A 46,375-nucleotide genomic window follows, 5' to 3' on the forward strand; every position below is an offset into this window, starting at 1 on the left:
TCGGGTGGTATTACGACCTGCTCGCGTTGTGGGCGCACATCAGCACCGCGAGCGTCTGGGTGCGACTGCCCACGCTGGTGATGGCGTTGGCGTGCTGGTGGGTGATCAGCCGCGAGGTGATCCCTCGACTGGGGCACGCGGTGAAGACCAGCCGGGTGGCGGCATGGACGGCGGCGGGCATGTTCCTGGCGTTCTGGTTGCCCCTCAACAACGGGCTGCGACCCGAACCCATCATCGCCCTCGGCATGTTGCTCACCTGGTGCTCGGTGGAACGCGGCGTGGCCACCAGCAGGCTGCTGCCGGTCGCGATCGCCATCATCATCGGCGCGCTGACGCTGTTCTCCGGGCCGACCGGCATCGCCGCCGTCGGCGCCTTGCTCGTCGCGATCGGGCCGTTGAAGACCATTGTGGCGGCGCATACTTCGCGCTTCGGCCGCCTCGCGCTGCTCGCACCGATCATGGCCGCGGGCACGGTCACCATCTTCCTGATCTTCCGCGACCAGACGTTCACCAGCGAAGTGCAGGCCAGCGCGTTCAAATCCGCCGTCGGCCCGAGCCTGGCCTGGTTCGACGAGCACATCCGCTACGAGCGCCTGTTCATGGCCAGCCCGGACGGCTCGGTGGCGCGGCGATTCGCCGTGCTCGCCCTGCTCTTGGCGCTGGCCATTTCGGTGGCAATGTCGTTGCGCAAGGGGCGAATTCCCGGGACTGCCTCGGGGCCGAGCCGTCGCATCATCGGCATCACGATCATCTCGTTTCTCGCCATGATGTTCACCCCGACCAAATGGACGCACCACTTCGGCGTGTTCGCAGGCCTCGCCGGATCCCTTGGCGCACTGGCCGCCGTCGCCGTTGGCGCCGCCGCAATGAAGTCCAGGCGCAACCGGACCATCTTCGCGGCCACCGTGCTGTTCATGACCGCGTTCTCGTTCGCCAGCGTGAACGGCTGGTGGTACGTCTCGAGCTTCGGTGTGCCATGGTCGAATGAGTTCCCGCAGTACACGTTCGGGTTCACCACGATCCTGCTGGGCCTGTCCGTCGTCGCTCTGCTCGTCGCGGCCTGGTTCCACTTCACCGGCCGCGGCAGCACCCCGCCGAGCAAACCGAGACGCTGGTCCCGAGTAGCCCAGGCGCCCTTGACGATCGCCGTGTGGGCCCTGGTGATCTTCGAAGTGGCTTCGCTGACCGTGGCGGTGGTCGGGCAGTATCCCGCGTGGACGGTCGGCCGGTCCAACCTCGAGGCGCTGGCAGGCAAGACGTGCGGCCTGGCCACCGACGTGCTGGTCGAGCAGGACACCAATGCGGGCATGCTGACTCCGGTGGACGCACCGGTGGGCGTCGCGCTCGGCGCCGGTCTGGCACAGGGCTTCACCCCCAACGGAATTCCCGCCGACGTGTCGGCCGACCCCGTCTCCGAGCCACAGGGCAGCGGTAACTTCGCCGACTCCGATGGCTCGGTGGTGACCGGTAGCGAACCGGGTACGGAGGGCGGCACCACCGCCGCCGCGGGGGTCAACGGCTCGCGGGCTCGGCTGCCCTACAACCTCGATCCCGCCACCACGCCCGTCATGGGCAGCTGGCGGGCAGGCACCCAGCAGCCCGCCCATCTGCGGTCCGCCTGGTACCGGCTGCCGCCGCGCGATCAGGCTGGACCGCTGCTGGTGGTCGCCGCCGCTGGCCGCTTCGATCCTGGCGAAGTCGTCGTCCAGTGGGCGACCGATCAGCAGGCCGCCAGCGGTCAGCCCGGCGGGAGCGTCGGCTTCGGTGACGTCGGCGCCGTGCCCGCGTGGCGCACCCTCCGTGTCTCGCTGAACGCGATCCCTCGGGAGGCGACGCAGGTGCGCCTCGTCGCATCCGACGACGACCTCGCGCCCCAGCACTGGATCGCCGTCACGCCGCCCCGCATCCCCCGACTGCAGACGCTGCAGGATGTCGTCGGCAGCGAAGACCCGGTGCTGCTGGACTGGCTGGTCGGCCTGGCGTTCCCATGCCAGCGGCCCTTCGGACACCAAAACGGCGTCACCGAGGTGCCCAAGTGGCGGATCCTGCCCGACCGCTTCGGGGCGGAAGCCAACTCACCCGTCATGGACTACCTCGGGGGCGGTCCATTGGGCATCACCGAACTACTGGTGCGCGCCGAACCGGTGCCGACGTACCTGAAGGACGACTGGTTCCGCGACTGGGGCGCCTTGCAGAGGCTGACGCCGTGGTACCCGAACGCCCAACCGGCGCGCCTCGATCTCGGCACCGCGACGCGCAGCGGGTTGTGGACGCCCGGTCCCCTTCGTTTGAGCTGACTCTCGCCGTGGGCCGCATGGCGCCGCAGCGCACACGAGGACGTCGCATAGCATCGAGCCTCGTGCCCGCCAGGACCCTTCGACTCATCGCGATCATCGCGGGCGCCATCGGACTCCTGCTCTGCGCCCTCACCCCGCTGCTTCCCGTCAAGCAGGCCACGGCCGCCGTCCTCTGGCCCCAAGGCGTCGGAACCGACGGCCTGATCACCGACGTGACGGCTCCGCTGGTCTCCGGCGCACCGCTGGCGCTCGACGCCACCATCCCCTGCCAGGCGATCTCGACGCTCCCCGCCGCGGGTGGCACCGTCCTGTCGACGATCCCCGACGGCGGCGTCGACGCGGGCCGCAACGGTCTGTTCGTGCGGGCCACCGCCGACAGCGTCATCGTCGCGTTCCGTGACTCGGTGGCGGCCGTCGCACCACGGCAGACCGTCAACTCGGGCGGCTGCAGTTCGCTGCACGTCTGGGCCAACTCAGGGGGCGTCGGGGCAGACTTCGTGGGCATCCCTGGAGCCACCGGCACGCTCGCACCCGAGAAGAAGCCACAGGTGGCGGGGGTCTTCACCGACCTGAAGGTGGCCGCCCAGCCGGGACTGTCCGCCCGCATCGACGTCGACACCCGCTTCATCACCTCACCGACCGCCATGAAGACAGCACTCATGGTGCTTGGCGTGCTGGCGACCGTCGCCTCGATCGTGGCGCTGGCCGTGCTGGACCGCCGGTCGGGCCGACGGGTACCCGGTGGGTGGCGCAGATTCTGGCGTGTCGGGCTGGCGACGTGGCTTGCCGACTTGGCCGTGGTCGGCGGCCTGCTCCTCTGGCACGTCGTCGGCGCCATCTCATCAGACGACGGCTACAACCTCACCATCGCACGGGTGTCCGGTGACGCCGGCTACGTCGCGAACTACTACCGCTACTTCGGCGCTTCGGAGGCCCCGTTCGACTGGTACCAGTCGGTCCTGGCGCACTTCGCCGCCATCAGCACGGCTGGCGTGTGGATGCGCGTGCCCGCCCTGCTCGCGGGCCTTGCCACGTGGATGCTGCTGAGTCGCTGGGTGCTTCCCAGGCTGGGCCGACGACTGGCGGGCAATCGGATCGCGGTCTGGACCGGTGCCGCCGTGTTCCTGGCCAGCTGGCTGCCGTTCAACAACGGCCTTCGGCCCGAACCGCTGATCGCCTTCGGGGTGCTGCTGACGTGGGTGCTCGTCGAGTACTCGATCGGCGCCCGCCGGTCGTGGCCCGCAGCCGTCGCGATCATCGTCGCGCTGTTCAGCGTCACCCTGGCCCCCCAAGGCCTGATCGCGATCGCGCCGCTGCTCGTCGGGGCCCGCGCGATCGCCCGCATCGCCCGCGACCGGCAGCGAAGCGAGGCCGGACTGCTCGCCCCCATCGCGGCCTGCGCGGCGTCGCTGTCGCTGATCTTCGTGATCGTCTTCCGCGACCAGACGCTGGCGACCGTTGCCGAGTCCGCCAGGATCAAGTACACCGTCGGGCCGACGATCTCCTGGTACCAGGAGTTCCTCCGCTACTACTTCCTCACCGTCGAGGACAGCGTCGACGGCTCCCTGACCCGACGCTTCTCGGTGCTGATCCTGCTGCTGTGCCTCTTCGGCCTGCTGGCGGTCATCCTGCGCCGCGGCAGCCTGCCGGGCATGGTCACCGCCCCCGTCTGGCGCCTGATCGGAACGACCGCGGTCGGACTGCTGCTGCTGACGTTCACGCCGACGAAGTGGGCCGTGCAGTTCGGTGCGTTCGCCGGCCTCGGCGGAGCACTCGGCGCCGTCACCGCGTTCACGTTCTCCCGCGTCGGGCTGCACAGCCGACGCAACCTCGCGCTGTACGTCACCGCCCTGCTGTTCGTGCTCGCGTGGGCGACCTCGGGCATCAACGGCTGGTTCTACGTCGGCAACTACGGCGTGCCGTGGTTCGACAAACAGCCGGTGATCGCGGGTCAGCCGGTCACCTCGATGTTCCTCGGGCTGGCGATCGTGACCGGTGTGCTGGCCGGCTGGCTGCACTTCCGGATGGACTACACCGGGCACGTCGAGGTCGAGAACACCCGCCGCAACCGGGTTCTGGCGTCCACCCCGTTGTTGGTGGTGGCGACGTTGATGGTGCTACTCGAAGTCGGATCGATGATGAAGGGCGCCGCGGCCCGCTACCCCCAGTACACCACCGCCAAGGCCGACGTCGATGCGCTGGCGTCCGGCCTGAGCTCGGCGAGCTGCGCCATGGCTGACGACGTTCTCGTCGAGACTGACCCGAATGCCGATCTGCTACAACCGGTTTCGGGTCAGCAGTTCGGGCCCGCCGGGCCGCTCGGTGGAACCGATCCGCAGGGGTTCACCCCCAACGGTGTCAGCGACAGCCTTCTGCCGCCCGAGCCGGTGACCGCCAACCCAGGCACCGTCAACTCCCCTGGATCACCAGACAAGCCGAATGTCGGCATCGGATTCTCGGCGGGCACCGGTGGAGGTTACGGACCCCCTGGTGTCAACGGCTCCCGCGTCTTCCTGCCATTCGGGCTCGATCCCGCGCGTACTCCCGTGATGGGCAGTTACAACGAGAACACCGCAGCGGCACGGGCGACGTCGGCCTGGTACGAACTGCCACCAAGGACGCCCGACCGGCCGCTGGTCACCGTCGCCGCAGCGGGTGCCATCTGGTCCACCGACGAAGAAGGCGACTTCAACTACGGCCAGTCGCTGAAACTGCAATGGGGCGTACGCAATCCGGACGGAAGCTTCCGCGAGTTGGCGTCGGTACAGCCGATCGACCCGCTGGTACCGCAGCGGGCGTGGCGCAACCTGCGCGTCCCACTGGCCTGGGCGCCACCGGAAGCCAACGTCGCCCGCATCGTCGCCGACGATCCCAACCTGTCCACCGACCAGTGGTTCGCGTTCACCCCGCCGCGCGTCCCGACGCTGCGGACCGCGCAGCAATTCCTCGGGTCGACGACGCCGGTGCTGATGGACATCGCCTCCGCCGCGAACTTCCCGTGCCAGCGGCCGGCGTCCCAGCACCTCGGCATCGCCGAACTGCCCGAATACCGAATCCTGCCCAACGCCAAACAGGTGGTCGTCTCGTCCAACCAGTGGCAGTCGGCTGACGACGGCGGGCCCTTCCTCTTCGTCCAGGCTCTGCTGCGCACATCGACGGTTCCGACGTACCTGAGCGGAGACTGGTACCGCGACTGGGGTTCGATCGAACGCTTCGACCGGATCGTGCCCGCGGCGACTGCGCCCGACGTCACCGTCGATGCGGGCACCGAGACGGTCCTCGGCTGGACCCGCCGCGGACCGATCCGAGCCCTGCCACTGGAGAAGGACTCGTGACCACCGCGAAGACCACCCGATGGGTGGCGATGATCGCAGGCCTGATCGGCTTCGTGCTGTCGGTGCTGACACCGCTGCTGCCGGTCGTGCAGACGACCGCCACGTTGAACTGGCCGCAGGCCGGACAACTCGGCAACGTGACCGCGCCGCTGATCACTCTGACGCCGGTCACCATGTCGGCCACCGTGCCGTGCGACGTGGTCAGGCAGATGCCGCCCGCCGGTGGACTGGTGCTTGGTACCGCGCCTGCCGACACCAAGGACGCAGCGCTCAACGCGCTGTTCGTCAACGTCACCAGCACGCGCGTCAACATCACCGACCGCAACGTGGTGGTGGCGAGTGTGCCAAGGGCCCAGGTCAGTTCGCCTCGGTGTGAGCGCATCGACATCACCTCGGCCGAAGCGGGGACCTTCGCGACGTTCGTCGGCCTCACCGGTCCCGACGGCAAGGAACTGCGAACCGGCTTCGCCGACCCCAACCTGCGGCCCAACTTCGTCGGCGTCTTCACCGGCCTGACCGGACCTGCCCCGCAAGGACTCTCGCTGTCGGCGACGATCGACACCCGCTACACCACCAAGCCGACCGCCGTGAAGCTCGGCGCGATGCTGCTCGCCATGGTCGCCACCGTCATCGCGCTCGTCGCATTGTGGCGACTCGACCAACTCGACGGCCGACGCATGCAACGGGTGATCCCGTCACGCTGGCGGACGTTCTCGGCGACCGACGTCGTCGTCGTCGGTGGGTTCCTGCTGTGGCACGTCATCGGGGCCAACTCGTCCGACGACGGCTACATCCTCCAGATGGCCCGCGTGGCCGACCGCGCCGGGTACATGTCCAATTACTTCCGGTGGTTCGGCAGCCCCGAGGACCCGTTCGGCTGGTTCTACAACGTGCTCGCCCTGATGACGCACGTCAGCGACGCCAGCATCTGGATGCGCCTGCCCGACTTGATCTGTGCGCTGGTGTGCTGGCTGCTGCTGTCCCGCGAGGTGCTGCCCAGGCTCGGCCCTGCGGTGGCCTCGAGCCGTTCCGCGACGTGGGCCGCGGGTCTGGTCCTGATGGCGGCGTGGATGCCGTTCAACAACGGCCTACGACCCGAGGGCCAGATCGCCACGGGCGCGCTGATCACGTACGTGCTCATCGAGCGGGCCATCATCTCGGGTCGGCTCACCCCCGCCGCCCTCGCCGTCGTCTCGGCCGCCTTCACCCTTGGCATCCAGCCGACGGGCCTCATCGCGGTCGCGGCGCTGCTGGCGGGCGGCCGTCCGCTGCTGCGCATCCTGGTGCGCCGTCACCGCATCGTGGGGACTTGGCCGCTGGTGCTGCCGCTGCTGGCCGCCGGAACCATCATCCTGACCGTCGTCTTCGCCGACCAGACCTTGGCAACGGTGTTGGAGGCCACCAGGATTCGCACCGCCATCGGTCCGAGCCAGGCGTGGTACACCGAGAACCTGCGCTACTACTACCTGTTCCTGCCGACCGTCGACGGCTCGCTGTCGCGCCGCTTCGGCTTCTTCATCACGGCGCTGAGCTTGTTTGCCTCACTGTTCATCATGTTGCGCCGCGGACGGGTCCCCGGCGTCGCCCGCGGCCCCGTGTGGCGCCTGGTCGGAATCATCTTCGGCACCATGTTCTTCCTGATGTTCACCCCGACCAAGTGGGTGCATCACTTCGGTCTGTTCGCCGCCGTCGGCGCCGCGATGGCCGCGGTCGCCACCGTGCTGGTGTCGCGCGTGGTGCTGCGCTCGGCCCGCAACCGGATGGCGTTCACCGCAGGCGTGCTCTTCGTCATCGCACTGACCTTCTCGAGTACCAACGGCTGGTGGTACGTCTCGAGTTACGGCGTGCCGTTCAACAACGCGCTGCCGAAGATCGGTGGCGTCACCGTCAGCTCGATCTTCTTCGCCCTCTTCGCCGTTGCCGCGCTGTGGGCGTTCTGGCTGCACTTCACGCGCGACCGCGCCGAAAGCAGGTTGGCGCGCCTGGTGACCGCGGCGCCGATTCCGATCACCGCGGGCTTCATGGTCGTGGTGTTCGTCTCCTCGATGCTGGCCGGCGTGGTGCGGCAGTACCCGACGTACTCCAACGCGTCGTCCAACCTGAAGGCGTTGACCGGAGGCTGCGGCCTGGCCGACGACGTGCTCGTCGAGCCGGACGCCAATGCCGGATTCCTGACGCCGATGCCAGGAAACTACGGAGCGCTCGGCCCGCTCGGCGGAGTTGGCCCGGTGGGCTTCACCCCCAACGGCGTGCCGGAACACATTGTCGCCGAAGCGATCCGCAACGATCTGCCGACGCCGGGCACCGACTACGACTGGGACGCGCCGGTCAAACTGTCGAGCCCTGGCGTCAACGGATCGACCGTGCCACTGCCCTACGGCCTCGATCCCAAGCGTGTGCCGCTGGCGGGCACCTACGCGAACGGCCCTGCGCAACAACAGAGCCGGCTGACGTCGGGGTGGTATCAGCTGCCCGCCGCCGACGACACACACCCTCTCATCGTCGTGACCGCCGCAGGCAGCATCACCGGAAACAGCATCTTCAACGGCCACACCGAGGGCCAGACCGTCGAGCTCGAGTACGCAAAACCGGGGCCCGACGGCGCTCCGGTGGCGGCAGGCCGCCTGGTGCCCTACGACCTCGGGCCGATCCCGTCCTGGCGCAATCTGCGCTTCGACCGCAGCCAAATGCCTGCGGACGTGACGGCCGTCCGCATCGTCGCCGAGGACCTCTCCCTGACGCCCGGGGACTGGATCGCCGTCACCCCGCCGCGCGTGCCCGAGCTGAAGTCCGTGCAGCAGTTCATCGGCTCGGAACAACCCGTGCTGATGGACTGGGCCGTCGGCCTCGCCTTTCCGTGCCAGCAGCCGATGCTGCACGCGGACGGGGTGACCGAAGTCCCCAGATTCAGAATCACGCCCGACTACAACGCCAAGCGCAAGGACACCGACACCTGGCAGGACGGCCTCAACGGTGGCCTGCTCGGCATCAGCGACCTGCTGTTGCGGCAGAACGTGATGGCCGCGTACCTGTCGCACGACTGGGGCCGCGACTGGGGCTCGCTGCGCAAGTTCGACACCGTCGTCGATGCCCAGCCGGCGCAGCTAGACCTTGGCTCCGCGACGCGCAGTGGGCTGTACTCGCCGGGCAAGATCCGGATCAAGCCCTAAGCACGGCGCTTCGAAACTCAGTGCGGCGTACCGAGATACGGAAAGACGTTGAGGGTGTCGGTGTGCGGGCTCAGACCCGACGGCGGAATGTCGCCCTTGGACAGGAAGCTCAGGCGGTAATCGATCACGTCGTCGGTGAACACCCGACCGTTGGGGTACTTCGCGGGCTTCGACGGATCGAACGTCAACATGTCGGGCAATGTGCCCTCCTCGTCGATCGCCGCGATGGCCTCCTCATCGGAGTAGCCGCCGGTGTGGCCCATCAGATGGATGAACTGCGCGATCCACCGCTCCCTGTCGTAAATCGGCAGGCTCGCGTTGTACTCCTCCTTGGTCTCGTCGGTGTTGAAGAAGCTGCTGACCGACGGGTGCCCCGCCCGGTCGACGTGCACCAACTCACCGTCGCGACGCAGGCTGCACCGGCCCCAGATCCTGACGTCGGGCGCAGCGCCGAGGAAGGCGGTCGGCAGCTCGAGCACCATGGAGAACACGTTGGCCGTCGTGTTGGAGTCGACGCCCGTCCACGGTGCGTCACCCGAGACGTGCAGATCGGTGAAGTTCCGTCCGCCCGAGGTGTCGAAGAGATTCTTGACGCCGTCGAAGTCGAAGAAGAACGCATCGCTGCGCGCGCCTGCGAAGAACGTGAACTCCCCTGACGTCGCGATGGTCGGCGTCGGCCCGAACGACACGTCCACGTCGGCGAAGATCCTCTCGCCCACCGCTTCCGGTTCCTCGGCCTCGTCGTCGGAGGCCAGGTACACGTCGACCGTCTGGCGGCCGTCCCTGGGAGTCGAGAAAACGTAGCTGAACGCGATGTCGTTGCGCAGATCGCCGTCGTTGTCAATGGCGAGGCGGTAGATGGCATCGGGGTGCAGCGCGTCGGCGTTCGGGTTGGCGTTGAGGATCAGCACCGTGCGCGTGGGATCGGCCGGGGACTGAAAGGCATACAGATCACAGAGGTCCAGCCGTTGGTCGCCCAACGGTGGCCCAAGGCTCAATCCGGTGAAGTGGTTCGACATGTCATCATCAAAGCGTGAAACGGAACGGGCGGCCACCACTTCGGGTCGACTCGTGACCGACCGGATCAGGTTGGGCAACGCCGTCGTCACCCGAATCCTCGAGTGGCAGTTCGACGTCCCCACGTCGCTGTTCCCCACCACCCCGCCGGAAGCCTGGCTGGACGACGCCGACCTCCTGGTCCCGACGTTCTATGACCCGCAGACCGGGCGGTGGCGGGTCGTCATGCAGAGCTGGGTGATCGAAGTCGACGGCCTGACCGTCGTCGTCGACACCGGTGTCGGCAATGACCGGGACCGCCCGCACATGCCAATCCTGTCGGGGCTGAGCACCGACTTCCTCGGCGCGTTGAGCCGAGCGGGGGTGAACCCCGACGACGTCGACGTCGTCGTCAACACTCACCTGCACACCGACCACGTCGGCTGGAACACCACCCTCGTACCAGGGGGTGGAGCAGAGCGACCGGGGGATGAACCCGACGGCGAATGGGTGCCGACGTTCCCCAACGCACGCTATTTCGTGCCAGCGGCCGACTACCGCTTCTTCTCGCCCGACGGCCCAGGCGAGACAGCCGGCGCGCGAATCGTGATGGCCGACAGCGTGTTTCCGATCGCCGACCAGATGGAGCTGTGGTCGGACGGCCAACAGATCAGCGAGTCGCTAAGACTTCGCCCCGCCGCCGGGCACACGCCGGGGTCGTCGGTACTGTGGCTCGACGCCGGCAAGCCCGCCGTCTTCGTCGGCGATCTCACCCACTGTCCCATCCAGATCTCCCGACCCGGCGACCCATGCGGGTTCGACGTTGATCCGGCAGCGGCAGCGGTCAGCCGCAAGCGCGTCTTCACCGAGGCATCGCGGTCACGGGCCACGGTGATTCCCGCGCACTACCCGGGCCACGGCGGCGCGACCCTGGTGGCGCGCGGCGACCGCTTCGAGGTCGACGACTGGCTGGACTTGCCACCGGTCTAGGACCGATCGGTCAGGACCCCCACCGGCGAAACGTCTTGTTGGGGACGCCGAATTGGTCGATGACCTTGCCGCACGTCTGGGCGAGCAGGTCGTCGATGGTCTGCGGCTGGTGATAGAAGGCCATCACCGGGGGGAGGATGGTGCCTCCGGCCAGGGTGACCGTTCGCATGTTCTCGATGTGGATGAGGTTGAGCGGAGTTTCGCGGGCCACCAGCACCAGGCGGCGGCGCTCCTTGAGCGTGACGTCGGCGGCGCGGGCCACCAGGTTGTCCGAATTGCCAGTGGCCACCGCCGCGAGGGTGCGCATCGAACACGGGATGACGACCATCCCCATCGTCTCGAAGGAGCCCGACGAAATGGGGGCGCCCATGTCGTTGGCGTCGTAGCTGACGTCTGCCAGGGCAGCCACCTCGGCGGGATCGCGCCGCAGCTCCAACTCGATGCTGCGGTGCGCGCCCTGCGACATCACCAGGTGCGTCTCGTAGGCGCCCAGGTGGCGGGAGATCTCGAGGAACTTCACCGCCAGCTGCGGAGCACTCGATCCCGAGATTCCGACGACCAACCGGCGTTCGGGCGCGCTCATCGATACAGGTCCGGAGCTCGGCTAGAGCGGGAGCAGACCGTGCTTGCGCAGCACCTTGGGGGCGTTCTGCTTGTCCCGCAGCAGCCGCAGCGACTTACGGAGTAGCAGCCGCGTCTCGTGCGGCTCGATGACGCCGTCGATGTAGCCGCGCTCGGCAGCGATGTACGGGATCGCCAGGTTGAGGTTGTAGCCCTCGATGAAGTCCTTGCGGATCTTCTGCACCTCTGGCGCGGTCGGATCGGGGAAGCGCTTGACCAGTAGCTGGGCCGCACCCTCGGCGCCGATCACCGCGATGCGAGCGGTCGGCCACGCGAAGTTCAGGTCCGCGGACAGCTGCTTGGAACCCATCACCGCGTAACCGCCGCCGTAGGCCTTGCGCACGACGATGGTCACCTTCGGGACGTCGGCTTCCACGATGGCGTTGAAGAACCGCCCACCCCGCTTGATGATGCCGCCCTTCTCCTCCTCGAGACCCGGCATGGCGCCAGGGGTGTCGACGACGAAGACCAGTGGCAGGTTGAACGAGTCGCAGAACCGGATGAAACCGGCAGCCTTGTCAGAGGCCTCATTGCCCACGGCGCCGGACATGTGCATCGGTTGATTGGCGATCACCCCGATCGGGTGGCCGTCGACGCGGGCGAACGCGGTGATCATCGACGGGCTGCGCTGCTCGGCGATCTCGAAGACGTCACCGTCGTCGAAGATCCGAAGCAGAATCTCGTGCATGTCGTAAGCCTGGTTGTCCGAATCCGGCACGATCGTGTCGAGCTCCAGGTCGGATGGGGTGATCTCGGGTTCAAGGCCGGGATTGACGATCGGCGGGCTGTCGAAGTGGTTGGCGGGCAGGAAGCTCAGGTAGTCGCGCACGTACTGGTAGGCCGCGGCCTCGCTCTCGACCACCTTGTGGATGTTGCCGCGCTGCGCCTGTACGTCGGCACCGCCAAGCTCATCGAACGTGACGTCCTCGCCGGTGACGTCCTTGATCACGTCGGGACCGGTGATGAACATGTACCCCTGATCGCGGACCGCGACGATGAGGTCGGTCTGGATCGGCGAATAGACCGCTCCGCCAGCGCACTTGCCGAAGATCAGCGAGATCTCCGGGACCAGGCCGCGGAGCATTTCGTGGCGCCTGCCGAGTTCGGCATACCACGCCAGCGACGTCGCGGCGTCCTGGATGCGGGCGCCGCCGGAGTCGTTGATGCCGATGATCGGGCAGCCGACCATGGCCACCCACTCCATCAACTTGGCGACCTTGCGCCCGAACATCTCCCCGACCGAACCCTGGAAGACGGTCTGGTCGTGGCTGAACACCCCGACCGGGCGGCCGTTGATGGCACCGTGCCCGGTGACGACGCCGTCGCCGTAGAACGCGTTGGGGTCACCCGGTGTCCTCGCCAAGGCACCGATCTCGAAGAAGGTGCCGGGATCCAGCAGTTCGTAGATGCGCGCGCGGGCGCTCGGGATGCCCTTCTTGTCGCGTCGCGCCTTCGCCTTCTCGTCGCCCGGGTCGCGGGCCAGCTCCAGCTTCTCGCGAAGTTCGGCCAGCTTCTCGGCCGTGGTCGGGGGGTGGGCGGGCTCTACGGTCTCTGCGGTCACGACGCCTACTTCTCCTCTTGGGCCTTCACACCGGCCTCGATGCGGTTGATCGCCTCACTCATGTGCGCGCCGACCTTCGCAATGTACGGCTCGTCGATCGCCTGGATGTGCTCGCCCCCGATGGCCACCACCTCGAGATCCGGCACGAACTCACCCCAGCCACCGTCGGGCTGACGGATACCGTAGCGGGGCTCGAACTTGATGGCATCGTCGTGGTAGCGATCGGCCATGTAGAGCGTGACGTGACCGTCGTAGGGCTCGATCACCACCGTCTCCAGTGCACGGTTGTCCAAGTACGACGTCCGCTGATGTTCGATGATGCCGCCGGGGATCTGCACGCCCGCGTTCTGTACGGCGTCGAGCACGAACTGCACCTGGCCGGCGTCGTCGAGCTGTTCGAGTTCCTCGTAGGGAATGGGCGGGATCTCCACGTTGAAGTTCTTGGCCGCGAACTCCGCGTACCTGTCCCACCGCTTGCGGGTCTCCTCCTTGGTCTGAGGAACCTCCTCGCCGGCGCGGACGGTGTCGATGAGGCCGACGAATTGCACGTCCGCGCCCTGCTGCTTGAGCCCGATCGCACACGCATAGGCGAGCGCCCCGCCGAGCGACCAACCCGTCAGGATGAACGGCTTCCGTGCCCCATCCCCCGTCGCTCCGCTCGCCCAGCCATTGAGCTCGAGCAGCTTCGGCACGTACTGCGCGGCCCTTTCCTGGATGGTGCCCTCGACGCGCTCCAAGCCGATCATCGGCGTGCCCGCAGGCAGCCGCTTCAGCAGTGGCTCGTAGACAACCGTCGAACCGCCCGCCGCGTGGAAGACGAAGACCGGGACGTCGGCATCGCTCTCGGCCTTGCGGATGGTCCGCACGAACCCGTCGAGTTCGCCTGCCTCGAGGAACTCGCGCACCGTGGTGGAGAGCTCTTCGATGGTCTGCGCCTTCTTGACGTCGTCCACCGTGATGACGCCCTCGGCGCGCTCCGACAAACGTTGCGCCATCTTCTGCGCTTCGGAGTCGGAGAGTTCCCGCAACGCGTTGAACACGCCGCCGGGGGACTTGCCGGTGACGATCGCCCACGTCGCGAAGGTGACGCGTTCGGCGGCGTCCCGCGGCGGCACGTCGGAGTTCAGCGCCTCCGAGATCGCCTGCTGGTTGAGCACCTGTGCCGCGCCTGCGAGGTTCGGTGTCTTGGCCACGGCATTGGGGCTGGCGCCGGGTCCGGCGGGATTGGTCGGTGGGGGCGGCGGCGGAGGCACGATCCCGGCAGTCTCGATGGGTGCCGTGACGGGTGCCTCGGCTTCGGTCGCCTTCTTGGCGAGCATCTCCTCGAGCTCGGCCACCGTGGTGGCCCCGCCCATCAACTCTGCCTGCGCGGCGGCGATCTCCTCGTCGGTCTGCGTCTTCTGGACCTCGGCCAGTTGATCGACCTCGTCGCGGTGCTCGATCGCGTATTGAATCAGCTTCTCGACGGCGTACAGGTTGGCGTCGCGCACCGCGGTCAGCTGAATCGGCGGAAGGTCGAAGTCGTACTCGACGCGGTTCTTGATGCGCACCGCCATCAACGAGTCGAGGCCCAGCTCGATGAGCGGTACCTCCCACGGCAGGTCCTCGGGCTCGTAGCCCATGGCACTGCCAACGATCGTGCCCAGCCGCTGCGAGATCGGTTCGCCGGAATCCGGTGACCACTTCGCAAAGCCCGCAGCCAGTCCCGCGCCCGCGGTGAGATTGTCGCTGAGGATCGCCGCGTCGTCCTCGGCGGACTCGGGCTCCTCGACGACCTGCTGGACGGCGGCCACCTCGGTGATGGCGGCGCCTGCGCCCACGGCCGTCGGCAGGGCGGTCGCCTGGCCGGCACGGGTGACGATCGCGTCGTAGACGAGGGTGAAGGACTCGTCGATGCGGGCATGCACCTGAACCGTCGCACCGCCGGGGTGCCTGGTCAACGTCGTCACCAGCCGGGCATCGTCGGCCGGGACCGCGCGCTGCTCGAAGGCGGTGAGCTTGGCATCCGGAAGAACCACTGCCGCAGCGGCTTTCACCAATGTGCCGAGGTCGGTCGCAGCCCGTGGGGCGTACTCCCAGACGTGGCGGCCGTCGGGCATCGCGACGTGCGTGCCCGGCAGGATGGTCGAACCGTCGGCCGAGAACCGGACGTCGAGCCAGTGCGGCTTGCGCCGGAACTTGGTCGGCGGAATGTCCGCGTAGTCGGAAGTGTCCGATGCGCGCGAGAACAGGGTGCGGAAGTCGAGGTCATGGCCGTGCACGAACAGCTGCGCCATGGCCGTGGTCATCGAGTCGACCTCGTCCTGCTTGCGCGCCAGCGTCGCGATCAGCTGCGCATCATGAAGACCTGCGGATGCCGTGGTGAGCCCAACCTGCATGAGCGCCACGGGATTCGGTGCCAGCTCCAGGAAGGTGGTGTGACCGTTGTCGACGGCGTTGCGGATGCCGTGCGTGAAGTACACGCTGTGCCGCAACCCCTTCTTCCAGTATTCGAGGTCGTGGATCGGCTCGCCGCCGGGCCTGATGAAGCCACCCTCGTGGACCGTGGAGAAGTACGGCACCCGCAGCGGCAGCGCCTCGATGCCCTGCAGTTCGGCCGCGAGCTCACCGAGCAGCGGGTCCATCTGCTGGGTGTGGCTGGCGCCCTTGGTCTGAAACTTGCGGGCGAACTTCCCCTCGGATTCCGCCCTTGCGATGATCGCGTCGACCTGATCTGGCGGACCGCCGATGACGGTCTGCGTCGGCGCCGCGTAGACGCACACCTCGAGGTCGGGGTAGTCGGAGAACACTCCCTTGATCTCGTCGGCGGAGTACTCGACCAGCGCCATCAGGCGGATGTACTCGCCGAACAGCATCGCCTCGCCCTCACCCATCAGGTGGGCGCGCGAGCAGATGGTGCGGGTGGCATCGACCAACGACAGACCACCCGAGAAGTAGGCGGCCGCGGCCTCGCCGAGTGACTGTCCAACGAGCGCACCGGGTTTCGCACCGTGCGCCTTGAGCAGCTCGCCGAGTGCCACCTGGATCGCGAAGATCACGGTCTGGGTGGTCTCGATGCCGTAGTCCTGCGAGTCGTCGAGGATCAGCTCGACGATCGAGTACCCCAGCTCGTCCTGCACCAGGGCGTCGACCTTGTTGATCCACTCGGCGAAGATCTCGTCGCGCAGGTAGAGGCTCTTGCCCATCTTGCGGTGCTGCGCGCCGAACCCGGCCAGCACCCACACCGGTCCGTTGGTGGTGGGACCGTCCGCGGCGAGCACCAGCGGCGTCTGCTTGCCCTCGGCCAGCGCCCGCAGACCCTTGACCGCCTCGTCGTGGTCATGGGCCAGCACCACGGCGCGGGACCGGCCGTGGTTGCGCCTCGACAGCGAGCGACCGATGGCCTCCAACGACGACGCCCGACCCTCAGGACCGTCGATCCAGTCGGCGAGCTCCGCGGCCGTGGCGCGCTTGCGTGAGGTCAGGAAGCCCGAAACCGCAATCGGCACCAAGGTCTTCGTCGGCTCAGCCGACTCGGCTGCGTCCAGTTCCTCGCGGGCGACCTCGAGCAGGCGCAGAGCCTCGTCGGTCAGACCCGGCAGTTCGGGCTCGGCGTCGTCGGACGACGCCGTTAGGGCGAATTCGTCTTCGTCGTCGATGAATTCGCCGTACTCGTCCATCTTCACGCCGCCGACGTAGACCGCGTCGGCGGCATCGGTGGCCGGCTTCACGACGACGACGTCGGGTTGGACCTCCGGCTCGACGAGGTCGGTCGGCAGTACCTCACGCAGCACCAGGTGGGCGTTGGCGCCGCCGAAGCCGAAGCCCGACACGCCTGCGATCGCATGGCCGCTGTAGCGCGGCCAGTCGGTCACGCTGTCGATGACCTTGATGTGAATCTTCTCGAAGTCGATGTACGGGTTGGGCCCGGTGTAGTTGATCGACGGCGGCAGCTTGTCGTTGCGCAGCGACAGTGCGACCTTGGCCAGGCTGGCCGCACCAGCGGCCGACTCCAGGTGTCCCACATTGGATTTCACCGCACCGAGAAACGCCGGCTGATCGGCGGCGCGGCCCTTGCCGACCACCCGGCCGAGCGCGTCGGCCTCGATGGGGTCACCGAGGATGGTGCCGGTGCCATGCGCCTCGACGTAGTCGACGGTGCGTGGATTGATGCCGGCGTCCTTGTAGGCCTTGCGCAGCACGTCGGCCTGGGCATCCGGATTCGGGGCCAGCAGGCCATTGGATCGGCCGTCGTGGTTGACCGCACTGCCTGCGATGACGGCGATGATGTCGTCCCCGTCGCGGCGGGCGTCGGCCACGCGCTTGAGCACCAGCATGCCGCCGCCCTCGGAGCGGGCGTAGCCGTCGGCGTCCTGCGAGAACGACTTGATCCGGCCGTCGGGTGCGAGCACCCCGCCGACCTCGTCGAAGCCCACCGTCACCATCGGGGTGATGAGCGCGTTCACCCCGCCGGCGAGCACCACGTCGACGTCACCGGCGCGCAGCGCCTTGACACCCTCGTGCACGGCCACCAGCGACGACGAGCAGGCCGTGTCGATCGCCATCGACGGACCGCGGAAGTCGTAGAAGTACGACACCCGGTTGGCGATGATCGAGCTCGCGGTACCCGTGATCGCGTACGGGTGTGCGACCGCCGGGTCGGACACGCTGAGCATGCTGTAGTCGTTGGTCGAGCTGCCGACGTACACGCCGACGCTCCCGCCGCGCAGGCTCGACGCGGGAATCCTGGCGTGCTCCAACGCTTCCCACGTGAGCTCAAGGGCCATCCGCTGCTGCGGATCGATGTTGTCGGCCTCCATCTTCGACAGCGCGAAGAACTCGGCGTCGAAACCCTTGATGTCCGACAGGTAGCCGCCGCGGGTGCGCGCCTTGGCGACCCGCTCGGCGATCCGCGGCTCGCCGAGGAACTCCTCCCACCGGCCCGCTGGCAGGTCGGTGATGGCGTCGCGGCCCTCGAGCAGCGCCTGCCACATCTCGTCGGGGGTGTTCAGATCGCCGGGGAACCGGGTGCCGATGCCGACGATCGCGATGTCGTCGTGCTCACGGGTGCGCGACCAGTCCTCGTCGCCCGTGTCGACCTCGTTGTCCTCGGGTTCGCCCTCGACGATCACCGTGGCCAACGCCTCGATGGTGGGATGACGGAAGGCGACGGTGGCGGTCAGCGTGACACCGGTCAGGTCCTCGATGTCGCTGGCCATGGCGACGGCGTCGCGCGAGGAGAGACCCAGCTCGACCATCGGCGCCGACTCGTCGATCGAGTCGGCGGACTGCCCGGTCGCGTTGGCGATCCAGTTGCGCAGGTACTCCCGCACCTCGGCGACCGTCTTGTCGGTGCGGGCCGGCAGATCGTCGGCTGTGGGCTGCGAATTGTCTTCGGTATCAGTCATGTTCACTTCCGCGGCCGTACGGCCTGTGGCGACGGTTAGTCCGTCTGATCTGGGAACGCGTTCGCGGTCTTTCCGTTGCGCAGGCTTCCGTCGAGGTAACCGGTGCGGCAGGCGCGGCGGCCGATCTTGCCGCTCGACGTGCGAGGGATCGCGCCTGCCGGGGTCAAGAGGACGTCGCGCACGGTGACACCGTGCCGGACCGCGATCGCGGCGCGGATGTCGTCGGCCACCGGAGCGAGGTCCATCTTGTTGGCACCCGCCGCACGCTCGGCGACGATCACCAGCTGCTCGGAGGAGTCCTGGGGATCGAACTTCAACCCGGCGTGGGCGTTGTCGAACACCTCGGTGGGCAGCTGGTTCGCGGGCACCGAGAACGCCGCGACGAACCCGGTGCGCAGCGCCTTGCTGGCCTCCTGCGCCGAGTACTCGAGATCCTGCGGGTAGTGGTTGCGGCCATCGATGATGACCAGATCCTTGACGCGGCCGGTGATGTACAGGTCACCGTCGTAGAACGCGCCGTAGTCGCCGGTGCGGACCCACGTCGAGTCGTCGGTGGCGCCTTCGGCGTGCGACGGGTTGGTCCTGGACTTCAGGATGTTCTGGAACGTCTCCCTGGTCTCCTCGGGCTTGCCCCAGTAGCCGGTGCCCATGTTCTGGCCGCTGATCCAGATCTCGCCGATCTGCCCGTCGGGGAGCTCGGTCGCAGTCTCGGCGTCGACGATCGCGGCCCACTCGGCCACGCCGACCTTGCCCGCCGAGGCCTGCGCCACGGCCGACGGCGCGTCCTTGGGCACCTCCACGAAGCGGTGTGCGTTGAGCGCGTCACGATCGACGTAGACGATCTTCGGCGGCTCGTTGGCCGGGGTGGTCGAGACGAACAAGGTGGCCTCGGCCAAACCGTAGGACGGCTTGATGGCCGAGGGCTGGAAGCCGTATTCGGCGAACGCCTCGTTGAACCGGTGCACGGTGGCGGCGGAGATCGGCTCGCTGCCGTTGAGGATGGCCTTCACGTTCGACAGGTCCATCGGCGGCTCGCCCTCCTTGGGCAGTCCGCGCGCCGCGGCGTGGTCGAAGGCGAAGTTCGGCGCGACCGAGATGACACCGCCGGTGTCACCTTCCTTGCGGGCCAACTCCCGGATCCACCGGCCGGGCCTGCGGACGAACGCCGCGGGCGTCATGAACGTGACGTAGTGGCCGATCAGCGGCGACACCATCGCCGTAATGAGCCCCATGTCGTGGAAGAACGGCAGCCAGCTGACGCCGCGGTCACCCTCGTCGCCTCCGATGCCCTCGATGACCTGGACGATGTTGGTCGCCAGATTCAGGTGGGTGATCTGCACCCCGGTCGGGATGCGCGTCGAACCCGAGGTGTACTGCAGGTAGGCGATGGTGTCGTGGGTGACTTCCTCCTGCACCCAGGTGGCGGCCACCTCGTTGGGCACCGCGTCGACGGCGATGACGCGCGGCCGCTCCTTGGCGGGCCTGCTGCGGAAGAACTTGCGGACGCCTTCGGCGGAGCTCGTCGTGGTCAGGATGGCGGTCGGCTGGCAGTCGTCCAGCACCGCGTGCAGGCGGCCGACGTGGCCCGGCTCGGCCGGGTCGAACAGCGGCACGGCGATGCGGCCGGCGTACAGCGCACCGAAGAACCCGACGAGGTAGTCCAGGTTCTGCGGGCACAGGATGGCGACGCGGTCACCCGGCTGGGTGACCTGCTGCAGGCGGGCACCCACGGCGCGGTTACGCGCACTGAAGTCGGACCAGGTGAGGTTGCGGGCCACGCCGTCGCGCTCGGTGGAGAAATCCAGGAACTGATACGCGAGGCTGTCGCCGCGCACTGTCGCCCATTTCTCGACGTGACGGACCAGGTTGCCGTTGTCGGGAAACCTGATGAGACCGTCCTTCAAGAACGGGTTGTGGAATCCCATTTCACTCTCCTGTCGAAGCTGCTCCTGCCGCGAACCGGGGGAGGCCAAACCTCAAGATCGTACCGGGGAGTGGCCGCTGCATTTCGGACCAACTCTGCTGACACCCCGTGCGGCTTCCCACTCGTGTGCTCTTACTTTTCTCTTAATGTTAGGTGACCTTCTGGCATCGGCCAAATCCACCTTGCCCACATCGTGATCCGGGCTGAACCCCGCGCCGACACAGCAACTACTGGCCGCTACTCAGCCGTGCTTCGGATGGGGCGCGTTGTCGATGACGCCTCGGGCCCACGATTGCGTCCACTGGGTCGAAGTCTGCCCGTCGAGCACCCAGAATTCCGGGGTGTTGTACAGGGCGTGCACCGGCTGCCCCGCACCTCCGCTGAGTACTTCCAACGTCTTTGGGAGGTTGACGATCGAGAACGCCCCCTCAGGTGCCGAGCAGATCAGGTCCCCGGTGGCGCAAATCTCGTTCGTCCGGTCGTTCAACGTGCCGAAGCCGCCGGGCCGCGGGCCGGTCATCGTCAGGCCGAGGCCGTCCAGCATCGGCACCTCGTGCAACGTGATCTCCGCTCCCTGGCCCGGGGGATTGGGCCCGATGTCCTGACCGACGGCGTCCTGCCTACGCCCGTCCGCGATCAACGTGACGCCGAGCACCAGATCCGCGTCGACGGGACCCCGGCCGTTGCCGATGTCGCTGGCGATGTCGCCACCGATGACCGCGCCCTGGGAGAACCCGACGATCACGTAACTCGTCAACGGGCAGCGGCTGTTCATGTCCGTCAGCGCCTTGACCGCGGCCTTGGTGCCCTCGGCGCGGCTGTCGTTGTATGACATCTGCTTGTCCGCCGCGAACGGATTGTGGAACTGCGCCGTGTACGGAACCGTGTACTCGGCGACCCTGTCCTCGCCGAACGCCTGCCGCAGCGGGTTGGTGACGTTGAGCAGCAGCGCGATCGGGAACTGCGTCGGGTTGGCGGGGTCGAGTTGGAGCGACGACTCCCAGGTGCCGGGAATCGACAACACCATCACGTCCGCGCAACTGGCGTCCTGGAACTCCGGCCGCGGCTTCTGACCCGGCGTCGTCAAGCCGGTCGACGGTTGGGCGGTGGGCGGCGTCGCCGACGGCGGTGAGTCTGGGGACCGCATCAGAATCCAGAGCCCGACGGCGACGAGACCGACCAGTACCGCCACCGACCCTGCCGCGACTAGCGCGAGGAGTCGATGACGTTTGCGTTGGCGGTTGTTGGCCATGAAGTGGGGAGTCTCCTACTAGCAGAGTGTGTCGTTGGCGATGCGAATGTAGTCGGCGGTCTCGGAGTTGACCTGGCCGGCTGGCGGAGCCATCGATTCGGCATACGAGTCCCTGACGTCGCCGCGCACCATCGGCAGGACGAAGTCCCACACCTCCTGGTCGCTCTGCCTGGCGGCACGCGCCTGGCACACGCAGGAGCCGATGTTCAAGGCGGATAATTCACTCGACGGTTCCACGCCCGCTTCGGAGAGCGCGTCGAGAAACGCGCGCTGCGCCGGCGTGATCACGAAGTCAGGCGCCTCACCCGAGTCCACCGCCGGCGGTTCGGCGAAGGTCTGCACGCTGGTTCCCGACGTCGCGGTCTCCGATTGCGGCATCCCGATGGTTGCCATCACGTCGTCGCCCATGCCACAACCACTGACCATCAATGCCGCACAGGCCATTGCGGCGCTTGCCGTCCGAGGTCTGCCGAGTTGCACGCCTCCAACGTACCGGCTGCCATCACCGGACCACGGGAACCGTTTGCTGAAGTCGTGCCCGAGCGCCTCTACCTGATGGCGGCGACCAGGTCGCCTGACATCGCGCCGAGTTGCGGACCCCAGCTGCCCCAATCGTGTTGCCCGCCGCCGCCGAGGTCGAAGTGCCCGTTGTGACCACCGACCGAGCGGTAGTGCTGATAGAAGGTGCGGTTGCTGCCTGCGGCCTGGTCGCAGACGCCGATCATCGCGGCGGGGTCAGTGCAGCTCAGTGCCGCGGGGCTGTACACCCACAGGCGAGTGTTGTTGGCGTTCAACAGGTCGACGTGCACGTCGGGGTCGTGCCACTTCCACCGACCCAGTTGCGCCGCACCCCACATGGCTTGGGTGTTGGCACCGCCGAAGCTCGCCAGCCCGGCGGTGATCGCACCGTTGAACGTGGTCTGGGACGGGGTCAGGAAACCGGACAGCGAACCCGCGTAGCGGAACCGGTCCGGGTGGAAGGCGGCAAGTGCCATGGCGCCGTAGCCACCCTGGGCGGCACCGACGACGCCGTGCCCGTTGGGAGCCAGGCCCTTGTTCGCGGCCAGCCAGTCCGGCAACTCCTGGGACAGGAAGGTGTCCCACTGCTTGCTGCCGTCGGCTTCCCAGTCGGTGTACATGCTCCAGGCTCCGCTTGCCGGCGCGGCCACCGAGATGCCGCGGCCCGCGAGGGCGCTCATCGCGTTGCCCGCGGTGACCCAGTTGCTGACGTCCGGCGCGGCGTTGAAAGCGTCCAGCAGGAACACCGCGTGCGGGCCACCGGCTTGGAAGGCGACGGGGATGTCGCGGCCCATCGCCGCCGAGGGAACCATCAGGTACTCGACCCCCGCGGCCCTCGCGATGTGGGGGCTCGCCATCCACAAACCCGCGGCCAGCGTCAGGGCACACATCGTCCGGAAGAGCATCGAGACCAGCCTCATACCCACCTCACCAATCTGTCGACCGACTGAGCGCCCCGTCCGCTCGGGTTGTAGTGAATCACATCACGACGACGGGACGCGCCGGAAACGAGCGACGGCGGCGACCCCCGAAGGGATCGCCGCCGCCGATCGATCGCTTTTTGCTACGCCGCGGGAGTGGCGCTCAGTACGCGCTGGATGTCAGGCTTCATCGCCTGCAGCTGCTGGCCCCAGTACGGCCAGTCGTGCGTGCCGGCATCGGGGAAGTTGAACACGGCGTTCTTGCCGCCGGCAGCGAGGTAGTTGTCCTGGAACGTCTTGTTGGTGCGCAGGGTCAGGCTCTCCAGGAACTTGGCAGGCAGGTTGTTTCCGCCGAGATCCGACGGGGTGCCGTTGCCGCAGTAGACCCAGATGCGGGTGCCGTTCGCGACCAATGTCGCCAGGTTGACCATCGGGTCGTTGTACTTCCAGGCGGGATCGGTCTCGGCGGGTCCCCACATGTCGTCGGCCTTGTAGCCGCCGGCGTCACCCATCGAGGTGTTCACCAGGCCGGGCCACCAACCCTCGGAGAGGTTGAGGAAGCCCGACAGCGAGGCCGCGTACTGGAACTGCTGCGGGTGGTGGATGGCCAGCGTCAGCGACGCCGAACCGGCCATCGAGAGGCCGATCGCAGCGGTCCGCGTGGAGTCGACGGACTTGTTGGCCGCGAGGTAGGCAGGAAGCTCAGACGTCAGGAAGGTTTCCCACTTGTACGTCGAGCAGATGCCGGTCTTCTTGCTGCAGGCCGGCTTGTACCAATCGCTGTAGAAGCTCGACTGTCCACCGACGGGCATGACCACCGAGAGGCCGGAGCCGTTGTACCACTCGAAGGCGGCCGTGTTGATGTCCCAGCCGTTGAAGTCGTCCTGCGCGCGGAGACCGTCGAGCAGGTAGACGCCGGGCGCGTTGGACCCGCCGCTCTGGAACTGGATCTTGATGTCGTGGCCCATGCCTGCGGACGGAACCATCAGGTACTCGACCGGCAGTCCCGGCTTCGAGAATGCCCCTGCTGTCGCCGAGCCGCCGACGGCGCCGACCAGTCCTGCCAGCGTTCCCGCTGCCAGGGCCACAACCGCAGCGCGGCGCGCCATCTTGCCTACGAAACTCATGCTTGTATGAATCCTTTTCATTCGAATGCCGCACGACAGACCCGCTGCGTGCCGCTGTAGTCAACCACATGCAGGAGTGATACCTCTCTCCTGCACGTGTCCTTCCTGGTCACCGACTCAGCCATTGAGCGTGGCGATCAGGTCGGGCTTGAGGGTCTGCAGCTGCTGACCCCAGTAAGCCCACGAATGGTTTCCCTCTGGCGGGAAGACGAAGGTGGCATTGCTGCCACCGGCCTTGGCGTACTTCTCCTGAAAGCGCTTGTTGCTGTTGATGGCAAGCGACTCCAAGCTGTTGGCGTTGAACGACTGACCTGGGTCGACGTTCTCGTCGAGCGGTCCACCGCCGGGCGCGCAATAGACGTACAGCCGCGTGCCGTTGGCGACGATTCGGTCGACCTGAACGACCGGGTCGTTGCGCTTCCACGCCGAATCCCACGGCGGGCCCCACATGTTGTCGACGTTGTAGCTGCCCGCATCGAGCATCGCGACCCGGATCGCCTGCTTCATGAAGAGCGTCGACGGGTTGAGGAACCCAGAAAGCGATGCCGCGTACTTGAACTGTGCGGGGTGGTACGCGGAAAGGATCAACCCGGCGCCACCAGCCATCGACAGGCCGACGATTGCGTTGCCCGTCGGCGAGACCTGCTTGGCCGATGCGAGATACGCCGGGAGTTCCTTGGTGAGGAACGTCTCCCACTTATAGGTATAGGTCTGATCGTTGAAACTCGATGGTGAATACCAGTCGGTGTAGAAGCTGGATTGGCCACCGACGGGCATGACCACCGCGACGCCCGAGTTGTAGAACCACTCGAAGGCGGGCGTGTTGATGTCCCAGCCGTTGAAGTCGTCCTGCGCGCGCAAACCGTCGAGGAGGTACACCGCCTTGCTCGGGGGCGCGGGGACTGCGGCAGGCGGGTGGGGCACGTCGGTCGCCTCAGCTGTCGGGGTCACCGGAGCGCCCGCGCCCGCCACCTCGGGCGCGGGGGTGGCCGGGGCCGTGCCGGGGTCCGATGTCGCCGCCGGGGCGGCTCCGGGCTGGTACTCGACGCGGATGTTGCGGCCCATCGCCGCCGAGTAGACGTCGAGGTACTCGACGGGCAGACCCGCGCGGGAGAAGGCCGACGCCGTCGGAGTACCCCCCGAGACGTCGCCGAGCGCCGTCATGACGGGCAGCGCGAGCACCGCGGCCAACACCACGAAGGCGCGGCGAAGCTCGGATTTCCCGGCGCCGAGGCGCGAAATCGTCCACATCGGTTCGCTCTTACCATCCAATTTCGTATGTCCGGCGCCGGTGAACGGCGGTTTTCCGTGGCACAGCTCATGGCAAGTGCTGACTCACTCGACTGTGTATCGCCTCAACGTGGCCTGACCGTTACCAAAGCAGAACGAGCAGCTGGCAAACAAATCCCGTGGGCTGGGTCAGGGCCCCGTCGCGGGCAGGCCGGTGTAGGGCGCGACCTTCGGCGGGGGCGGTTCCAGACCGCATCGGGCCAGCTCATAGCGCGGCACGCGGTCGATCCGGTAATTGGTGAACTGCCAGGCGTTGAGCACGTTCGAGGCGAACCGCTTCAGTCCCAGCGGGCCCCGCACCGACGAGAGCATGGCGTCGGTCTCCGGGCAGGTCAGTGCGATCTTTGCTTGCGCCACCCAGTCCTCGTCGAGATACGGCGGAATGTAGGGCCGCATGGGCAGGAACGGCCCCTCGGCCACCGCCCAGTCGGGAAACAGGTTCTTGTCGTGGCCGATGCGGGCGTCCTCGAGGCGCGCGGTGTGCGCGGCCAACGGATTGGCCAGCCCGATCTGGTCGATGACCCGAACGTCGAGACCGACGTTCATGCCGAGCATCCCCAGATTGGTGAAGAACACGGTGTGCGGGCCGCGACGCTGCGCCTCGGTGAGCGGAGGTTCGCCGGGCGCCGGGGGTGGCGGCGGGATCGCGGGGACGACGTCCCACTGGTCGTAGTTGCCGGACGGCAGCAGCAGCGCGCCCTCCGGGGTGTTGTCGATGGCCGCGACGACGGCGCGCATGCGCGGGTAGTCGAGGTAGTCGGCGGCCGTCAGCGGATGCGCGTGGCCGGTGGCCTGCGCATAGAAGCGGCGCTCGTCGACGATGCCGGAGTACGTGACCCTCGTCGCGTCCGCACCGAGACCGGGCGAGTTCGCCGCCCACATCGACCAGCCGACGACCGCCAGCCAGAACACCGTGGTGGCGCCCGCCAACAGATAACCGGGGCCGCGGACCGCGCGCATCCCCGACGGCAACACCACGGGGATCACCGAAATCGGTGCCAGCAGGCAGAACAACGGCGTCAGCAGGACGCGGCCGTGCATGAAGTCGCCACCCTGACGGATCCAGTAGACCGCTTGAAGCAGACCGCTACCCGCCATGAAAACCACTACGGCGGTTGGACTTTGAAGCAGGCTCGACCATCGCCCGCGACTGGGACCGACCGGCCCGCGCTTGCGCCACAGCAGACTGCGGACCCCGAGTAGCAGCAGGCTAAGACCCGCGAGCAGAACCAGAGGCACCCACAGCAGATACGGGTGATTGAAGTTGGAGAGGTAGACGAAACCCTGCGACCACTTGGAACCCGACGCGTCCTTGGCAATCGCGGTGCCGGGGACGAGGAGGCCGTAGTACCCCATCCGGAACACCTCGTAGACCACGGGCAGCAGGCCGCCTGCGGCGACGACGAGCAACCGCCGGTGCCAGCCGTGCGCCGCGATGAGCATCATCACCAGGGCGAGTCCGCCGATCAGCGCGAGTTCCGGTCTGATCAGCACGCTGAGGCCGGCGACGAACGCCAGCGCACCGTCGAACACGCGCCCCGTGGCATTGCCGGGAGCCTCGTTCTGGGCGGTGGGATTGACCCTTGGCGCCTGCGACCAGCAGACCATCAGCCACCAGAGCAAGCCGAGATAGGCCAGCACCAAACCGTTTTCGAGCCCTGACGTCGCGAAGTCCCGTGCAGGGGGAATCGCGACGTAGACCACCGCACCGGCGGGAAGCAGCAGGGCCTGCCTGCCGCGGAGGCCCGGCGCGTAGAGCCGGCCGGTGCCGAGCATGACGAACACGATGCCAGCGACGCTCAGCACCAAGGCCAGGATCAGGGCCACGTACTCGAGCCGTACCGGCCCGCCGATCCACGCCCCGAGGGTGACCAGGTACGTCCACACCGTCGACGTGTTGGCCTCCACCCGCTCACCCTGGTTGAAGACGGGGCCGTTGCCCGCCAACAAGTTTCGCACGGTACGCAGGACGATCAGACCGTCGTCGGCGATCCACCTGCGCTGCCAGGCGCCCCATGCGTACAGCACGCCGACCACCATCACGCTGAGCCAGAGGCTGATCCGCACGGTGGCGTTGTACGGGAACGCAGGCCAGCGCGCCAACCGGAGCCCGGCGGCGGCACTCGGCCGGTCAGCTGAAGTAGACGGCCGCACCAATGGTTCCGATCAACGCCACGCCAAGCAACTGCAGCACGCGGTCGCGCAGCACGATGTCCTCGGGCTCGCCTGCCATCCCGCCGTCGACGTCGACGGCGTAGCGCAGGATCGCGATCGTGAACGGGACCATCGAGATGGCGAACCAGGATCCGTCGTTGATGCGGTCCCGCTCGAACGCCCACAGTCCGTAACACACCACCACGGCGGTCGCCGACAGCGTCCAGACGAATCGCAGGTAGGTGCTGGTGTAACTCTCCAGCGACTTGCGGATCTTGGCGCCCGTACGTTCGGCGAGTTGCAGTTCCGCGTAACGCTTTCCGGCCACCATGAACAGCGAGCCGAAGGCCATCACCAACAGGAACCACTGCGACAACGGAATGCCCGCCGCGGCGCCGCCGGCGATCGCCCTGATCAGATAAGCCGACGACACGATGCAGATGTCCAGCACGGCTTGATGTTTGAGGCCGAAGCAGTACGCCAGCTGGATGCAGATGTAGACCGCAATCACCACGGCGAGGTTCGGGGTAACGAGCCAGGATACGGTGAGCGAGATCGCCGCGAGTACCACCGCAAGCGCGTAGGCGAGCTGTTGCGGCACCACGCCCGCGGCGATGGGGCGGAACCTCTTCGTCGGATGCTCGCGGTCGGCCTCGACGTCGCGGGCATCGTTGATGAGATATATGGACGAGGCAGCAAGGCTGAACGCCACGAACGCGATGCCGACCTTGATCAGCACGTCACGGTAGTCGTACTCGAAGTTGCCGCCGAGGGCAAAAAGCGGAGCCGCGAGAACCAGCAGGTTCTTCACCCACTGGCGCGGGCGAAGGGCCTTGACGATCCCCGTTGCCAGATTCTTGGGCGGTCCCGCCACGGGCGGCGCTTCCTCACTCATGCGCGCTCACCTGTCTCCTTCCGGTCGGCAACGGCGCCAACCGTCTTCGCCACCATTGTTCCCACGGCCACCCCGGTGAGCACGTCCGTCGGATAGTGCACGCCAAGCACCAAGCGGGACAACGCCATCGGCGGTACCAACAGCACCGGCAGCGGCAGACCCGTCGCGCGACCCAGCAGGATCGCCGCGGCGGTGGTCGACGTCGCATGCGCCGAGGGGAAACTGAGCCGACTCGGCGTCGAGACGTTGACGGCGATCGACGGGTGGTGCGGACGCTCCCGCTTCACCACCCGCTTGATGACGACCGCGGCGGCGTGGGCGACGAACGCACCGATGCCCGCGGTCAGCCAGACCCTCCGTCGCTTCGGCTGCAGCAGCGCCCCAAGTAGCGACACCCCGACCCAGCCCGCACTGTGCTCGCCGAAGTGTGAAAGGGCACGCGCCCCGGGAAGGACGCCAGGGCGCCCGGCGAGGGTCGACTGGACGGCGACCAGTGCCGCATCCTCGCCCCGCAGGGTGTCGGTCACCGGGATGCTTCTGCCGGAGCCGTCGACGTGGGCAGCACCGTCTCCCACTTTTGCGTGCTGGCCAGCACGGGCAACGCGTCGCGGTACACGCGCCGCATGCGGTTGAACTTGCGGATCAGCAGTGCCTGACGCTTCAGCGACTCGCGGAGGAGCTCGAACATCTTGGCTCGGTCACGCTGGCGGAACACGACGCCGCGACCGTCGGCCGTGGTAACCGTGACGCCGTCGACCCTTGACAGGGAGAACCACCGCGCGTCCTGGGTGGCGACGTTGATCTGCGGGCGGACGTGGTGTTGCGGATCATGCGCCTTCAGTTGGTGGACGACGCCGCGGCTCAGCCGCAGCGAGATCGCCAGCGGGCTCACGGGGATCTGAACCTTCTTGCGCCACCGCTTGTCCGACGGCGTCGGCAGCGCGGTGGCACTCGGCAGCACCACCGCGTCCGGGTAGGCCTGGCGCATCCTTCGCACCTCGGGCAGTGCCGACTCCAGGATGGAGAAGATGTGTTCGGGGCCCGCCAGGAAGTCGTCCATCGCCTTGTTCTGGATCGCAACCGTCGAATACTCAAGGCAGAGAAGGTGTTTGATGGTCGCCTTCAGATGGCTGGCGACCAGGCCGGTGACGCTGCCGTCCCAGTGAATGGCCGCCACCACCAACCGGTTGCGCAGGTGGAAGTACGCCTGCCAGTCGATCGCGTCATCCTTGTCGCTCCACGCCATGTGCCAGATCGCGGTGCCGGGCAGTGTGACCGTTGGATAGCCGTGTTCGGCTGCGCGCAGCCCATATTCGCAGTCGTCCCACTTGATGAACAGCGGCAGGGGCTGGCCGAGTTCCTCGGCGACGGCCCGCGGGATCATGCACGTCCACCAGCCGTTGAAGTCGACGTCGATGCGGCGGTGCAGGAGACGGCTGCGCAGCTCCTCCTCGTCGTTCAGCGGGAACTTGGCGAAGTTGTGGTCGTACTCCGTGTTGACCGCGTTGGTCCACATGAAGTTCGACTGGTCGACCATCTCGCCCATCACGTGCAGGTGAGAGGGCTCCTGCAAATTGAGCATCTGGCCGCCAATCAGCATGGGCGACTTCGCGAATCGGTTGAACGCCAGCGCCCGCAGGATCGAGTCGGGCTCGATGCGGATGTCGTCGTCCATGTAGAGGATCTGCTCGCAGTCCGTGTTCTTCAGCGCCTCGTACATCACCCGGCTATAGCCGCCGGACCCGCCGAGGTTGGGCTGATCGTGAACGGCCAGCCGATTGCCAAGCGCCGCTGCGGCGGCAGCGAAGTCGGGATGGTCCTTGGCCTTGTTGGTGCCCTGGTCGGGCACGATCACCGCGGTGATCACCGCGTCGACCAACGGATCCGACGTGAGCGCGGCGAGCGCATTGACGCAGTCCGACGGCCGGTTGAACGTCGGGATGCCAACGGCCACGTTGGCCCGGCCCGGGGCGGGGATCGGCGCATACCAACCCGCGCTATGCAACGTGACCTTGGTGTCGGTGTTGACGTCGAACCAGATCCAGCCGCCGTCCTCGAACGGATCGAGGCCGACCTCGAACTCCACGACCGCGGGCTGGTCGGGGTTCTCGCTCGACACCTGGCTGCCCGCGACCGTGATACGGGCGCCAGTGGCCTTGGAGCGGTAGACGTCGACCCGCGCGCTGCCGGTCAATTCGACTCGCAGCACCACGGATTCGAGGATCGTCCACCGGCGCCAGTAGCTGGCGGGGAAGGCGTTGAAGTACGTCGCGAACGAGACCTCGGATTCGGTTCCGATCTCCAGCGTGGTCCGGCTCGGCGCGTGCGCGCGCCTAGAGTTGGTGCTCGCTTCCGCGATGTAGAGAGACCGGACGTCCAGCGGCTCACCGGGTCGCGGGAGGATCACGCGGGACAGCAGGCTGACCGCTCGGTCTTGTCCGGCGTCGAGCGCGCCCGACGGGATGTCACTCATTCTCAGCTGCTTTCTTCGAGCGGCGCACCGTCGCGGAGGTGCGGCGCAAGCGTGTTGTCGTACATGTTCAACGCACTGGCGATCGCCATGTGCATGTCGAGGTATTGGTAGGTGCCGAGGCGGCCGCCGAAGAGCACCTTCGCCGACGCGGCCTCGGCGCGCGCCAGTTCACGGTAGGCCGTGACCATCGCCCGATCCTCCGGGGTATTGATGGGGTAATAGGGCTCGTCGTCGTCCTTGGCGAAGCGCCCATACTCGCGCATGATGACGGTCTTGTCGGTCGGGTAGGCACGCTCGGGGTGGAAGTGCCGGAACTCGTGAATCCTGGTGTACGGCACGTCGGCATCGTTGTAGTTCATCACCGGCGTGCCCTGGAAGTCGCCGGTGGCCAGCACCTCGGTCTCGAAGTCCAGCGTGCGCCAACCGAGCCGGCCTGCCGAATAGTCGAAGTAGCGATCCAGCGGACCGGTGTAGACGACCGGCGCGTCCGGGCTCTCGGCGCGAAGCTGATCGCGGACGTCGAACCAGTCGGTGCCCAGCCGCACTTCGATGCGGTCGTCGGCGGCCATGTTCTGCAACCATGCGGTGTAGCCGGCGGCCGGCAGGCCCTCGTAGGTGTCGCTGAAGTAGCGGTTGTCGAAGGTGTAGCGCACCGGCAGGCGGGTGATGTTGCTTGCCGGCAAGTTCGTCGGATCGGTCTCCCACTGCTTCGCCGTGTAGTGCTTCACGAACGCCTCGTAGAGCGGGCGCCCGATCAGACTGATCGCCTTTTCCTCGAAGTTCTCCGCGTCCTTCGTGTCGAACTCGGCGGCCTGCTCGGCGATCAGCGCGCGGGCCTCATCCGGCGTGAAGTACTTGCCGAAGAACTGCGACACCAGGCCAAGACCCATGGGGAACTGGTAGGACTGCCCGGCGTGCATGGCGAAGACGCGGTGCTGGTAGCCCGTGAACTCGGTGAACTGCCTGACGTAGTCCCACACGCGCTGGTTGGAGGTGTGGAAGAGGTGGGCGCCGTACTTGTGCACCTCGATACCGGTCTGCGGCTCGGGCTCGGAGTAGGCGTTGCCGCCGATGTGGGGTCTGCGGTCCAGGACCAGAACACGCTTGTCGAGCTGCGTGGCCACGCGTTCGGCGATCGTCAGACCGAAGAATCCGGAGCCGACGATTATGAGGTCGAAGTGGCCACCTGCCTGGAGCGCAGCGACCTGGGAAGAAGGAGCTGTCATCGGCAGCAAGGGTATCCGACGCGGGGGTCGGGGCTCGAATGCGTGCTCGGCTCGTCGCTCGACTACGGCAGGTCGCAATTCGCTCACGATTGCGCATCGTCACTCTAGGCACACCAGTCCCAGCCGTACCATCGAACGCGTTGCATCAAAACACCAGAAGCTCTACACACGGTCCAAGAAATACTGAGGAGACTTCCGTGCCTAACCGTCGTCGACGCAAGCTCTCGACAGCCATGAGCGCAGTCGCCGCCCTGGCCGTTGCAAGTCCAGTTGCAGTTGTCGCGCTATCCGACCTGACACCCACCACCGACGCAGCGCCGCAGCACCGTGAGTTCGTCCAGGCCGCCCTCGTTACCGACCTGCCCAACGAGCTGATCGGCGCCCTTACCCAGGGGCTGTCACAGTTCGGGGTCAACCTGCCGCCGCTGCCGACCGGGCTCCTGACGGGATCCGGCGCATCTCCGGCGTCGGCCCTGACCACCCCCGGCCTTACCGGTCTCGCCAGCCCGGGGCTGACGTCACCTGGTTTGACGGCACCGGGTCTCACGGCGCCCGGCCTCACTGCACCTGGTCTCACCGCACCTGGCCTGACGGCTCCCGGTTTGACCACACCCGGTCTGACCACGCCAGGCCTGACCACACCCGGTCTCACCACGCCAGGCCTGGCCACGCCAGGCCTGGCCACGCCCGGCCTCACCACCCCGGGGTTGACGACGCCAGGACTCGGTGGCGCCGGCCTGACGAACCCGGCACTGACCAGCCCCACCGGCGCGTTGCCGGGGTTGACGACACCGGCGGCCAACACCGGCCTTGGCCTGCCTGGCGCAGGTGAGGTCCCGATCGCCGATCCGATCGGCCTCGACCCGTCCGCGGGCACCTATCCGATCCTCGGCGGGGACCCCTCGCTCGGCCTCGGCGCTCCGGCGGCATCCAGCGGCGGTGGAGGGTTGCTCGGCGATCTCGGCAGCGCCGCTCAGACCCTTGGTGCCGGTCAGGCGATCGATCTGCTCAAGGGCATGGTCATGCCGATGATCACGGGCGCCATCCAGCAAGGTGCGGCAGCACCCGCGGCGGCAGCGGCGGCAGCAGCCCCGGCAGCACTTCCCGCCGCCTAGATCCTGCGACGAAACGGCACCGCAGAAGCCACGAACGGGCTCTGCGGTGCCGTTGCGCGCGAGATGTACCTCGGACAAACCGTGTCGAAACAGTAGTAACACCTGACTCATACGTAACATCGGGCCGTGCCGTGTCGTCGCCAATTGCCGTCGCTGCTCTTCTCTGCCGTCGCGGCGACGGCAGTGATGTTGCCGCTGGCCATCTATGGCGTGCCCGACGAAGCCGACCGCACCCCCGTCGCCACGACCCCGCTGATCGTCGAACGCCCGCTATCCGGCGTCGGCGGCGGCGAGACGATCCGCGAACTGCACCAGGACACCCCGTTCGCGATGGTGGCCCTCACCGCCGATGACCTCACTGGGACGACGGCCCGCGTCCGCGCCAAGAAGGCCGACGGCTCCTGGGGACCGTGGTACGAGGCGGACACCCTCGAGGGTGTCGGCCCCGATGCCCCAGTGCGCGGCACCGAACCCGTCTTCGTCGGCCACACCACCGACGTCCAGATCGCGGTGCACCGACCGGCGCCAGCGCCGACCGCGCCCATCGGCCCCCCGTCGGCCGGGCCGAAGGGCGACCTCGGGTACCTCCCGGCCAACGTCGAACAACCGTTGAACCAGGACTTCAAAGCCGTGCTGATCAGCCCACCCCAGGCGCCGGTCGACATCTCGTCGCTGCCACCGGAGGCCGCCACGCCACCCGGAGTCCCGCCGCCCATCATCGGGCGTGCCCAATGGGGTGCCGACGAATCGGAGGTGTGCGGAAAGACGGTGTACGACAGCGGAGTTCGCGCAGGCATCGTCCACCACACCGCAGGCAGCAACGACTACACCCCCGAAGACTCAGCCGGCATCGTCCGATCGATCTTCGAATACCACACCCGCACACTCGGCTGGTGCGACATCGCCTACAACGCGCTCGTCGACAGATACGGGCAGGTCTTCGAGGGCCGCGCAGGCGGCATCGACCGCCCCGTCGAGGGCGCCCACACCGGCGGCTTCAACGCCGACACCTGGGGGGTGGCGATGCTCGGGACCTTCGACGACGTTCCACCGACACCCATCCAACTGCGCACCACGGGACGCCTCCTCGGCTGGCGACTCGGCCTCGATCACGTCGACCCGATGGGCACCGTCGTCCTCACCTCGGCGGGCGGTTCGTTCACGAAGTTCGCCAGAGGCACCGCCGTCCCCTTGCCGACGATCTTCACCCACCGCGACGTCGGCAACACCGACTGCCCGGGCAACGCCGCCTACGCGGCCATGCCACTGCTGCGCGACACCGCAGCCCACTTCAACACCCCCATCGGCCCACGGTCTCTGGCCGATACCCTGCGCGGCGGGGCCATCTTCACCAAGTGGGCCGAGCTGGGCGGCGAGGCAAGCCCGCTGGGTGCCCCCCAGACTCCGGAGACTCCCGGCGACGCCGCGTCCCGATACGTGACGTTCGAAAAGGGTGCGCTGTACTGGTCACCCGACAGCGGGGCCGAACCCGTCACCGGCTCCATCTACGAAGCCTGGGGCAAGCTGGGTTTCGAGCGCGGCGCGCTCGGCCTACCGACCAGCGGCGAGATTCAGGAGCCGCAGTGGATCGTGCAGAACTTCCAGCACGGCACGCTGAACTTCGACCGCGAACACGGCACGGTCACCCGCGTGATCGACGGCATCGCCCTCGAGATCCCGCTCGATCAAGGCGACGCCCCGGTGCAACTCGAGCGCTTCACGCCCATCGGCGACAAGAGCTGAGGGGGCTTACAGCCACCAACGCTCGAGAACCCGCGCCAGCCCGTCGTCGGTGTTGGGCGTGGTGACCTCGTCGGCCGCAGCCTTCGCCTCCGGGTGCGCATTGCCCATCGCCACGCCAAGCCCGGCCCAGAGCAGCATCGGAATGTCGTTGGGCATGTCCCCGAACGCGACGACGTCCTCGGCCGTGATGCCAAGTGGCCTGGCCACCTCGTCAACGCCGGTGGCCTTGCTGACACCGAGCGGCGTCACCTCGATCAGACCGTTGTTGGTCGAGTAGGTCAGGTCGCCTTCGATGCCGACGTGTGGTGCCAGCGCCGCCGCCATGTCGGCGCTCCGCGCTCCCGCCTTGCGGATCAGAAGCTTGACCGCGGGCGCGCTCAGCACGTCCTCGAGCGACACCTCGGTGTTGTCGGGATTGAGCCAGGCGTGTTCGTAACCGGGTGAGCTGAGGAACTGCGGCGTCGCCGCGTCGTGCGCACTGCGGCCGACGCGTTCCACCGCAAGCCCGGCGCCGGGGATGACGCGCGTCGCCACCTCGGCGAGCTGCGCGAGCACGTCGACGGACAACGTCTGGGCGGACAGGATGCGATCGGTCGCCGAGTCGTACAGCACCGCGCCGTTGGCGCAGACCGCCATGGGTGCGATGCCGAGCGCCTCCACTACTGGTGAGATCCAGCGGGGCGGCCGGCCCGTCGCGAGCACGAACTGGGTGCCCGCGTCGACCGCGGCCAGGACCGCGGCCCTGGTTCGGGGCGTGACGAGCTCGTCTTGGTTGAGCAGGGTGCCGTCGACGTCGGTGGCGATGAGAGTGGGCAGCACTAGAGGTTCTCCGACTCCTTTCGAGCGCGCTCGGCGAGTTCGGCGTCTTCGCGCACCCTCGCCTGTTCCATGGTCGGGGCGCCACCGCCGAGTCGGCGGGGCACCCAGTAGGCACCTTCCGGGTGATCGTAGGACTGCTGCACCGCGTGCAGCAGGTCGGCCATCTCCGCGCGCAGCTCGCGCATCAACTGATCCGCAGAGCCGACGGGTGGCAGCGGTGGGCCGACCGCGACGGTGACCGGGATCTTCTTGCGTCCCACGTTTCTCGGGTGGTCCTTGGTCCAGATGCGGTGAGCGCCCCACACGATGACCGGAACGATCGGCACACCGGCCTCCAGTGCCATCCGCGTCGCCCCCGTCTTGAAGTCCTTGAGCTCGAAGCTTCGGCTGATGGTGGCCTCCGGGTACACACCGACGAGCTCGCCTTCGCGCAGCCGCGTCACCGCCACCGCGTAGGCGCCCGCCCCGGCACGACGATCCACCGGGATGGCCTTCGCATGCTTGATCAGGAAGTCGACGATCTTCACCTTCTGCATCTCGGCCTTGATCATGAAGCGCAGACGCCGCCCGCGCTTCTTCGCGGCGAGTGCCGCGGGCAGGAAGTCGAGGTAGCCGGTGTGGTTGATGGCGATCACCGCGCCGCCGGCCGCCGGGATGTTCTCCACGCCTTGATAGGTGATCCGCGTGCCGGTGGCTCGCACCGCGGTCACGGCCGTGATCTCCAGAATTCGGAAGACCGGTTCCATGCCGCTAGCCCGTTGGCTCGTCCGATTCGCTGCGCTGCGCCGGACCTGACTGCTCTTCGCGCACGCGCGCCTCGCGGCGGGCGGCCTTCTCGGCGGCCTCGTCGGCATCCATCCGGTTGGCTTCCGCGAGCGTCGGCGCGCCGCCGCCCATCCGGTGCGGCACCCAGAACTCGCCGGCCGGATGCTGCCCGTAGGCGATCTGAACCTGCTCGAGGAGATGCTGCATGCGCGAGTGCAGCAGCGCCGTCAGCTCCGCCGCGGGCAGCGTCGGCATGATGGGCTCACCGACCGCGATCGAGATGGGCACCTTCGGCCGTCGCATGTTCTTGGGATGACCCTTGGTCCACACCCGCTGGGCGCCCCACACGACGTGCGGAACGATCGGCACGTCGGCGGCGATCGCCATGCGTGCGGCGCCCGACTTGAACTCCTTGATTTCGAAGCTTCTGCTGATCGTCGCCTCTGGGTAGACGCCGACGAGCTCACCCTCCTTGAGCCTCTGGCACGCCTCGGCGAAGGATGCGGCACCACTGTCGCGGTCCACCGGGATGTGGCGCAGGCTGCGCATGATGGGACCGCTGATCTTGCTTTCGAAGACCTCGCGCTTGGCCATGAAGCGGACCTTGCGGCCGCGACCCTGCTTGAAGGCGGGCAGTCCGGCAAAGGTGAAGTCGAAGTAGCCGGTGTGGTTGATCGCGATCACCGCGCCGCCCGTGACGGGCAGATTCTCCACGCCGGTGACGGTGAACTTCAGCCCCTGCAGCCGCCACACACAGCGGGCGAGGTTGATGACAGTCCCGTATACCGGCTCCACACCTGGCAGCCTAGTCCGGTGACATTTCCCAGTTCGCCGGTATCCGTGCCCGACGTCGTTGCAAAGGTGGCTGCGCACCGGCCAGCGAGCGCCGTCTGGGTCAACGAACTCGGCGGCGTTACCTTCGCGATCGACTCCGGCGCGGAGTTCGTCAAGTGCTACCCCGAAACATCCCCCGAGTCGCTGCGCTCCTGCCCGCCGAACGAGCACGCAGGCCTGCTGGTGGCCGAGGCCGAACGGTTGCAGTGGGCGAGCCAGTACGTGACCGTGCCGCGAGTGCTGTCGGCCGGACTCGGATGGTTGCACACCGCTGGCCTGCCAGGGCGATCGGCAGTGGACCCGCGCTGGGCCCATGCACCCCGTACCGCCGCCAGGGCCATCGGCACCGGTCTGCGGCGGCTGCACGATGCACTGCCTGTCGCCGACTGCCCGTTCGGCAGGCCGTCGTGGGTGCCCGAGGACGCCCCGCCTGCCGATCTGCTGGTGGTGTGCCACGGCGACGCGTGCTCACCGAACACCTTGATGGCCGACGACGGCACGTTCTGCGGACACGTCGACCTCGGCGACCTGGGTGTCGCCGACCGCTGGGCCGACCTGGCCATTGCGTCGATGTCGCTGGACTGGAACTTCCCGACAGAAGGTGCAGGCGGTTTCGAGGCGACGCTGCTCGAGGCGTACGGCGTGACGCCGGATACTGAGCGCATGGCGTACTACCGCCGCGCCTGGGACTAAACTCGACCGAGCCGATACCCCGCAGGAAAGGCAATAGGTGCAGGTCACAAGCGTCGGACATGCAGGCTTCCGGATCGACACCAAGGCCGGGAGCATCCTTTGCGACCCCTGGGTCAACCCGGCCTACTTCGCGTCGTGGTTCCCATTCCCCGACAACAGCCAGCTGGACTGGGGCGGCCTCGGCGACTGCGACTACCTGTACGTCAGTCACCTGCACAAGGATCACTTCGATCCGGCCCATCTGGCCGCGCACGTCAACAAGGACGCCGTCGTCCTGCTGCCGGACTTCCCGGTACCCGACCTCCGCCGCGCCCTCGAAGCTCTCGGCTTCCACCGGTTCTTCGAGACCACGGACTCGGTGAAACACCGGGTGAGCGGACCCAAGGGCGATCTCGACGTGATGATCATCGCCCTGCGCGCACCGGCCGACGGTCCCATCGGGGACTCCGGGTTGGTGGTCTCCGACGGAGAAACGGTCGCGTTCAACATGAATGACGCGCGCCCCGTCGACCTGGACGTGCTGCATGACGAATTCGGCCCCGTCGACGTGCACATGCTGCAGTACTCCGGAGCGATCTGGTACCCGATGGTCTACGACATGCCCGCGCGCGCCAAGGAGGCGTTCGGCATCCAGAAGCGCCAACGTCAGATGGACCGATGTCGTCAGTACATCGCGCAGGTCGACGCCACCTGGGTGGTCCCGTCAGCCGGCCCGCCGTGCTTTCTCGACAGCGCGCTTCGCGACCTCAACGACGACCACGGCGACCCGGCCAACATCTTTCCCGACCAGGTCGTGTTCCTCGACCAGATGCGCACCAACGGTCACGATCGCGGCCTGTTGATGATTCCGGGCTCCACCGCCGATCTCACTGGCTCGCAACTGAATTCACTGACACACCCCGTGGCCGACCCCGAGGCGATCTTCACGACGGGCAAGGCTGCCTACCTCGAGGACTACGCCAAGCGAATGGCTCCGGCACTGGCCGCCATCAAGGCTGGCTGGGCCCCCGCCGCAGGCGAGCCGCTGCTCGAACCCCTGCGGGCCAAGTTCGAGCCGATCATGCTGCAGAGCGACCAGATCTGCGACGGCATCGGATATCCCGTCGAACTCCGGATCGGCGCCGAGACGGTGGTGCTGGACTTCCCGAAACGCGCGGTGCGCGAAGCCATTCCGGATGAGAAGTTCCGCTACGGTTTCGAGATCCCCCCCGAACTGGTGCGCACGGTGCTGCGGGACGACGAGCCGGACTGGGTCAACACCATCTTCCTCTCGACGCGCTTCAAGGCATGGCGGGTGGGCGGTTTCAACGAGTACCTGTACACGTTCTTCAAGTGCCTGACAGACGAGCGCATCGCGTACGCGGACGGCTGGTTCGCCGAGACCCACGACGACTCCGCGTCGATCACGTTGGACGGCTGGGAGATTCAACGTCGGTGCCCGCACCTCAAGGCGGACCTTTCGAAGTTCGGCGTGATCGACGGCACGACGCTGACGTGCAATCTGCACGGCTGGGCGTGGAATCTGACCAATGGCCGCTGTCTCACGTCGAAGGGCCACGAGCTCAGGAGCGCCAAGGCGAGCCAATGAGCGGAGCTCTGACGTACGACGACGGCCTGATTCAGCTGGACCGTCAAGCGATCACATTGCGCCGCTACCACTTTCCGTCGGGCACGTCGAAGGTCATCCCGCTGCGGTCGGTCCGCGGCTACCAGACCGAGTCACTTGGCCTGGTGGTCAACCGCTTCCGGATCTGGGGCAGTTCGGACCTGCGCCGTTGGCTTCCGCTCGATGTTTGGCGACCGATCAAGTCGACGCTGGTGACGCTCGACGTGCCAGGCACCCGGCCCAGTCCCGCGTTCACCCCGTTGCGCGCCAAGGAGTTCCTGACGGTCCTCGACGAGCTGCTGAGCCCCTGACTAGCACTCCCCCACATCTCGCGAGATCTACACCAGCGTCGTGACGTCGACGTGACGACGACCGTGGTGTAGATCTCGTGAGTTGGGGGGGGCGGTTAGCGCTCCTCACGGACGATGGTGGCCTCGAGTAGCCGCTGCACCTGGCGCGTCGCGGCCTTCCTCGCCGCCGTCAGCGCCCGTCGGCCGGAACTCGGCGGGCCGGCAGCCGTGATCGACACTGTGTCGCCGACCCGCAGCAGACCCGGTCGTGTCACATCGGCATACACCCCGAGGAAGCGATCAGTGCGGTCCACCAGCCGCCGCGTGAGTCCACGATCGAGGTCCAACCCGGGCTGAGGCCGGGTCGGCACCACGCAGCGGATGGTCGGATTCGTGACGCGCAGTGTGGCCGAGCCGATTTCGACGTCACCGCCCACCCATGCCGCCTCGGGAAACTCGTCGTCCGGTTGGGCGACGTCGACGAGCACGTTGGGCCGGAATCGTCGCACGTCGTACGGTTCGTCGCTCGCCGACAGCGACGCCAGGCTTGTCGAGCTCATCAGGTGCACCGGCCCGAGATCGACGAAAGTGCCTGGCGGCGTAGAGAACTGCGCCAGCGTCAGGATCTGCTTTGGGGTGAAGATCGCGGTATCGGGCAGGGCTTCGGAATCCGAGAGGCCGAAGTCGCGACGCACCTCCCCCGCGGCGAAGTTGGCCTTCGACTGCTGCACCGACAGCCGGTGTCTGCTCGTGTCCTCCAGCGGAGGAAGGGAGGTCAATTGGACCTCGCGGCCGACGAGCTCGGACAGCAACCGATGGATCGCGGGGTCCGAGCTCGAGCACTCGACGCCGTCGGGGAAGGTGATCATCACCTCGGGGACTCGGCCGGGACCGGCGTCGGCCGTCGGCTCCACGGGGTAGGCCGCCGAGCAGCCCAACAGCTTGGGCAGGCGGCGCGCCGAAGCGGTGATGTCGTTCTCGAGGTCGCGCACCGCCCAGAGCCGGTCAGCGTGCACTCCGCGCCGCTCGACCCGCACCGCGTCGACCCGGTGGCCGCCCATCGACTTCACCGGGAACCGCCACAGTTGGGCTACCGCAACGCCAGCCATCGGACCTCCTAGCGGGACGAAACTACCTGTCGCAGTTCAGAAGACACGTCGGAAGTGGTGTCGTACACCCTGACGATCGCCTCGTCGCCCGGCTGCAGGAACGTCGACTCGCCGAGTTCGGTGTAGCGCGTCGCACCGATGCCGATCAACACGTTCGAGGGATGACCGGACGCGACCATCAGCGCCCCGACGTCCTCGAGCGGAGTCTCGGCCGAGCCCTTCTGGTTGGCGAGCCGCTCGGTGATCCAGTCGAGCAGCACTTCGCCGTAGTAGGAGTAGCCCAGCAGCGGGCTGTCCACTCCGTACGCGTGCTCGGTGCCGTCCGCGGTGCGCAGGTTGCATACCAGCCGCAGTGTCGACGTGGGGCCGTCGGGCGTCAGATCGCCGATGTCGAAGAACTGCGCCGCAACGCCTTTCGACGCCGGACCCCAGTTCTTCTTGTGGCTGATCTTGGGTGCGTTCGGACGGCGGATCGAGCAGTCGTTGAATGCGCCAAGCGCAAACGGTTGCAGGGACACCACGGTGTCACCCTGCCAGCTCACGTGGCAGGCCAGCCCGACCTCCGGCTCGATCTGCAGATTGAGCGGCGTATCGCTGTCGGGAAGCAGGATGGCGTCGTGCGACAGCGGGAACTCACCGAGGAAGCCGTCATGACCCGGTGCGTACCAGGGGAAGATGCCCTTGGGTGCGGTTCCTTCACTGGTGACGTTGATGAAGTCGGCCGCCTCGCCCGCCTGCTCGAGGTGGCCGGCGAAGTTGCCTGCCACGCCGAAGCCGAACCAGGTCCGCAGTTCGGCCTCGTCCAGCTCGATCGTCTCAAGTCCGCTCTTGCTCATGGTGTCAGCACCGACCTTCCGACGTAGGGCACCAGCGCATCCGGGACTCGGACACTGCCGTCCGGCTGCTGATGATTCTCCAGGATCGCGACCAACCAACGCGTGGTACCCAGCGTGCCGTTGAGCGTCGCGGCGATCTGCGGCTTGCCGTTCTCGTCGCGGTAGCGGGTGGACAGGCGACGGGCCTGGAACGTGGTGCAGTTCGACGTCGAGGTCAACTCGCGGTACGTCCCCTGGGTGGGAATCCATGCTTCGCAGTCGAACTTGCGGGCCGCAGATGAGCCCAGATCGCCTGCGGCCGTATCGATCACGCGGTACGGCACCTCGATCAAGGCCAACATCCGGCGCTCGAGTTCCAGCAGGCGCTGGTGCTCGGCGGCCGCGTCCTCCGGCTTGCAGTAGACGAAGGCCTCTACCTTGTCGAACTGGTGCACGCGGATGATCCCGCGGGTGTCCTTGCCGTAGCTACCGGCCTCGCGGCGAAAACAGGACGACCACCCCGCGTAGCGCCGCGGCCCTTCGGACAGATCGATGATCTCGTCGGCGTGGTAGCCGGCCAGCGGGACCTCCGAGGTACCGACGAGGTACATGTCGTCGGCTTCGAGGCGGTAGACCTCATCGGCGTGGGCGCCGAGAAATCCGGTGCCGGACATCACCTCTGGGCGCACCAGCACGGGCGGGATGACGAGGGTGTGGCCGTTCTCCGTCGCGAGCTTGACGGCGAGTTGCATGACGCCGAGTTGCAGTAGCGCACCGAAGCCGGTGAGGAAGTAGAAGCGTGACCCTGACACCTTGGCGCCGCGCTCCATGTCGATGAGCCCGAGCGCCTCGCCGATTTCGAGGTGGTCCTTCGGGTCCTCGATCGCGGGCGGCTCGCCCACGGTGTCGAGCACCACGAAGTCGTCCTCGCCGCCGGCCGGGACCCCGTCGATCACGACGTTCGAGATCGCCATGTGCGCCGCGGTGAACGCGGCATCCGCGGCGGTCTGCTCGGCTTCCGCGGCCTTGACGCCCTCGGCGAGTTGCTTGGCGTGCGCCAGCAGGGCGGGCCGCTCGTCGGCGGACGCCGCGCCAACGGCCTTGCTCGCCGTCTTCTGTTCGGCCCGCAGATTGTCGGCCGTCGAGATCGCGGAACGTCGTGTCGCGTCGGCGCCCAGCAGCACGTCGACGAGGGCAGGGTCCTCACCCCGCGCCCGTTGCGACGCGCGGACCCGGTCGGGATCGTCACGCAGCAGCTTGAGGTCGATCACGGGGAAACCCTACGTTTTGCCCCGGCAAACACCGGCGGCGGGGCACAACCACATAACATTACAACTGCATCTCTTGTCACATGACCTGGCGCGCCTGTCACAATGGAGCCGATGTTGGATGCACCCACCGCCACGGAACTGGGCTCGACCCAGTCGGCAGACGAGGCTGAGAAGCACTCGGGCAGCCCGACGTGGTGGCGAAGCCTGCAGGCCGACTCGACCCGTCGGGCTCTGCTGCTGACCGCGCTCGGCGGCCTCCTCATCGCCGGCCTGATCACCGCGATCCCCGGCGGCCCGAACGGCAGACTCCCCATCGGGCTCAATTCGGGTTCGACGATCCTCGGCGGCGGTGCGCGCGGCAACGACACGTTCGATCACGCCGCCAGCGGCACCTGCCTGAGCTGGCCCGAGCAGGTCCCCGACGCAGCGCAGATCGTCGACTGCAAGGACGAACACCGCTTCGAGGTCGCCGAGACGATCGACATGAGGACCTTTCCCGGCACCGAGTACGGTCCCGACGCCGCGCCACCGTCCGACGCTCGCATCAAGCAGATCAGCCAGGAGCAGTGCCAGGCCGCAGCGCGCCAGTATCTCGGCGCGAAGTACGACCCCAATGGCAGATTCAGCGTCAGCCTGGTCTGGTCCGGCGACAAGGCCTGGCGTCAGTCCGATGAGCGGCGCATGCTGTGCGGCCTGCAGTTGGCGGGCCCGGACAACCGTCAACTCGCGTTCGCGGGCAAGGTCGCCGACATCGACCAGTCGAAGGTGTGGCCGGCAGGCACGTGTCTTGGCATCGACCCCGCCACCAACCAGCCGACCGACATCCCGGTGGACTGCGCGCAACCGCACGCCATGGAGGTCACCGGTTCCGTGAACCTCGCCGAGAAGTTCCCAGGTCCGGTACCGCCCGACGGCGACCAGGATCAGTTCGTCAAGGACTCTTGCACGCAGATGACGGACGCATACCTGGCGCCCGTCGCACTGCGCAAGACCACGCTGACACTGATCTACAGCACGATCTCGCTACCGAGTTGGACCGCGGGAAGCAAGCAGGTGTCCTGCAGCATCGGGGCGACCTTGGGCAATGGCGGCTGGTCGACACTGCTCAACAGCGCCAAGGGTCCCCTGATGATCAATGGTCAGCCGCCCGTCCCGGTCCCCGACATCCCCGAGGAGCGGTTGGACATGCCGCCGATCCCGCTGCCGTCGGTGGACACGTCGTCCCAGGTTTCGTCACAGATCGACCTCAGTGACCAAGGCGGTTCGAGCAGCTCGAGCAACCAGGGCTCCAACCATCTGCCCGGGCAGCAGCAGGTCGGTCCGACGCAGACCGAGACCCAGAGCACGTCGTCACCATCGACGTCGGGCGTTGCGCCCCCGCCGCAGGGCAACACCTTCCTCAACGGCCCGCCAGCACCACCCGCACCGGCGGGCGACGGTCAGCTGCCGCCACAGGACGGGCCCTTGCCGCCGGCCGCGGGAGATCCCGCGGCGCCCGCGCCGCCTCCCGGTGAACCGGCACCCGTGGTTCCGGTGCTACCCGGCCCGGCGCCCGGACAGTAGCCGCGATGGCGGCCTCGATGAGCTCGCAACGGTTCGACGAGCTGGTGTCCGACGCGTTGGACGAGATACCGGCGGCGCTTGCCAAGGCGATCGACAACGTCGTCGTTCTCGTCGAGGACCGTCACCCCGAGGAACCGGACCTGCTCGGACTCTACGAGGGCATCGCCCTGACCGAGCGCGACTCGACGTACTTCGGATCCCTGCCAGACACCATCACGATCTACCGCGGCGCCCTGCTCGACATCTGCGAGACCGAAGGTGACGTGGTGGACGAGGTGACGGTGACGGTGATCCACGAGATCGCACACCACTTCGGCATCGACGACGAGAAGCTGCACGAACTCGGCTGGGCGTAATTTCGGTGGGCAGGAGCAGCAAAACCTAGCGCGGCAACCGGAATTCGTCGGTCGGCAGTGCTAGAAAGTGGCTATGAACAGTGTGTGTCGTGAGTGCCGCGAGGGCCTCGAACACTGTCACGGCACCGTCATTCACCATGCCTTGTTCGCCATCGAGTGCACTGAGGACTGCGCCATGCCAGACGGCCTGCATGCCTTCAGCGTCGACTGCGAAGCCGTCGGGTGCGCGTGCACGGCGAGGATTGCCGCGTCGGCCGTTTCTTGAGCTGACTCAGCCCAACGGGTCGGCGCCGTGCGGCACATCCTCGACCGGATGTTCGACCGGCTCGAAGGGCGGCGTGAAGGTGCCCCACTGCAGGCAGCTCCATCGTCCGTCGGTGATCGGACTCAGCACCACGCACTCGGTGTTCGCGAGGTGATGCTCGATCGCGAACCCGGGGTCCACCCCCGAAAGCACGGCACCCACCAAGCGGATTGCGGCGCCGTGGCTGACCACGACGATGTCACCCGTCCAGGCGTGGTCGTCGAGATACCGCAGACGCAGCTGGGTCACCACCGGTAGGTACCGGTCCAGCACTTGCTGACCGCTCTCACCGCCGGCAATCCCGACGTCGAGGCCACCCTCGTGCCACAGCCGGTAGATGCCGTTGAACTCTTCGTGAGCGTCGTCGTCGTCGCGGTTCTCCAGATCGCCGACCTGAACCTCGTGGATCCCGTCCAACTCCACGGGACTCAGCCCGAGTTGCTCGCCGATCTCTGCCGCCGTCTGGACCGCCCGCAGCGCCGTGGAGTGCGCGATCAGGCCGACGGGATGTTCCCACGCGCGGCCGAACGCCCGCGCCTGTTCGTGGCCGAGGTCGGTGAGTGCCGCGCCGGGCGGTCGGGTGTCGAGCCGCCGGGCGACGTTGCCGTGCGTCTGCCCGTGGCGGACCAGTACCAGTCGACCGGTCATCGGGCACGCCCCTCTCGAAGTGCGGCCAGCCAATCGGAGGCCTCGTCTGTCACCGGCGGAGTCGCACCTGCGGCGGAGCCGGATGACCAGGAACCCAGGTATCTCACATCTGCACAACGTCGGTGCAGCGCTCGAAGTGCCTCGGCGACAGGATCGTCGTCGATGTGTCCGACGCAGTCTAGGAAGAAGACGTAGGTGCCCAATTCGATTCGAGTTGGCCGGGATTCGATGCGGGTGAGGTCGATGTCGCGGATCGCGAACTCGGTCATCGCAGCGACCAGCGCGCCAGGCACGTTGTCCAGTCGCA

34 protein-coding genes are annotated in these 46,375 nt (G+C 67.4%); 11 read left to right on the forward strand and 23 right to left on the reverse strand.

Annotation, left to right across the window (positions count from 1 at the left end; all coding sequences use genetic code 11):
- The 3 genes from QOD90_RS04730 to QOD90_RS04740 all read left to right on the forward strand — a co-directional run.
- Positions 1-2,297: arabinosyltransferase C-terminal domain-containing protein (locus QOD90_RS04730; protein ID WP_526347178.1), on the forward strand; the 2,297-nt coding region annotated here is incomplete at its 5' end.
- A 62-nt stretch (positions 2,298-2,359) separates the two neighbouring features.
- Positions 2,360-5,632, forward strand: coding sequence for an arabinosyltransferase domain-containing protein (locus QOD90_RS04735; RefSeq protein ID WP_526347180.1), 3,273 nt, complete (start codon positions 2,360-2,362; stop codon positions 5,630-5,632).
- A gap of 29 nt (positions 5,633-5,661) precedes the next feature.
- Complete coding sequence (locus QOD90_RS04740; RefSeq protein WP_526347239.1) at positions 5,662-8,802, forward strand: arabinosyltransferase domain-containing protein; 3,141 nt, start codon at positions 5,662-5,664, stop codon at positions 8,800-8,802.
- A 17-nt stretch (positions 8,803-8,819) separates the two neighbouring features.
- On the opposite strand, the gene QOD90_RS04745 is transcribed toward QOD90_RS04740, so the two are convergent.
- Complete coding sequence (locus tag QOD90_RS04745) at positions 8,820-9,821, reverse strand: DUF4331 family protein (RefSeq protein ID WP_526347182.1); 1,002 nt, start codon at positions 9,819-9,821, stop codon at positions 8,820-8,822.
- 52 nt (positions 9,822-9,873) lie between these two features.
- Here QOD90_RS04745 and QOD90_RS04750 point away from each other — a divergent pair, with 52 nt between their 5' ends.
- Entirely contained in the window at positions 9,874-10,788 is a 915-nt protein-coding gene (locus QOD90_RS04750) for an MBL fold metallo-hydrolase (RefSeq protein WP_526347184.1), read from the forward strand.
- 10 nt (positions 10,789-10,798) lie between these two features.
- Here QOD90_RS04750 and QOD90_RS04755 read toward each other — a convergent pair whose 3' ends face one another.
- The 14 genes from QOD90_RS04755 to glf all read right to left on the reverse strand — a co-directional run bounded on the left by QOD90_RS04755 (position 10,799) and on the right by glf (position 32,137).
- Positions 10,799-11,371 carry a UbiX family flavin prenyltransferase gene (locus QOD90_RS04755; protein ID WP_526347186.1) on the reverse strand — a complete coding sequence of 191 codons (573 nt, stop codon included), beginning with the start codon at positions 11,369-11,371 and terminating at the stop codon, positions 10,799-10,801.
- Positions 11,372-11,392: 21 nt separating this feature from the next.
- Complete coding sequence (locus QOD90_RS04760; protein ID WP_526347188.1) at positions 11,393-12,970, reverse strand: acyl-CoA carboxylase subunit beta; 1,578 nt, start codon at positions 12,968-12,970, stop codon at positions 11,393-11,395.
- 5 nt (positions 12,971-12,975) lie between these two features.
- The gene (gene pks13 / locus QOD90_RS04765; protein ID WP_526347190.1) at positions 12,976-18,357 is read right to left on the reverse strand and encodes a polyketide synthase Pks13; all 5,382 of its coding nucleotides are present in this window, start codon (positions 18,355-18,357) and stop codon (positions 12,976-12,978) included.
- 35 nt (positions 18,358-18,392) lie between these two features.
- Positions 18,393-20,282, reverse strand: a complete 1,890-nt coding sequence (gene fadD32 / locus QOD90_RS04770) for a long-chain-fatty-acid--AMP ligase FadD32 (protein WP_526347192.1) — start codon at positions 20,280-20,282, stop codon at positions 18,393-18,395.
- 240 nt (positions 20,283-20,522) lie between these two features.
- Positions 20,523-21,533: a carboxylesterase Culp6 gene (gene culp6 / locus QOD90_RS04775; RefSeq protein ID WP_526347194.1), complete on the reverse strand. Its 1,011-nt coding sequence runs from the start codon at positions 21,531-21,533 to the stop codon at positions 20,523-20,525.
- 18 nt (positions 21,534-21,551) lie between these two features.
- Positions 21,552-21,941, reverse strand: coding sequence for a DUF732 domain-containing protein (locus QOD90_RS04780; protein WP_526347196.1), 390 nt, complete (start codon positions 21,939-21,941; stop codon positions 21,552-21,554).
- Positions 21,942-22,081: 140 nt separating this feature from the next.
- Positions 22,082-22,972, reverse strand: a complete 891-nt coding sequence (locus tag QOD90_RS04785) for an alpha/beta hydrolase (RefSeq protein WP_526347198.1) — start codon at positions 22,970-22,972, stop codon at positions 22,082-22,084.
- Positions 22,973-23,115: 143 nt separating this feature from the next.
- Entirely contained in the window at positions 23,116-24,099 is a 984-nt protein-coding gene (locus QOD90_RS04790; RefSeq protein ID WP_526347200.1) for an alpha/beta hydrolase, read from the reverse strand.
- Positions 24,100-24,216: 117 nt separating this feature from the next.
- Positions 24,217-25,263, reverse strand: coding sequence for an alpha/beta hydrolase (locus QOD90_RS04795; protein ID WP_526347241.1), 1,047 nt, complete (start codon positions 25,261-25,263; stop codon positions 24,217-24,219).
- 255 nt (positions 25,264-25,518) lie between these two features.
- Positions 25,519-27,543 (reverse strand): terminal beta-(1->2)-arabinofuranosyltransferase, encoded by a 2,025-nt coding sequence (aftB, locus tag QOD90_RS04800; protein ID WP_526347202.1) that lies wholly within the window; start codon positions 27,541-27,543, stop codon positions 25,519-25,521.
- Positions 27,521-28,438 carry a decaprenyl-phosphate phosphoribosyltransferase gene (locus QOD90_RS04805; RefSeq protein WP_526347204.1) on the reverse strand — a complete coding sequence of 306 codons (918 nt, stop codon included), beginning with the start codon at positions 28,436-28,438 and terminating at the stop codon, positions 27,521-27,523. The genes aftB and QOD90_RS04805 overlap by 23 nt, the downstream gene beginning before the upstream one ends.
- Complete coding sequence (locus QOD90_RS04810) at positions 28,435-28,965, reverse strand: phosphatase PAP2 family protein (RefSeq protein WP_526347206.1); 531 nt, start codon at positions 28,963-28,965, stop codon at positions 28,435-28,437. Before QOD90_RS04810 ends, QOD90_RS04805 begins: the two co-directional genes overlap by 4 nt.
- Positions 28,962-30,911: a glycosyltransferase family 2 protein gene (locus QOD90_RS04815; RefSeq protein ID WP_526347208.1), complete on the reverse strand. Its 1,950-nt coding sequence runs from the start codon at positions 30,909-30,911 to the stop codon at positions 28,962-28,964. The genes QOD90_RS04810 and QOD90_RS04815 overlap by 4 nt, the downstream gene beginning before the upstream one ends.
- Positions 30,912-30,913: 2 nt before the next feature.
- Positions 30,914-32,137, reverse strand: coding sequence for a UDP-galactopyranose mutase (gene glf / locus QOD90_RS04820; protein ID WP_526347210.1), 1,224 nt, complete (start codon positions 32,135-32,137; stop codon positions 30,914-30,916).
- 197 nt (positions 32,138-32,334) lie between these two features.
- Here glf and QOD90_RS04825 point away from each other — a divergent pair, with 197 nt between their 5' ends.
- Positions 32,335-33,252, forward strand: coding sequence for a hypothetical protein (locus tag QOD90_RS04825; RefSeq protein WP_526347212.1), 918 nt, complete (start codon positions 32,335-32,337; stop codon positions 33,250-33,252).
- A gap of 186 nt (positions 33,253-33,438) precedes the next feature.
- Positions 33,439-34,995, forward strand: coding sequence for an N-acetylmuramoyl-L-alanine amidase (locus tag QOD90_RS04830; RefSeq protein ID WP_526347243.1), 1,557 nt, complete (start codon positions 33,439-33,441; stop codon positions 34,993-34,995).
- Between the two features lie 6 nt (positions 34,996-35,001).
- Here QOD90_RS04830 and QOD90_RS04835 read toward each other — a convergent pair whose 3' ends face one another.
- Genes QOD90_RS04835 through QOD90_RS04845 form a run of 3 tightly spaced genes read right to left on the reverse strand, consistent with a single transcriptional unit; the run spans position 35,002 to position 37,374 of the window.
- Positions 35,002-35,814 carry a Cof-type HAD-IIB family hydrolase gene (locus tag QOD90_RS04835; protein ID WP_526347214.1) on the reverse strand — a complete coding sequence of 271 codons (813 nt, stop codon included), beginning with the start codon at positions 35,812-35,814 and terminating at the stop codon, positions 35,002-35,004.
- Positions 35,814-36,560 carry a lysophospholipid acyltransferase family protein gene (locus QOD90_RS04840; RefSeq protein ID WP_526347216.1) on the reverse strand — a complete coding sequence of 249 codons (747 nt, stop codon included), beginning with the start codon at positions 36,558-36,560 and terminating at the stop codon, positions 35,814-35,816. The genes QOD90_RS04835 and QOD90_RS04840 overlap by 1 nt, the downstream gene beginning before the upstream one ends.
- 4 nt (positions 36,561-36,564) lie before the next feature.
- Entirely contained in the window at positions 36,565-37,374 is an 810-nt protein-coding gene (locus QOD90_RS04845; protein ID WP_526347218.1) for a lysophospholipid acyltransferase family protein, read from the reverse strand.
- An 18-nt stretch (positions 37,375-37,392) separates the two neighbouring features.
- Between QOD90_RS04845 and QOD90_RS04850 the strand changes: the two genes are divergently transcribed.
- Genes QOD90_RS04850 through QOD90_RS04860 form a run of 3 tightly spaced genes read left to right on the forward strand, consistent with a single transcriptional unit; the run spans position 37,393 to position 40,023 of the window.
- Positions 37,393-38,106, forward strand: a complete 714-nt coding sequence (locus tag QOD90_RS04850) for a phosphotransferase (protein WP_526347220.1) — start codon at positions 37,393-37,395, stop codon at positions 38,104-38,106.
- Positions 38,107-38,143: 37 nt separating this feature from the next.
- Entirely contained in the window at positions 38,144-39,694 is a 1,551-nt protein-coding gene (locus QOD90_RS04855) for a Rieske 2Fe-2S domain-containing protein (RefSeq protein WP_526347222.1), read from the forward strand.
- Positions 39,691-40,023, forward strand: a complete 333-nt coding sequence (locus tag QOD90_RS04860; protein WP_526347224.1) for a hypothetical protein — start codon at positions 39,691-39,693, stop codon at positions 40,021-40,023. Before QOD90_RS04855 ends, QOD90_RS04860 begins: the two co-directional genes overlap by 4 nt.
- 95 nt (positions 40,024-40,118) lie before the next feature.
- On the opposite strand, the gene QOD90_RS04865 is transcribed toward QOD90_RS04860, so the two are convergent.
- From QOD90_RS04865 to serS, 3 genes are read right to left on the reverse strand one after another with little or no spacing between them, the layout of a single operon-like run.
- On the reverse strand, positions 40,119-41,111 hold the full coding sequence (locus QOD90_RS04865; RefSeq protein ID WP_526347226.1) for an MOSC domain-containing protein: 993 nt from the start codon (positions 41,109-41,111) through the stop codon (positions 40,119-40,121).
- 8 nt (positions 41,112-41,119) lie between these two features.
- Positions 41,120-41,947, reverse strand: coding sequence for a DUF5718 family protein (locus QOD90_RS04870; protein ID WP_526347228.1), 828 nt, complete (start codon positions 41,945-41,947; stop codon positions 41,120-41,122).
- Positions 41,944-43,197: a serine--tRNA ligase gene (gene serS / locus QOD90_RS04875; protein WP_526347230.1), complete on the reverse strand. Its 1,254-nt coding sequence runs from the start codon at positions 43,195-43,197 to the stop codon at positions 41,944-41,946. Before serS ends, QOD90_RS04870 begins: the two co-directional genes overlap by 4 nt.
- A gap of 102 nt (positions 43,198-43,299) precedes the next feature.
- Here serS and QOD90_RS04880 point away from each other — a divergent pair, with 102 nt between their 5' ends.
- Positions 43,300-44,760, forward strand: coding sequence for a septum formation family protein (locus QOD90_RS04880; protein WP_526347231.1), 1,461 nt, complete (start codon positions 43,300-43,302; stop codon positions 44,758-44,760).
- 5 nt (positions 44,761-44,765) lie between these two features.
- Positions 44,766-45,116: a metallopeptidase family protein gene (locus QOD90_RS04885; RefSeq protein ID WP_526347233.1), complete on the forward strand. Its 351-nt coding sequence runs from the start codon at positions 44,766-44,768 to the stop codon at positions 45,114-45,116.
- Positions 45,117-45,387: 271 nt separating this feature from the next.
- Here QOD90_RS04885 and QOD90_RS04890 read toward each other — a convergent pair whose 3' ends face one another.
- Positions 45,388-46,068: a histidine phosphatase family protein gene (locus QOD90_RS04890; protein WP_526347235.1), complete on the reverse strand. Its 681-nt coding sequence runs from the start codon at positions 46,066-46,068 to the stop codon at positions 45,388-45,390.
- The coding region (locus QOD90_RS04895) for an ACT domain-containing protein (RefSeq protein ID WP_526347237.1) at positions 46,065-46,375 on the reverse strand (311 nt) is incomplete at its 5' end. The genes QOD90_RS04895 and QOD90_RS04890, both read right to left, overlap by 4 nt.

Origin of the sequence: Mycobacterium sp., assembly GCF_032161845.1 — a bacterium.
In the GTDB taxonomy this organism is placed as follows: domain Bacteria; phylum Actinomycetota; class Actinomycetes; order Mycobacteriales; family Mycobacteriaceae; genus Mycobacterium.

Bases quoted from the DNA above. Each gene is read 5' to 3' on its own strand.
- QOD90_RS04780 (WP_526347196.1), bottom strand. From the start codon at position 21,941: ATGGGCGACGACGTGATGGCAACCATCGGGATGCCGCAATCGGAGACC.
- QOD90_RS04870 (WP_526347228.1), bottom strand. From the start codon at position 41,947: ATGAGCAAGAGCGGACTTGAGACGATCGAGCTGGACGAGGCCGAACTG.
- QOD90_RS04755 (WP_526347186.1), bottom strand. From the start codon at position 11,371: ATGAGCGCGCCCGAACGCCGGTTGGTCGTCGGAATCTCGGGATCGAGT.
- QOD90_RS04745 (WP_526347182.1), bottom strand. From the start codon at position 9,821: ATGTCGAACCACTTCACCGGATTGAGCCTTGGGCCACCGTTGGGCGAC.
- QOD90_RS04790 (WP_526347200.1), bottom strand. From the start codon at position 24,099: ATGAGTTTCGTAGGCAAGATGGCGCGCCGCGCTGCGGTTGTGGCCCTG.
- QOD90_RS04840 (WP_526347216.1), bottom strand. From the start codon at position 36,560: ATGGAACCGGTCTTCCGAATTCTGGAGATCACGGCCGTGACCGCGGTG.
- QOD90_RS04805 (WP_526347204.1), bottom strand. From the start codon at position 28,438: ATGAGTGAGGAAGCGCCGCCCGTGGCGGGACCGCCCAAGAATCTGGCA.
- QOD90_RS04860 (WP_526347224.1), top strand. From the start codon at position 39,691: ATGAGCGGAGCTCTGACGTACGACGACGGCCTGATTCAGCTGGACCGT.
- QOD90_RS04740 (WP_526347239.1), top strand. From the start codon at position 5,662: ATGATCGCAGGCCTGATCGGCTTCGTGCTGTCGGTGCTGACACCGCTG.
- QOD90_RS04785 (WP_526347198.1), bottom strand. From the start codon at position 22,972: ATGAGGCTGGTCTCGATGCTCTTCCGGACGATGTGTGCCCTGACGCTG.
- QOD90_RS04830 (WP_526347243.1), top strand. From the start codon at position 33,439: ATGTTGCCGCTGGCCATCTATGGCGTGCCCGACGAAGCCGACCGCACC.
- QOD90_RS04880 (WP_526347231.1), top strand. From the start codon at position 43,300: ATGGAGCCGATGTTGGATGCACCCACCGCCACGGAACTGGGCTCGACC.
- QOD90_RS04885 (WP_526347233.1), top strand. From the start codon at position 44,766: ATGGCGGCCTCGATGAGCTCGCAACGGTTCGACGAGCTGGTGTCCGAC.
- glf (WP_526347210.1), bottom strand. From the start codon at position 32,137: ATGACAGCTCCTTCTTCCCAGGTCGCTGCGCTCCAGGCAGGTGGCCAC.
- culp6 (WP_526347194.1), bottom strand. From the start codon at position 21,533: ATGGCCAACAACCGCCAACGCAAACGTCATCGACTCCTCGCGCTAGTC.
- QOD90_RS04795 (WP_526347241.1), bottom strand. From the start codon at position 25,263: ATGACGGCGCTCGGCGACGTCTCGGGGGGTACTCCGACGGCGTCGGCC.
- QOD90_RS04890 (WP_526347235.1), bottom strand. From the start codon at position 46,068: ATGACCGGTCGACTGGTACTGGTCCGCCACGGGCAGACGCACGGCAAC.
- fadD32 (WP_526347192.1), bottom strand. From the start codon at position 20,282: ATGGGATTCCACAACCCGTTCTTGAAGGACGGTCTCATCAGGTTTCCC.
- QOD90_RS04815 (WP_526347208.1), bottom strand. From the start codon at position 30,911: ATGAGTGACATCCCGTCGGGCGCGCTCGACGCCGGACAAGACCGAGCG.
- QOD90_RS04865 (WP_526347226.1), bottom strand. From the start codon at position 41,111: ATGGCTGGCGTTGCGGTAGCCCAACTGTGGCGGTTCCCGGTGAAGTCG.
- pks13 (WP_526347190.1), bottom strand. From the start codon at position 18,357: ATGACTGATACCGAAGACAATTCGCAGCCCACAGCCGACGATCTGCCG.